The organism is Cellulosimicrobium sp. AB352 (assembly GCF_049538415.1).
Classification (GTDB): domain Bacteria; phylum Actinomycetota; class Actinomycetes; order Actinomycetales; family Cellulomonadaceae; genus Cellulosimicrobium; species Cellulosimicrobium funkei.
Map to the genome: position 1 here is coordinate 54,711 of NZ_JBMVFX010000015.1, position 57,182 is coordinate 111,892.

Genomic DNA, 57,182 nt, shown 5'->3' on the forward strand with positions numbered 1-57,182 from the left:
CGATGCTCAACGGCCTCGACCACCTCGACGCGCTGCGCGCGCGGTACGGCACCGCGCGCGTGCTCCCCGCGACGGTCCGCGTCGAGTCCACGCGCGTCGCGCCGGGCGAGATCGAGCACACGAGCGCGTTCGTCGAGGTCGACGTCGCGCCGGGCGGGGTGGCCCCGGAGCGGGTCGAGGCCGTCCGCGCGCTCCTCGACGGGGCGGGCATCCCCACCACCGTGCACGACGACGAGACGGCGCTGATGTGGGCGAAGCTCGGCTTCCTCGCGCCGTTCGCGCTGCTCACGACGGCGCACCGCGCCCCGATCGGAGAGGTGCGGACCACGCACCGGGCCGAGCTCGAGGCGCTCGTCCGCGAGGTCGCCGCCGTCGCGGCGGCGAGCGGCGCGCCGTCGGACCCGGACCGGACCCTGACGTTCTACGACCGCTTCGGGGCCGACGCGAAGTCCTCGATGCTGCGCGACGCCGAGGCGGGCCGGCCGCTCGAGACCGACGCGATCGGCGGCGCGATCGTGCGCGCCGCCGACCGCGCGGGGGTCGACGCGCCCCTGACGCGCGCGCTCGTCGAGCGTCTCGGGGGCTCAGCGCGACCGTCGTGAGGTCTCCCGGCGCGCGGGCTCATCCCGCGGCCGGGCCGGGCGCCGCGACGGCGTGCTCGGCGGCGCGGCTCACGTCCTCCCAGGCCGCCCACGTGTCCTGACGCTGTCGCGAGATCCCCTGGGCGAGGTCGTAGACCATGCTGCCGAGCAGGAGGCGCAGCGGCGGGTCCTCGCTGTCGACGAGCGTGAGCACCGCGTCGGCGGCGAGCCGCGGGTCGCTGTCGACCGAGCCGTCCGCCCACTGCTTCTCGAGCTGCGCGCGCAGGGGCGCGTAGGCGTCGAGCGCGGTCGTCGTCGTCATGCTCGTGTACAGGTCCGTCCAGTACCCGCCCGGCTGCACGACGGTGACCGAGACCCCGAAGGGTGCCGCCTCCAGGGCGAGCGCCTCGCTCATCCCCTCGAGCGCGAACTTGCTCGCGCTGTACAGGCCCGTGCTCGGGAAGCCGGCGAGCGCGGCGATGCTCGACATCTGGAGCACGTGGCCCGAGCCCTGGCGCCGCAGGTGCGGCAGCGCCGCCTGGCTGACCCAGAGCGCCCCGAAGAAGTTCACCCCGAGCTGCGCGCGCGCCTGCGCCTCGGTGAACTCCTCGACCATGCCCATCGACATCGTCCCGGCGTTGTTCACGACGACGTCGAGCCGGCCGAGGTGCTCGACGGCGGTGTCGACCGCGGCCACCACCGCGTCGCGGTCGGTGACGTCGAGGGGGAGCGCGAGCACACGGTCGTGGTGCTCCGGGGCGAAGGCGTCCCGGGACGCGGTGCGCGCGGCGGCCACGACGCGGTCGCCGCGCTCCAGCGCCGCGACGGCGATCGCGTGCCCGATGCCGCGGCTCGCGCCGGTGACGAACCAGGTCCGGGCCGGCGGGGAGGTGTGTCGCATGACGGTTCCCTTCGAGAATGAGACGAGACGGTCCGTCTCGTTGGCTCGACCGTAGAGGGCTGCATGACCGTCGTCAAGACGAAACGGTCCGTCTCGCCGGGGTAGTCTGCCGCCATGGCCGCACCCGATCCCTCGCGCCGCAGCGAGTCCTCCCGCCGCGCCGTCCTCGCCGCCGCGCTCGACCTCCTCCAGGAGATCCCGTACCCGCAGCTGAGCATCGAGGGCATCGCGGCCCGCGCCCGCGTGGGGAAGCAGACGATCTACCGGTGGTGGCCGTCGAAGGCCGCGATCGTCCTCGACGCGTTCCTCACGCTCAGCGAGGGCGAGGACGGGGGAGCGCCGGTCCTGCCCGACACCGGAGACCTCGTCGCCGACCTGCGGCACGTGCTGCACGCGACCGTCGCCGAGCTGGAGGACCCGCGTCTCGCCGCGCCCATGCGCGCGCTCGCCACGGAGGCGGCCCACGACCCGGCGCTCGCGGACCTCTACCGCGAGCGCCTCGACGAGCCGCTCCGCGAGGCCAAGCGGCAGCGGCTCCGCAGCGCGCAGGAGTCCGGGGAGCTGGCCCCCGACCTCGACCTGGACGTCGCCGTCGACCTCGTCTGGGGCCCGGTGCTCAACCGCTGGCTCCAGCGGACCGGCCCGCTCACCGTCGAGTACGTCGACCGCGTCCTCGACACGGCGCTGGGTGGGCTGCGCCCGCGCTGACCCGCGCCTCTTCCTCGACCACGGTCGAGCTCTTCACCGGACCGCCACGCGACCCCCTGTGGACGTGTCCCCAGGCGCCTCACAGGTTCGCCAGGATGTCCGTCATGAGAGAGCCGTGGGTCGACGTCGCGCTGGCGCGACTCCCCGAGACGCGTTCCTGCCCCGCGTGCGCCGCGCCGTTGCGGTCGTCGCGGTGCGACCGGTGCCTGCTCGACCTCGTCGGGCCGCTCGCGTTCGAGGTGGCGGCGGCGTCGACCGACGCGGCCGACGCGCTCCGGCGGCGCCAGACCGCCCTCGACACGCTCCGGGCCGCCCAGCCCGAGGCGGCCGCGTGGGCCGCCCGTGCCGCCGTCGCGGCCCCGCCCGGCACGCTCCCCGGCGCCCTGCGCGGTGGCCGGCCCGGCCCGGCGCGCGGCGGCGCGGGCGGCGGCTGGGGAGACCCGGCGGGCCCGCCGCCGATGCGTCCGCTCGACGCGAGCGGGCGCGGCGCGGCGGGGCCTCGCTCGTCGACACTGTCGCCCGTGGCCGGACCGGGTGGGCCGGCGCGTCCCGGAGCGGCCGGCCCGGTCGCGCCGGTGCCTGTGCCCGGGCCTGCGGGACCGCGCGCCGGTGGCGTCGGTCCGGGTGCGGCCCCCGCGCGGTCCGTCGGCCTCCAGCCCGTCCTCGCCGGGGCGGGGGCCGGGCTGCTCGCCGTGGCCGCCGTCGTCTTCGTGTTCTTCACGTTCGCCGACGACCTGGCCCTGCGCGCCCTCGTCACCGGGGTGGTCACCGCGCTCACGGTCGGTGCCGCGGTGCTCCTGCGGTCGCGCGGCCTGAGGTCGTCCGCGGAGGCCGTCGCGGCGCTGGCCGTCGTGCTCGCCCTGGTCGACGTCGAGCTCGCGCTCAGCGCGTGGGCGCTCGACCCGGTGGGTGCCGCCGCGGCGCGCGCGACGCTGCTCGCCGTCGTGCTCGTCGGCCTCGGCGTCGTGGGCGAGCGGGCGCGCGTCCGGGCCTGGGTGACGGGCGCCGTCGTGCTCGGTCCTCTCGTGCCGCTGGTCGCGGCGCCCGCGGCGCAGGCGTCGTGGGGCTGGGCCGTCGCGCTCTTCGTGACGGCGTGCCTGACGGCGGTCGCCGGCCCCGTCGCCGCGGCGGCGGGCGCGCGCGTGGGCGGCACCCTCGGCGCGGAGCGCGGGTTCCTGGGCGTCGTGCGCACGGTCGCCGTGCTCCTCGCGGTCCTCGTCGGGTTCACCGTCGCCGCGCCGCCGGGGCTGCCCGGGGGAGCGGGTGCGGCGCTCGTCGCGCTCGGGGCGGCGCTCGTCGCGACGCTGCTCCGGGTCACGACGGGCGAGCGGCGCTGGTACGCGGTCGGCGGCGCCGCGGCGGTGCTCGCCGGCGCGCTGCTCGGCACGGGCGACGGCGTCGGCTTCGTGGGTCTCGCGCCCGCGCTCGGCGCGCTCGCGTGGGTCGTCGTGCTGGTGCTCACCGGCCGCCGCGTGTCGGCGGGGGTGCTCCGGGCACCCGTCCCCGCGGTCGGCCGCTCCGACGCGCTCCTCGGAGGCGCCGTCGTCGTGCTCGTCATGGCGGGCCCCGCCCTCGCGCTCGCGGGCCTGCGGGCCGCCGAGGTGCTCGTGACCCCGACCGCGGGGACGAGCGCCGTGCTCGACGACGCGCCGCTGGGCGTGGGTGTCCTGTCCGCCGGGCTGGCGGGCGAGGGCACGGCGCCCGGGACCGTCGGCGCGACGCTGCTCGACGGCACGCTCGTCGGCCTCCTCTCCGTGCTCGTCGTCCTGCTCGTCGCGGCCCGGCTCCCGCTGCGCACGTCGCGGACCGCGCCGCCCCTCCTCGGTGGGACGGGCCGGCTCGGGACGGCGCCGCTCGTCGTGACCGGGCGCGCGCTCGCCCCGTGGGCGGCCCTCGCGCTCGTCCTCACCCTCGTGCTCGACCCGCGGCTGGCGGGCGTCATGTCGCTCGTCCTGCTCGGGCTGCTCGCCGCGGCGCTGCTCGTCGTGACGGCGCGGCCGGCCGCGGCCGCCGCGCCCGCCGGCACCGATCCCTCCGCGGGCGCCCCGTCGCCCGGCGCCGTCGTGCGCGCCGTCCGGCGCGGGCTCGGACGCGCCCTGCGCCCCGTCGCGCGTCTCGTGCCCGGCGCGCGCACCGCCGTCCGCCACGGTCTGCTCCCCGTCGGCCGGTCCGAGCGGCGGGCCGCGCACGCCGCCGCCGTCGCGGGCACCGTCCTCGTGCTCGTCCTCCTCGTCGCCGGGTCCTGGGTCGCGCGCCCGACGGCGACCGCCGGGGCCGTCGTCGTCGGCCTGCTCCTGCTCGCGGCGCGCGCCGCCGCGCCGCGGTCCCTGCACGCGCCCCTCGTCGGGATCGCGTACGGGTACGCGCTGCTCGTGCTCGGGGTGACGCTCGCGTGGAGCGGCGCCGGGACGGTCGTCGTGCTGTGCGGGGTGTCCGGCGTCGCCTCGCTCGCGGCGCTCGCGGTGACGCTCGCGCCGCGCGTCGACCGGGACTCGTGGTGGGCGGTCCTCGGCGTGACGGCCGTGCCGTTCGGGCTCGGCGTGCTCACCGTCGTCGACGAGCGCAGCACCTGGTCCGTCGCGGCGTGCCTCGCGATGCTCGCGCTCGAGGTCGTGCTGGTCGGCTCCCGGCGCCCCGGCTCGGTGACGGCGCTGCGCGTCCTCGCCGCGGCCCTCGTGCTCCCGACGGCGGCCGTCGCCGTGGTGAGCGCGGGCGCGCTCGTCCTCCCGGGCAGCGGCTCGCCCGTCGTCCTGCCCGTCGTCGCCGTGCTCGTCGCGGCGGCGCTCGCGGGGGCCCGGCCGCTCGCGGCACGGCTCGACCTCGGGGCGGGCCGCGTCGCGGTCGAGGCGAGCGGGGCCGTGACGGGGGCCATCGCGGTCGGGCTCGCGTACGGGCGTCCCGCCGCGGGGCCGACGATCGCCGTCGCCGTGCTGCTCCTGCTCGCCGTCGGTGCGGGGCTCGCCGCGCGCGACCGCGACCGGCGGGGGGAGTGGTGGCTCGCCGCCGTCCTGGGCACCGCGGCGCTGTGGACGGCGCTCGCTGCCGCCGAGGTCGGGCTCGTCGAGGCGTACACCGCGCCGCTCGCGCTCGCCGCCGTCGTCGTGGGCGCGCTCCTCGCCCGTCGTGCGCGGCGCTGGTGGGAGCTCGCGGGCGCGGGTCTCGTGCTGCTCGTCGTGCCGTCGGTGCTCGTCCTGGGCGCGGCCCCGGGCGCGGGCGACGTCCGCGCGCCGCTGCTCGTCGTCGCCGGTGCGGTGGCGGTGGCCGGCGCGGTGCTGCTCCGGCAGGGGACGACGGCGGGCGGCGTCGCCCCGGCCGCGACGACCCGCAGCGCGTGGCGGCGTGCCGGCGCGCTCCGGCTCGCCGGAGCCGCGGTGCTCGCCGCGGTCGCCGGGACGGTGGAGTCGCTGCACGTCGCGCACGTCGCGGGCGGTGGCGCGCTGTCCGTCGTCGGGTTCGCGTGGGCGCTCGCGGCGGGCGGCGTGGCGCTCGGCGCCGGGCTCGTCGCGGCGCGCGCGGCGTCGGGCCGTGGCGCCGCGGCGGCGCGGCGCTGGGCCGTCGCGCCCGCCCTGACGCTCGTGGTGGTCGGCGCCGTCGCGAACGTGCGGCCCGTGTGGGGCGTCATCGCGACGGTCTGGCTCGTCGAGGTCGCGCTGCTCGCGGTGCTCGTGGTGGGGGTGCGCCGCGCCGTGCGCGGGCGGCTCGACCTCCCGCCCGCGTGGTTCCTGTGGCTGCTCGCCCTCGTCGCCGCGATCGGCGCGTGGTCGCCGCGCGAGCTGCGCGTCGAGGTGTTCTCCCTGCCCCTCGGCGCCGGGCTCCTCGTCGCGGGCTACTTCGCGCTCGCGGCGGGCACGGCCGCGGGCCGACCGAGCGGTCTCCCGGCCGCGCCCGCGCGCACGGCCCGGCCCCTCGGCGGCTGGCCCGTCGGCGTCGTCGGGTCGTGGCGCACCCTCGCGCCCGGGCTCCTCGCGCTCGTCGGGCCGTCGGTGCTCGCGACGTACACCGACGCGCGCACGTGGCGCGCGATGCTCGTCGTCGTGCTCGCGCTCGCGGCGGTCCTCGTCGGGACGCGCAAGCACCTCGCGGCGCCGTTCCTGCTGGGCGTCGCCGTGCTGCCCGTCGAGATCCTCGTCGTGTTCGTCTCGCAGCTCGGCACGCGCATCTCCGCCGGGCCGTGGATGCTCACGCTGGCCGCGGCGGGCGGCCTGCTGCTCATCATCGCGACGTACTACGAGCGGCGGATCGCCGCGTACGACGGCGCCGCCGCGTACGTCCGGGACCTGCGCTGACCGAAATCCCTACCGGGTGGCCCGTTTCTCCGCCGGGTGGCCCATAATGTTCGGGATCCGCCGCACGACGGCGGGCTCATCGGCAACGCAGGCGGGGGCGAGGCCGCGACGGCGCACGGAGGTGTCCGGTCGTCGGGCCACGCCCCGGGGGCGCAGTCCCTGGAGAACGGCATCGTGATCAGGATCGGCATCGTGGAGGACGACCCCGCGAGCAGCGCGCTGCTCGTGGAGTACCTGCGACGCTACGAGCAGGAGCACGGCGAGCAGTTCGCCGTCGCGCTCTTCGCCGACGGCGAGCAGGTGGTCACCGGGTACCGGCCGGACTTCGACATCCTGCTGCTCGACGTCGAGATGCCGAACCTCGACGGCTTCAGCGCCGCCCGGCGCATCCGCCAGGTCGACGCGGACGTCGTCCTGATCTTCATCACCAACATGACCCAGCACGCGATCAAGGGGTACGAGGTCGACGCGCTGAGCTACATGCTCAAGCCGCTGCGGTACTTCGCGTTCTCCCAGGAGCTCAAGCGGTCCGTGGCCCGGCTCCGACGGCGGTCGGCCGACTACCTCCTGCTCGCGGTCGACGGCGGCCTGGCCCGCGTCGCGACCGACGACATCGTGTTCCTCGAGAGCGCGAAGCACCGCACCACCGTGCACACGGTGGACGGGAGGCACTCCGTCGTCGGGCCGCTCAAGGCGCTCGAGGCCCAGCTGGAGGGCCGGGACTTCTTCCGGAGCAACAGCGGCTACCTCGTGAACCTGCGGCACGTGCTCGCGGTCCAGGGCAGCAGCGTGCTCCTGGTCGGCGGGCACGACCTGCTCATCAGCCGGGCGCGGAAGAAGGCGTTCCTCGCGGCCCTCACCGACTACCTCGGGGCACGACGGGCATGAGCGCCGCGACCGACCTCATGGCGACCCTGCCCGACATCCCGCGCGCGCTGACCGGCCTCGCGGAGTGGCTCGCGTGCCTGGTCTACGTGCTCCTGCGCCGACCGCGCCTGCCGCGGGCCCGGCTCGTGGCGCTCGCCGTCGTCGCCCTCGCCGCGCAGGTCGGGGTGCAGGCGCTCGCCGACCTGCTGCCGCGCCAGCTGTGGACCGTCGGGATGGCCGCCGCGGTCGCGTGCATGTACGGGTTCATCGTCGCGGCGGCGCGCGTCTCGGCGCGCGACGCGGGGTACTTCGCGGCGCGCGCGCTCGTGCTCGCCGAGCTCGTGGCGGCGCTGCACTGGCAGGTCCACTGCTTCTTCTTCCTGCCCGACGGCCGACCCGGCACGGCCTGGCAGGTCGCGTTCTTCGTCCTCGTGTACGCGGTGGGGTACGGGGTCGCGTACGTCGTCGAGTCCCGCCACTTCCGTCCCGACCAGGAGCTCGACGTCACGGTCGGCGAGCTCGCGTCGGCGGTCGCGATCGCGCTCGTCACGTTCTTCATGAGCAACATCAGCTTCCTCAACGCGAACACGCCGTTCAGCGGACGCCTCGGGCTCGAGATCTTCTACATCCGCACGCTCGTCGACCTGTGCGGGTTCGTCGCCCTCTACGCCCAGCAGGGCCAACGGCTCCAGCACCAGGCGCGGTCCGAGGTGCGCGCCATCGACGAGATGCTGCGGCGGCAGCACGAGCAGTACCTGCAGTCGAAGCGGAACATGCAGATCGTCCACCGCAAGTACCACGATCTCAAGCACCAGATCGGGGTGATCCGCGCCGAGGCGGACCCGGGCCGGCGGGCGTCCTACCTCGACCACCTGGAGGCCAGCATCTCCGGCCACGCCCGGCAGGCCGACACCGGCAACGGCGTGCTCGACGTGATCCTCACGACCAAGAGCCAGGAGTGCGCGGAGCGGGACATCGACCTCACGTGCGTGGTCGACGGCGCCCTGCTCGACTTCATGTCCGCGATGGACGTCGCCGCGGTGTTCGGCAACGCCCTGGACAACGCGATCGACGGCGTCATGGCCGTCCCCGACCCGGAGCGGCGGATCATCAAGGTCGCGGTCTACGCGCGCGACCGCTTCGTGCTGCTCACGGTCGAGAACTACTTCTCCGGCGAGCTCCGCACCGAGGGCGGGGACATCGTCACCCGGCGCGCCGACCGCACCCGGCACGGGTACGGGCTCAAGTCCATCCGGTACACCGCGGAGAAGTACGGCGGGTCGATGACGGTGAACACCGAGGACCGCTGGTTCCTCCTGCGCGTCCTGCTGCCCATGCCGGAGGACCGCCCGCCCACGGGCTCGCCCCGGCAGGCGGCGTCGGCCACGCACCCGGCGTAGACCCGCGCCCCACGGTCAGGGACCCCGGCCGGGGTCACGGGCCGTCGCACGGCCACGGCCGCCGCCCCGGAGGACGCCGGACGGCCCCTCCGGGCGGGACCTGCGGCCCGCTCACCGTGACCCCGCCGTGACCTCGACGACCGTTCGTGGACGCAAAGCGACGGTTCGTGCACCCGGCCGCCCCCGCCGTCCGCCGCGTCCATAGCGTGACGGCGCGGCTCAGGGACCACGACGTCCCGGGCCTCGACGGGTTCGCAGAGCTCGCTGCGCCACGCACGCGCCTCCGGGTGGGTCGCCGGGGTCGGTGCGGAGCGGGTGGGCGCGGAGACGACAAGGGAAGGTCGATGAAGACAACGACAACGGCGGGACACCGCGACAACCGGGCGGGCCGCGTCAAGGGAGCGGCGGCGCTCGCGAGCCTCGCGCTCGTGGCCGCGGCGGGATGCACGGCGGGCACCACGGACGACGAGAGCGCGGCCGACGCGTTCACGACCCGGGAGGTCACGGACGGGACCACGTCCTTCGTGGTCGTCGACAACCCGGGCGACGGGCCCACGCTCTCCTACGGCAAGGAAAGCGCGGTCGAGCTCCTCACCGAGGAGGTCGACGGCCAGGAGCTCGCGTTCAAGGACATGAACGCGAACGGGACGCTCGACACGTGGGAGGACTGGCGCGAGCCGGCCGAGGAGCGCGCGGCGGCCCTCGCCGAGGAGCTCACGATCGAGCAGATCGCGGGGCTCATGCTCTTCAGCTCGCACGAGCGGTCGCAGGCCGACGGCCTCACGGACGCCCAGAAGGAGTACCTGACGGACTCCCACCTGCGCAACGTCCTGCACGCGGGCCCGAGCGACGTCGAGGCGACCGTCACGTGGGCCAACGAGATGCAGGCCTACGCCGAGTCGCTCGCGACCGCCGACGAGCCCTACGTCCCGGTGAACTTCGCCTCCGACCCGCGCTCGACCGCGGGCTCCGGCGGCTACAACGCCGAGGGCGCCGACATCTCGCGGTGGCCGTCGAACCTCGGCCTCGCCGCGACGTTCGACGTCGAGCACATGGACAACTTCGCCGAGATGTCCTCCGCGGAGTACCGCGCGCTGGGGATCACGACGGCCCTCAGCCCGCAGATCGACCTCGCGACCGAGCCGCGGTGGCTGCGCGTCGGCGGCACGTTCGGCGAGGACGTCGAGCAGAACACCGAGCTGGCCGCCGCCTACGTGGACGGCTACCAGAGCACGACCGGCCAGGACGGCTGGGGCCCCGAGTCCGTCAACGCGATGATCAAGCACTGGGCGGGCGACGGCCCCGGCGAGGGCGGCCGCGAGGCCCACACCGACGCCGGCAAGTACGGCGTCTACCCGGGCGGCAACTTCGACGCGCACACCGAGGCGTTCCTCGGGTCGCTCGACTCCGCAGCCGTCATGTCGGCCTACTCGATCGCGCTCGACGGCGAGGGCGAGCCGCTGTTCGGCGAGCGCGTCGGCACGGCGTACGACGACACGCGCATGAACCTGCTCCGCGAGGAGAACGGCTACCAGGGCGTCGTCGTCACCGACTGGGGCGTCACGACCGGGATGAACGACGAGGGCGCGGTCATCGCGACCGGCTGGGGCGCCGAGGACCTCACCAAGGAGCAGCGCCACTACGAGATCCTCAAGACCGGGCACGACATGTTCGGCGGCAACAACGACGTCGCGCCGGTCCTCGCGGCCCACGAGATGTGGCAGGCCGACTTCGAGGCCGGCACGAACGACGTCGACGCCGACACGCGCTTCCGCGAATCCGGCGCGCGCATCCTCACGATGTTCTTCAACCCGGGCCTGTACGAGAACGCGTACCTGGACCTCGACGAGTCCACGTCGATCCTGGCGAGCGACGACAAGGTCGACGCGGGCTACGCGGCGCAGCTCGACTCCGTGGTCCTGCTGAAGAACGACGGCGAGACGGTCACCGCCGCGGACGCGGAGGCGTGGAAGGACAAGACCGTCTACATCCCGCGCAGCTTCAACACCGGCTTCGCGAGCTCGTTCGGTCCGGGCGAGTACACCGAGGGCGCCGGGATCGACCTCGAGGTGGCCGAGCAGTACTTCGGCACCGTGCTCACCGACGAGGCCGTCACGGACGCCGACGACAAGGTCACGAGCTACACCGCTCCCGACCTGTCGGACGTCGACCTCGTGCTCGTCGGCATGGACAGCCCGGACAACGGCGGCACGTTCTCGAACATCGGGCACGACCTCGAGAACGACACCTGGTACCCGCTGTCGCTGCAGTACCGCCCGTACACCGCGGACGGCCCGAACGTGCGCCAGACCTCGATCTCCGGCGACCTGCTCCCGGACGGCACGCGCCAGAACCGCTCCTACTTCGGGAGCACGTCGAAGATCGCGAACGAGTCCGACCTCGACGCGTTCGAGCGCGCCGTGGCGGCCGTCGAGGCGACCGGCAAGGACATCCCGGTCGTCACCGTCCTCAAGGCGACCAACCCGGTCGTCCCGGCCGAGTTCGAGGCCGCGTCCGACGCGATCGTCGTCGGCTTCGGCACGAGCGACCAGGCGCTCCTCGAGGTCGTGCTCGGCCTCCACGAGCCCCAGGGCCGCCTGCCCGTCCAGTTCCCGAAGGACATGGACACGGTCGAGGCGCAGCAGGAGGACGTCGCGAAGGACATGACGCCCTACACCGACGCTGCGGGCAACGCCTACGACTACGGCTTCGGGCTGAGCTACGGCGGGCCGATCACGGACTGACGGACCGCACGGGCGGGCGGTCGCACGAGCGGCCGCCCGCCCGGGGCGGACGGCGCCCGTCCGGCGCCGTCCGGCCCCGACCAGGCCGCGGGGTGGGCCCGCGGCACGAACGAACCAAGGAGCAGGAAGTGAAGCGGAACAAGGCGCTGACCACGGGGATCGGGCTGCTCGTCGCCGTCACGGGGACCTTCGGGCTGACGGCGTGCGGGAGCGGCGACGACTCCGCCGCCGGGCCGTCGTCGTCCGAGAGCCAGGCGACCGACGTCGACGTGGCGACCGACCTCGAGAACGCGCGCACGGCGGTCGCCGACGCGCTCGCGGAGGACGACAGCTGGGCGCAGATCATGCTCGCCAGCGACGTCAAGGAGCCGACGGTCAAGTACGGCCTCCTGGTGGTGCCGTTCGTCCCCTCCGACGCCGCCTCGCGCGTCCAGGGCACGGTCGACATCAAGGACGGGAAGTACACGATCGAGGCCGACTCCGCCGAGACCGGCGAGACGTGGCAGATCGACCAGGACGGCACCATCACCCCGGCCGGGGAGTAGCCGCACCGCTCCCCGCCGTCCGCCTCCCCGCCCGCCTCGCCGGGCGGACGGCGAGGCGGACGGCGGGGGCACCGGACGGCACGGGTCGAGCACGGACGACCGTCCGTGCCGCAGAAACGACCGATCGTGCAGCCGCGGCGGGCGGCGCCGTACCCCGCTCCTAGCCTGAGGAACGGGCCGCACTCGAGGAGGAATGCAGTGAACGCCAGGGCGAAGAACGCCGACGGTGCCAGGACACCGATGTCGAACAAGAAGTTCCTGTGGATCTGGGTCCCCGTGCTCGCGACGGTGACCGTGCTCGTCGTCGTCGCGAACGTCGCGCTCAACGTCGCGGGCGGCTGGGTCGCGTCCCAGCTCGGGTCCGGCACCTACACGTTCACCAACTCCGAGGAGTCCGCGGGCTGGGACACCGCGTACTACACGGCCGAGCACGACAGCCAGGAGTCCGTCGACGAGGCCGCGAAGGCCCTCGTCGAGGAGATCGCGGCCGGCGGCATCGTCCTCGCGAAGAACGAGGCCGGCGCGCTGCCCCTGACGCCCGACGCCCGCGTGACCATGCTGGGCCGCGCGTCCGCGGACCCGGTGTTCGGCGGCTCGGGCTCCGGCTCGGTCGACACGAACTCGGCCGTGACCGTCCGCGGGGGCCTCGAGAACGCGGGCCTCACGGTCAACGACGAGGTCTACGCCTCGATCGAGGCGTTCGCGGCGGAGAACCCGCGCGGCCACATCGAGATGGACAACCCCGACGCGTCGAGCTACACCGTCGGCGAGCTGCCCGTCGGCGACTACGAGGCCCGGTCCGGGACGTTCGCCGAGTTCGGCGACGCCGCGATCGTCACGATCGGCCGCCCCGGCGGCGAGGGCGGCGACCTCACGCGCGACATGACCGGCTGGGACGACCACGCCGAGCCCGGTCAGCACCAGCTCGAGCTGAACAAGGACGAGAAGGACCTGATCGCGCTCGCGAAGTCGAGCTTCGAGAAGGTCGTCGTGGTCGTCAACGCGTCCACGACCCTGGAGCTCGGCGAGCTGCAGGCCGACCCGGAGGTCGACGCGATCCTCCTCGCGGGCTCGCCCGGCGCCACCGGCTTCAACGCCCTGGGGTCGGTCCTCACGGGCGAGGTCAACCCGTCCGGCCGCACGGTCGACGTGTGGGCCGCCGACTTCACGGCCGACCCGACGTTCGCCAACTTCGGGAGCTTCTTCTACTCGAACGTCGAGGCGTCCTACCCCGTCTCGGCGGTCGAGAAGGCGACGTCCAACGCGACCGTCACGAGCAACGCGCCGTTCGTGAACTACAGCGAGGGCATCTACGTCGGGTACCGCTACTACGAGACCGCTGCGGCCGAGGGCTTCATCGACTACGACGACGCGGTGGTCTACCCGTTCGGCTACGGCCTGAGCTACACCGACTTCGCGTGGGCGGTCACGGGCACCGAGGCGGGCGACGTCGACGGGACCGTCGCGGTCACGGTCGAGGTGACGAACACGGGCACCGTCGCCGGCCGTGACGTCGTCGAGCTCTACTACTCCGCGCCGTACACGCCCGGCGGGATCGAGAAGTCCGAGGTCGTCCTCGGCGACTTCGCCAAGACCGGGACGATCGCGCCGGGTGCGAGCGAGACGGTGACCCTCGAGCTCGCCGTCGAGGACATGGCGTCCTACGACCACCTGGGCGCGAAGGCGTACGTCCTGGAGGCGGGCGACTACACGCTCAGCCTGCGCACCGACTCCCACACCGTCGCGGCGGGCACCGAGCCGATCACCTACCCGGTCGCGTCCGACGTCGTGTACACGGGCGAGGACCACCGCGCGTCGGACCTCGCCGAGGTGACCAACCGGTTCGACGACGTCTCCGCGCGCTTCAGCGCCGACGGCGCGGACGGCACGGTCGTCCCGATGTCCCGCGCCGACTTCGCGGGCACGTTCCCGCAGGCCCCGACGGCCGAGCAGTCGGTCGCGGACGAGGCCACCCAGGAGGGCTTCGCCGCCTGGGACCACGAGGCCGAGGCCGCCGCGTTCGACGGCGAGATGCCCACGACGGGCGAGCGCTCCGACCTGACGCTCGTCGACCTGCGCGGGCTGCCGAAGGACGACCCGCGGTGGGAGGAGCTGCTCGACTCGCTGACGGTCGGCGACATGACGGACATGCTCCTCAACGGCGCCTACCAGACGGCCGCGATCGCCTCGATCGCGAAGCCGCAGACGGTCGAGCCGGACGGCCCGGCGGGCTTCTCGTCCTTCATCAACTCGTCGATCAACGGCGTCGCCTACCCGTCCGAGGTGCTCATCGCGCAGACGTGGGACGTCGACCTCGGCACCGCGATGGGCACGATGATCGGCGAGGAGGCCCTGCAGAAGGGGCTCAACGGCTGGTACGCGCCCGCGGTGAACCTGCACCGCTCGCCGTTCGGCGGCCGCAACTTCGAGTACTACTCGGAGGACCCGCTCCTCTCGGGCCGCATGGCCGCCGCCGTGTCGAACGGCGCGGCGAGCAAGGGCGTCTACACGATGCTCAAGCACTTCGCGCTCAACGAGCAGGAGACGAACCGCGTCGACAACGGCCCCGCGACCTGGGCGACCGAGCAGACGATCCGCGAGATCTACCTCAAGCCGTTCGAGCTCGCGATCAAGGACGTCTCCCTGGACGTCCGCTACATCGCGGACGACGAGGGCACGATCGAGGAGACGACGGTCGGGGCGCTCGGCATCATGAGCTCGTTCAACCGCATCGGCGCGACGTGGACGGGCGGTTCGAAGCCGCTCATGACGGACGTGCTGCGCGGGGAGTGGGGCTTCGAGGGCTTCGCGATCACGGACTTCAACCTGTACCCGTACATGAACCCCAACGAGGGTCTCGACGGGGGCACGGACCTGACGCTCACCTTCCAGCCGTCGAAGTCGTTCGGCGACACGACGTCCGCGAAGGCCGTCACGGACATCCGGAACGCGACCCACAACATCCTGTTCACGGTGGCCAACTCGAACGCCATGAACGGGCTCGCCCCCGGCGCGACGGTCACGTACACGCCGCCCACCTGGGTCTACGTCCAGATCGGCGTGTCCGTCCTGCTCGGGCTGCTCGTCCTGGTCGGCGCCTTCCTCGTGGTCCGGCGCGTCCGTCGGCACCGGTCGGCGGCCGAGGAGGTCGCCGCACCCGCCTCCGAGCCGGCGGTCCCCGCCGCCCGGTAGCCGGTGACCACCGGGCCTCCCGGGCGGGCGACCGCCCGGGAGACCCGGCACCCGGCGCCGTCGGGCCGGTGGCGCCCACCACCGCCGGCCCGACGCCAGGGCCCGGACCGCCGTCCGGCACCGGGCCCCCGCCCCGCACGTCCGACCAGTCGCCGTCCGCGGCGCACCCGCCGACGGCCGGCCCCGGCCTGCCCGGGACCGCCCCGACGCACCCCGCACGACCCCACGACCACGCAAGGAGAGCACCGTGCAGCTCCACGGCGAGACCACCGCCGCGGCCGGCGAGACGGCCGCGGCCCCGGGGACGACGACCGCCGTCGTCCCGACCGCGAGCCTGACGCTCCTGGAGAAGGCGGCCCTGCTGACGGGGAAGACCGTGTGGGAGACGCACGACCTCCCGCGGCTCGGCGTCCGCTCCCTCTGGCTGGCCGACGGCCCGCACGGCGTCCGCAAGCAGCTCGGGGCGGCCGACCACCTCGGCATCGCGGCCTCGCAGGAGGCCACGTGCTTCCCGACGGCGGCCGCCGTGGCGAACACGTGGGACGTCGAGCTGGCCGAGCGCGTGGGCTCCGCGCTCGGCGCCGAGGCCGCGGCGCAGGACGTCGACGTGCTGCTCGGCCCGGGCCTCAACATCAAGCGGTCGCCGCTCGGCGGGCGCAACTTCGAGTACTTCTCCGAAGACCCGCTGCTCGCGGGCCGGATGGCCGCCGGCTACGTGCGCGGGATCCAGTCCCACGGCGTCGCCGCGTGCCCCAAGCACTTCGCGGTGAACTCCCAGGAGCTGCGCCGCATGGTCTCGGACTCCGTGGTCGACGAGCGCACGCTCCGGGAGGTCTACCTCTCGGCGTTCGGGATCGTCGTCGCGGAGGCCCGGCCCCGGACGGTCATGTCGTCGTACAACCTCGTCAACGGCGTCTACGCCCACGAGGACCCGTTCCTCCTCACCCAGGTCCTGCGCCGCGAGTGGGGGTTCGACGGCGCCGTCGTCTCCGACTGGGGCGGCTCGAACGACGTCGTCGCCGCGGCGGCGGCCGGTGGCACCCTCGAGATGCCGGCGGCCGGCCTGGGCTCGGCGCGCCGGCTCGTCGACGCCGTCCGGTCGGGCCGCCTCGACGCGGCCGACCTCGACGCGCGCGCCGAGGAGGTGCTGCAGCTCGTCGCAGCGGCCCGCGAGCCGGGCACCGCCCCGGCCGTCGACGTCGACGCCCACCACGCGCTCGCCCGCGAGGTCGCGGCGCGCTCGGCGGTGCTGCTCAAGAACGAGGACGCGCTCCTGCCGCTGGCGGCGGGGACCCGGGTCGCGGTCGTCGGCGACTTCGCGCGCACCCCGCGCTACCAGGGCTCCGGGTCGTCCGCGGTCAACCCCACCCGCCTCGACAGCGTGCTCGACGTGATCGAGGGCTCGGGGCTCGAGCTGACGACGTTCGCCCCCGGCTTCCGTCGGGACGGCACGCCCGACGCCGGGCTGCGCGAGCAGGCGGTCGCGGCCGCGCAGGGCGCGGACGCGGTGCTGCTGTTCCTCGGCCTCGACGAGATCGCCGAGTCGGAGGGCCTGGACCGCACGACGCTCGCGCTGCACCCGGCGCAGGTCGAGGTGCTTGAGGCCGTGGCCGCGGTCAACCCCGCGACCGTCGTGGTCCTCGCGGGCGGGGGCGCGATCTCCACCCCGTGGCTCGGCGCGGCTCGCGCGCTCGTGCACGGCTACCTCGGGGGGCAGGCCGGGGCCGGGGGCGTCCTCGACGTGCTCACCGGCGCCGTCAACCCGTCGGGGCGGCTCGCCGAGACGCTGCCCGTGCGGCTCGCGGACACCCCGACTGCCGCGTCGTTCCCCGCGACCGGGCGCACCGCCGTCTACCGCGAGGGCCTGTACGTCGGCTACCGGTACTACACGAGCGCCGACGTCCCGGTCGCGTTCCCCTTCGGCTTCGGGCTGACGTACACGACGTTCGCGCACTCCGACCTCGTGGTCGACGCGGACGCGGGAGCCGTCGGGGTGACGGTCACGGTCACCAACACCGGACCCGTCGCGGGGGCGGACGTCGTGCAGGTCTACGTGCGTCGGGAGACGCCGGGCGTCCACCGCCCGGACCGCACCCTCGCGGGGTTCACGCGCGTCGAGCTCGACCCGGGCGAGTCGCGCACGGTCACCGTCCCCCTCGGGGACGCGGCGTTCCGGCACTGGGACGTGGCGACCGGGGCGTGGCAGGTCGAGCAGGGTGCCTGGTCGGTGCTCGTCGGCTCCCACGTCGACGACCTCCCGCTGCGCGCGACGGTCGAGCTCGACGGCACGGTGCCTCCGCGCACCGAGGACGACCTGCCCGAGCCGTACCGCACCGGACGCGTCCACGACGTGTCGGACGCGCAGTTCGCGGCGCTCCTCGGCCGACCGGTCCCGACCGCGGCGTGGTCCGGGGCGCTCGGCGTGAACGACCCGCTCTCGCGCCTCGCCGACGCGCGCTCGCCCCTCGCCCGGCTCGCGTTCCGCGTCCTGTCCTGGCGGCGCGACGCGGCGGACCGCAAGGGTGCGCCGGACCTCAACGTCCTCTTCCTGCTCAACATGCCGTTCCGGGCCATCGGGAAGATGACCGGCGGCATGGTCGACGACGCGATGGTCGACGGCATCGTCCGCATCGTCAACGGCCACTTCTTCCGCGGCACCGGCGCCGTCGTGCGCGGGTTCGTCCGCAACCGCCGTGCCGACCGTCGTACCGCCCGCGCGCTGCGCGGCGACGCCTGACCCGCTCGAAAGGGAACACCCATGCTCACCCGCCTCCGCGACGCCTGGCGCCGGTTCTCCGAGAAGCGACCGGGGACCGCGCAGTTCGTCGTGTTCCTCGTGCTGAGCAACGGCATCACCGTGTTGCAGCTCGCGCTCATGCCCCTCATCAAGTGGGTCTTCGGCATGACCGCCCTGGTCGACGTCGCGTTCCAGGTCTGGCCGGTCGGGACGAACCCGGACGGGTCGACGTTCTACGTGTTCGACTACGCCGCCGGTCCGCTCCCGGGCGGTGGCGGGGGGCTGGCATACTTCCTCGCCGTGCAGATCACCTTGCTGGTGGCGCAGGTGATCAACTTCTTCGCTCAGCGCACCATCACGTTCAAGTCGAACTCGTCGGTCGCGAAGGCCGCGCTCTGGTACACCATCGCGTACGTCGTCATCTCGATCGCGGCGGCCGCCGCGCAGGGCCTGTACAAGGCGCCGATCTACGAGCTGTTCATCGACACGTGGGGCCTGGGCGGCGCTGGCGAGACCCTCGCGGACTTCACGACGATGATCATCAACGCCGCGATCTCGTTCTGGGTGTTCTTCCCGATCTTCAAGGTCATCTTCAAGCAGGTGCCCGAGACGCCGGCCGCGCCGGAGGCGGAGCACGCCGGAGAGGTGCGTGCGTCGTGACCCCGCTCCTGACCGTCGTGGTCCCGGCGTTCAACGCCGAGCCGTACCTGGCGCGTGCGCTCGACTCGCTCGTCGGGTTCGGTCCCGAGGTGGAGGTGCTCGTCGTCGACGACGGTTCCACCGACGGGACGGCGGCGCTCGCCCAGGGCTACGCGGACCGGTTCCCGGGCGAGGTGCACGTGCTGCGCAAGGCCAACGGCGGGCACGGGTCGGCGATCAACACCGGCCTCGACCACGCGCGCGGGGAGTACCTCAAGGTCGTGGACGCCGACGACTGGGTGGACCGCGCCGCGCTCGCCCAGGTGCTCGCGACGCTGCGCGGGTTCGTGCGCCGGTTCGTGGACGCCGGCACCCCCGGCGGGGAGCCCGTCGACCTGCTGGTGAGCAACTTCGTGTACGAGAAGGTCGGCAAGCGCGTGAAGACGGCCGTCCGGTACCGCGGCGCGCTGCCGCGCGGACGCGTCCTCACGTGGTCGCAGACCCGCCGCTTCGCCAAGCGCCAGTACATGATGATGCACGCTCTCATGTACCGGACCCAGGTGCTGCGCGACGCGGGGCTGCGGCTCCCCGAGCACACGTTCTACGTGGACAACCTGTACGCGCTGGTGCCGCTCGCGCACGTGCGCACGCTGTACTACCTCGACGTCGACCTCTACCGGTACTTCATCGGCCGCGAGGACCAGTCCGTGCACGAGGCCGTCATGCTCAAGCGCCTCGACCAGCAGCTCCGCGTCAACTGGCTCATGCTCGAGCACGTCTCGCGGACCCCGGTGACCGACCGGCGCCTGCGCCGCTACCTGCTGCACTACGTGGAGATCATCTGCGCGGTGTCGTCGATCCTGCTCGTGCGCGCGGGGACGCCCGCGTGCCTCGTGGAGAAGGAGCGGCTCTGGTCGCGCCTGCGCGCTCAGGACCCCCAGCTCTACCACCAGGTGCGCTGGTCGGGCCTCGGGCAGATCGCCAACCTCCCCGGTCCGGCGGGACGGCGCGTGACGGTCCTGGCCTACCGGGTCGCGCAGCGCGCGATCGGCTTCAGCTGACCGTCCCCGTCAGCGCGGGCCGCGGCGCTGCTTCTCGATGAGCGGCCGCAGCCGGTAGGGGATGAGCTCGCCCATCGACAGCGAGGTCTCCGTGCGCTCGACGCCGTCGATCGCGAGGATCGCGGCGTCGATGCGGAACAGGTGGTCCGTGTCGCGGCACGCGACGGTGACGCGCAGGTCCGCGGTGCCGCTGCGCCCGAACGCCTGCACGACCTCGGGGATGCGCGCGAGGTCGTCGACGATGCGCGCGAGCTCCTTCTGCCGGAGCTGCACCTCGACGAACGCCGTGAGGGGGTGTCCCAGCACGTGCGGGTCGATGCGCCGGTCGAGGTCGAGGAACGCGCCCTCGGCCTCGAGGCGTGCGAGCCGCGCGGCGACCGTGTTGCGGGAGAGCCGCAGCCGGTCGGCGAGCGCGACGATCGTGGCCCGCGGGTCGTCGGCGAGCGCGAGCAGGAGGTCGAGGTCGACAGCGTCGGCGCTGTGCATGGTGCTCACCCTAACCGAGTGACAGCGGTCACAGTGCACGGTGCAGCAGGCGTCGGTGGAGCCATGTGCGTGACGCGGGTTACGTTCCCCCTACCTCGGTCCTCGACGGAGAGGACCGGCTCCCCGAGGTGAGGTGGCGACGATGCCCAGCGAACCTGCGGTGCGGACCGGACCGACGGCGGCGACCCCGCCGAAGGCGTACGACGGTCACCGGGCGGCAACCCCGCGCGACGCACGAGCAGACCGGAAGAACGTGGTGCGCGGCGTGCGCAAGGACGCGCCGCGGCAGGACCCGCCCGACCCGGGCCCCGGGTCGACGCCGACCCTGCGCGTGCTCGACGAGGACGGCACCCGCCACCGCGACCCGGACCTCGACCGGTGGCTCGCGGACCTCGACCCGACGGCGTCCGACGACGCCGCGCGCGCGTCGGCCCGGTCGACGCTGCTGCGGCTCCACACGGACATGGTCGTGGCGCGTCGCATCGACGCGGAGGCCACGGCGCTCCAGCGGCAGGGCGAGCTCGCGCTCTGGCCGCCGCTCCTCGGCCAGGAGGCGGCGCAGGTCGGCTCGGCGCGCGCGCTGCGCGACGACGACTTCGTCTTCTCCTCCTACCGCGAGCACGCCGTCGCGCGGGTGCGCGGCGCGGCGCTCGTCGACCTCGTGCGCGTGTGGCGCGGCGTCGCGGTCTCCGGCTGGGACCCGTACGCGATCGGCATGGCGTCGCCGCAGGTCATCATCGGCGCCCAGGCGCTGCACGCGACGGGCTGGGCGATGGGCGTGCAGAACGACGTCGACGCCGGCCGCGTCGACGCCGCCGCCGGGCTGCCGGTCGGGGTGTCGTACTTCGGCGACGGTGCGATGAGCCAGGGCGACGTGAACGAGGCGTTCGTCTTCGCGTCCACGTACCGCTCGCCGGTGGTGTTCTTCTGCCAGAACAACCAGTGGGCCATCTCCGAGCCGGTCGCGCTCCAGTCGCGCGTCCCGCTCGCGGAGCGCGCCCGCGGGTTCGGACTGCCGGGCGTGCGCGTCGACGGCAACGACGTCCTCGCCGTGCTCGCCGTGACCCGCGCGGCCCTCGACCGCGCCCGGCACGACGGCGGCCCCACGTTGATCGAGGCCGTCACCTACCGCATGGGCCCGCACACCACGGCCGACGACCCGAAGCGCTACCGCGACGCGGCCGAGGTGGAGGAGTGGACGCGGCGCGACCCGATCGCGCGCTTCGAGGCGTACCTGCGCGCCGTCGGGGTGCTCGACGACGCGGGCGCGGCGCACGTGCAGGAGGTCGCCGACGCGGCGGCCGCCGAGCTGCGCGCCGGGTGCGTCGCGCTCACCGACCCGCCGCCGCTCTCGCTCTTCGACCACGTCTACGCGGAGCCGCACCACGCGCTGGACCGCGAGCGCGCGGAGTACGCGCACTACCTCGCCGGCTTCGACGGGGAGGAGGCGTGATGACGACCCTCACGCTCGCGAAGGCGCTCGGCGCCGGGCTGCACCGCGCGATGACCGACGACGACCGCGTGGTCGTCATGGGCGAGGACGTCGGCCGCCTGGGTGGCGTCTACCGCGTGACGGACGGGCTCCAGGCGGAGTTCGGACCGCGGCGCGTGCTCGACACCCCGCTCGCGGAGTCGGGGATCATCGGGACGGCCGTCGGGCTCGCGTACCGCGGCTACCGGCCGGTGTGCGAGATCCAGTTCGACGGCTTCGTGTTCGTCGCGTTCGACCAGATCCTGTCCCAGCTCGCGAAGATGCACGCGCGCACTGGTGGGAAGGTGCGCCTGCCGATCACGATCCGCATCCCCGTGGGCGGCGGCATCGGCGCGGCCGAGCACCACTCGGAGTCGCCCGAGGCGCTGTTCGCGCACACGGCCGGGCTGCGCGTCGTGTCGGTCGCGAACCCCCAGGACGCGTACACCGTGCTCCGCCAGGCCGTCGCGTGCGACGACCCGGTGATCTTCTTCGAGCCCAAGCGGCGCTACCACCTCAAGGGCGAGGTCGACCTCGACCCCGTCGACCCGCCGCCCATGGACCGGGCCCGTGTCGTGCGCGAGGGCCACGACGTCACGCTCGTCACGTGGGGCGGCCTCGTCGGGACCGCGCTCGACGCCGCCGTCGCCGCGTCGGACGACGGCGTCTCCGTCGAGGTGGTCGACCTGCGCTCGCTGTCGCCGATCGACCACGACACCGTCGCGGCGTCGGTCCGCAAGACCGGGCGGGTCGTCGTCACGCACGAGGCCCCGCGCCAGGCCGGGCTCGGCGCGGAGATCGCCGCGACCGTGACGGACCGCTGCTTCGAGTACCTCGAGGCCCCGCCCGTGCGGGTCACGGGCCACGGCATGCCGTACCCGCCTGCGAAGCTCGAGGGCCACTACCTGCCCGACCTCGACCGCATCCTCGACGGCGTCGACCGCGTGCTGGGGCGCGTCGAGCCGTTCGTGCCGTCGTCCGGGCGCCCCGTCGCGGAGGTGGCCCGATGACGGCGCTGCGCGAGTTCCGCCTCCCCGACCTGGGCGAGGGCCTCACCGAGTCCGACATCGTCAGCTGGCACGTCCACGCGGGCGACCGCGTCGAGCTCAACCAGGTCATCGCGGAGGTCGAGACCGCGAAGGCCCTCGTCGACCTCCCGTCCCCGTACGCGGGCGTCGTCGCGTCCCTCCACGCCGAGGAGGGCCAGACGGTGAGCGTCGGCGAGCCGCTGGTCACCTTCGAGGTCGACGACGGCGCGGCCCCCGTGTCCGGCGGCGGTGCCGCCCCGGTGGCGGACGGCGCCGCGGCGCCCGGGTCCGCCGAGGTCCCGGCCCGGGTGCCCGACGCCGTCCCCGCCCTGGTCGGGGCGGTCGCCGGGTCGGGGGTCGCCCGGGCGGGAGACCTGCCCGACGGCCCGGCCGGCTCCTCGGCCGTCGACCCGGCCGCTGCCGTGGCCGACACCGCCGACGAGCCCGAGCCGAACCTCGTCGGCTACGGGGCACGCCCCGACCGGGTCGGGCGGCCCGCGCGTCGACCCCGGCGGGCGGTGACTGAAACCCAGGTTTCACCGCCCGACCTCGCCGAGGCGCCCCGCCGCACCACCGTGACCGGCGAGCGGCCCCGGTCGACGCCGCCGGTGCGCGCGCTCGCGAAGAAGCTCGGCGTGCGGATCGACCGGGTCGAGGGCTCCGGCCGCGACGGGCTCATCACGCGCGAGGACGTCCTCGCGGCGGTGAGCTGCCATCGCGACGTCGCACGCCGACCGCGCGACGAGCACCACGCGCACCCCGCGACGTCCGCCGGCCCGGGGGCACCGAGCGGCGAGAAGCGAGAACTGGCCCCTCCGGACCGCGGCCGAGGGGCCACTTCTCCCCTCTCGGCGCCGGGCGCGGTGACGGGCGTGGCCGCCGACCGCGCGGCCGGCCTCGAGGCGGAGGTCGTGCCCGTGCGGGGCGTGCGCAAGCACACCGCGGCGGCGATGGTGGCGAGCGCGTTCACGGCGCCCCACGCGACGGTGTTCCTCACCGTGGACGTGACGCGGAGCGTCGAGCTCCTGGAGCGGCTGCGCACCCACCGCCTCGTGCGCGGCGCGCGGATCACCGTGCTGGCGCTCGCGGCCCGCGCGCTGTGCCTCGTGCTGCCGCGCCACCCCGCGCTCAACAGCGCGTGGCGCGACCTCCCCGACGGCTCGGCAGAGATCGTGCGGTACCGGCGGGTGCACCTGGGGATCGCGGTCGCGACCGACCGGGGGCTCGTCGTGCCGCACGTGCCCGACGCCCAGGCGCTCGACCTGCCTGACCTCGCCGCCGCGCTGACCGACCTCACGACCACCGCGCGCGACGGCCGCACGACGCCCGAGCGACTGACCGGCGGGACGATCTCGATCACCAACGTCGGGGTGTTCGGCGTCGACGCGGGCACCCCGATCCTCGTCCCCGGCGAGGCGGCGATCCTCGGCCTGGGGGCGGTGCGGCGTCGGCCCTGGGAGCACGACGGCGAGGTCGCGCTGCGCGACGTCGTCACGCTCAGCCTGTCGTTCGACCACCGCGTGGTCGACGGCGAGCAGGGCGCGCGCTTCCTCGCCGACCTGGGCGCGCTGCTGGAGGACCCGGCGCTCGCGCTCCTCGCCGGGAGCCGGCAGGAGGTGGTCGCGTGACCGTCCTGACGAGCGCCGTCGAGCCCGGGTCGGACGCGGCCCGCGCGAACGACGCCGCGCAGCGCGGGCTCGCGCAGGAGCTGCGCGAGCGCACGGCGGACGTCGCGCGTGGCGGCCCGGCGTCGGCGCGCGACCGGCACGTGGCGCGCGGCAAGCTGCTCCCGCGCGACCGCGTCGACCGGCTGCTCGACGAGGGCAGCCCGTTCCTGGAGATCGCACCGCTCGCCGGGTACGGCGTGGACGACGGCGCGTGGCCGGCGGCGGGCGTCGTCGCCGGGATCGGGGTGGTCAGCGGGCGGCAGGTCATGGTCGTGTGCAACGACGCGACCGTGAAGGGCGGCACGTACCACCCGCTCACGGTGAAGAAGCACCTGCGGGCGCAGGAGATCGCGCTGGAGAACCGGCTGCCGTGCGTCTACCTCGTCGACTCGGGCGGTGCCTTCCTGCCCCGGCAGGCCGAGGTGTTCCCGGACCGCGACCACTTCGGCCGCATCTTCTACCACCAGGCGCGTCTCTCGGCGGCGGGGATCCCGCAGATCTCCGCGGTGCTCGGGTCGTGCACGGCGGGCGGCGCCTACGTGCCCGCGATGAGCGACGAGACGGTCATCGTGCGCGGGCAGGGCACGATCTTCCTCGGCGGGCCGCCGCTCGTGAAGGCGGCGATCGGCGAGGTCGTCACGGCCGAGGAGCTCGGCGGCGGCGAGCTGCACGCGCGTCGCAGCGGCGTCGTCGACCACCTCGCCGACGACGACGAGGACGCGCTCGACACCGTGCGGCGCATCGTCGCGACGCTCCCGCCCGACCCGGAGCCCGCGTGGGACGTGGCGCCCAGCGAGCCTCCCCGCGTGGCGGGTGCCGCCGTACAGGACCCGGGGGAGGATCTGTACGCCGCCGTCCCGGCCGACGTCCAGGCTCCCTACGACCCCCGCGAGGTCATCGCCCGGCTCGTCGACGGGAGCCGGTTCGACGAGTTCAAGCGCGAGTACGGCGACACGCTCGTCACGGGCTTCGCGCGGATCCACGGGCACCCGGTGGGGATCCTCGCGAACCAGGGCGTGCTGTTCTCGGCGTCCGCGCTCAAGGGGGCGCACTTCGTCGAGCTGTGCGACCAGCGCGGCATCCCGCTGCTGTTCCTGCAGAACATCTCCGGCTTCATGGTCGGCACGGACGCCGAGGCGGGCGGGATCGCGAAGGACGGCGCGAAGATGGTCACGGCCGTCGCGACGACGCGCGTCCCGAAGCTCACGGTGATCGTCGGCGGCTCGTTCGGGGCGGGGAACTACTCGATGTGCGGCCGCGCGTACTCGCCGCGCTTCCTGTGGTCGTGGCCCGCGAGCCGCATCTCCGTGATGGGCGGCCCGCAGGCCGCGTCCGTGCTGTCGACCGTCAAGCGCGACCAGCTCGCGGCGCGCGGCGAGACGTGGGACCCCGACGAGGAGGCCGCGTTCTCCGCCGGCATCCGCGCCGACTACGACGAGCACGGCAGCCCCTACTACGCGACCGCGCGGCTGTGGGACGACGGCGTGATCGACCCCGCCGACACGCGCCGCGTGCTCGGCCTCGCCCTCGGCGTGTGCGCGCGCACGCCCCTCGCCGAGACCTGGACCGGTGACCGGTTCGGCCTCTTCCGGATGTGAGCCGATGACCTCCCGCACCTTCCTCGACGCGACCGCCCGCCCGCCCGGCGGTACCGGGTTCCGCACGGTCCTCGTCGCGAACCGCGGCGAGATCGCGTGCCGCGTGATCGGCACGCTGCGCCGCCTCGGCGTGCGGTCCGTCGCCGTCTTCTCCGACGCCGACGCCGACGCGCGCCACGTGCGCGAGGCGGACGTCGCGGTCAGGATCGGGCCCGCGCCCGCCGCGCAGAGCTACCTCGACGTCGACGCCGTCGTCGCCGCGGCCGTCGCGACCGGGTCCGAGGCGGTCCACCCCGGCTACGGCTTCCTCTCGGAGAACCCGGCGCTCGCCCGGGCGTGCGAGCGCGCGGGGATCGCGTTCGTCGGGCCGGGCGTCGACGCGCTCGAGGCGATGGCCGACAAGCTCGCCGCGAAGAGCATCGTCGGCGCGCGGGGCGTGCCCGTCGTGCCGGGGGCGGGCGAGCCCGGGATGTCCGACGACGACCTCCTCGCCGCCGCGGGCGCCGTCGGGTTCCCGCTGCTCGTCAAGCCGTCCGCCGGGGGCGGGGGCAAGGGCATGGTCGTCGTGCGCGCCGAGGCCGACCTGCCGGGCGCGCTCGCGTCGGCGCGTCGGGTCGCGGCGTCGTCGTTCGGCGACGACACGCTCCTGCTCGAACGCCTCGTCGAGGCGCCGCGCCACATCGAGGTGCAGGTGCTCGCCGACACGCACGGGACCGTGGTCCACCTGGGCGAGCGCGAGTGCTCGCTCCAGCGCCGCCACCAGAAGGTGGTCGAGGAGGCGCCGTCGCCGCTCCTCACCGCGGAGCAGCGCGCCCGCATGGGCGAGGCCGCGTGCGAGGTCGCGCGGTCCGTCGGGTACGTCGGCGCCGGGACGGTCGAGTTCCTCGTCCCCGCCGCGAGCCCGGACGAGTTCTTCTTCATCGAGATGAACACGCGCCTCCAGGTGGAGCACCCCGTGACCGAGATGGTCACCGGCCTCGACCTCGTCGCGCTCCAGCTGCGCGTCGCGGCGGGCGAGCCGCTGGGCCTGGCGCAGAGCGACGTCGTGCTCCGCGGCCACGCCGTCGAGGCGCGCCTCTACGCCGAGTCGCCCGAGCGCGGTTTCCTCCCGGCCACCGGGTCGGTCCGGGTCTACGACGACGGCGACGCCCCTGCCGGGCCCGGCGCCTCGCCGCTGCGCCTCGACTCCGGGATCTCCGCCGGTGCGGTGGTGGGTGGGCACTACGACCCGATGCTCGCGAAGGCCGTCGCCTGGGGAGAGACGCGCGACGAGGCCGTGGAGCGCCTCGACGGCCTGCTCGCGCGGACGGTCGTGCTGGGTGTCGAGACGAACACGGCGTTCCTGCGGTCTCTCCTCGCGGACGACGACGTCCGTGCGGGCCGGCTCGACACCGGCCTGATCGACCGGCTCGTGGCGTCGGGTTCGGGGTCGGTGGCCGGGCTTGGCGAAGGGCCGGGGGCCGTGGTCGGGTCCGGCGAGGGGCCGGGGGGTGCGCGCGCCGTCTACCCTCCGCGCCCTCGTTCCTCGGGCGCTCCCGCCAGGCCCGACCACGACGGCGCGCACACCCCCCGCCCCCTCGCCTCGGAGGTCGGCTCGCCATCCGGCGGCGCGGACTGGGTCGAGCTCGTCGCCGCCGCCCTGTTCCTCGCCGAGCAGGCGGTTGTGGCTCGTCCGGGGGGCGGGACGGGCCACGACCGCCTGCTCGACGTCGGAGTGGCTGCCGACGGCGATCCCTGGCGGGCGGGGGACGGGTGGCGGCTCAACGGGGACGCGGCGGCGCGGCGGGTCCTGCTCGTCGATGCCGGCGGGGGCGCGCACGAGGTGCGGGTGTCCGGGGTGGTGGGGGACGCCGTCGTGCGCGTGCCAGCACCCGACGACGGCGCGTGGCCCGGCTCGACGACGCGCGCGGTCCGGGCGTCGCTCGCCCGCGACCCCGGGGTCGACGGCGCGTGGTGGCTCACCCTGGACGGTGTCCGGGAGCGCGTGCGGCTCGCCCTCGACGCACCCCCCGCCGACGGCGAGCCCGCGACGGTCTGGGTGTGGCGCGACGGGCGGACCGTCGCCCTGGCCGCCCCGGACCGGGAGCAGCGCGCCGCCCGGGCGCGGGCCGACCGCCGTCGGGCACGGGGTGACGCGCCCGGCGCGACCGACCCCGAGGTGCGCGCCGCGATGCCCGGCACGGTCGTCACGGCCGCCGCGGACGGCGAGCCCGTCACCGCCGGGGACGTCCTCGTCACCGTCGAGGCCATGAAGATGGAGCACCCGCTCCTCGCCCCGCACGACGGCGTCGCCGACGTGCGCGTGCGCCCCGGCGACCTCGTGCGCCGGGACCAGGTGGTCGCCGTCGTCCACCCTCACGACTCCGGTGCGGCACAACCCGCCGCCCCGGTCCCGCAACCCGACACCCAGGGAGCATCATGATCGAGGCCGACGTCCTGCTCGACGACGAGCAGCGGAAGCTCAGCCAGGTGGTGCGCGACTTCGCGGACAGCGTCGTCGCCCCCGCCGCCTACCGCTACGACACCGAACGCCGCCTGCCGATGGAGATCATCGCGCAGATGGGGGAGCTCGGGCTGTTCGGGCTGCCGTTCCCGCGCGACGTCGGCGGCCAGGGCCAGGACTACGTGTCGCTGTGCCTCGCCGTCGAGGCGCTCGCGCGCGTCGACCAGTCGATCGCGGTGACGCTCGAGGCCGGGGTCGGGCTCGGGATCGTCCCGCTCTACCGGCACGGGTCGCGCGAGCAGCAGGAGCGGTGGCTGCCCGACCTGCTCGCCGGGCGGGCGCTCGCGGCGTTCGGGCTCACCGAGGCCGGCGCCGGGTCCGACGCAGGCGGCACCCGCACGACCGCGCGGCTCGACGGCGACGAGTGGGTGATCGACGGGTCCAAGCAGTTCATCACCAACTCGGGGACGCCCATCACGAGCCTCGTGACGATCACCGCCGTGACGGGCGAGACGGTCGGCCCGGAGGGCGAGGTGCGCAAGGAGCTGTCGAGCATCATCGTCCCGGCGGGGACGCCCGGGCTCGAGGTGGGGCCGTCGTACGACAAGGTCGGCTGGCACACCTCGGACACGCACCCCCTCACGCTGACCGACGTCCGCGTGCCCGCCGGGAACCTGCTCGGCGAGCGCGGTCGTGGGTACGCGAACTTCCTCCGCGCGCTCGACGAGGGCCGCATCGCGTTCGCCGCCCTCGCGACCGGCGCCGCGCAGGGCTGCCTCGAGGAGGCGCTGCGGTACGCGCGCGAGCGCGTCGTGTTCGGTCGGTCGATCGGGGAGAACCAGCACGTCGCGTTCACGCTCGCCCGCATGCAGGCGCGCGTCCACACCGCGCGCCTCGCGTGGCTCGACGCCGCGCAGAAGCTCGTGCGCGGCAAGCCGTTCAAGGCGGAGGCGTCGGTCGCGAAGCTCGTGGGCGGCGAGGCCGCCATGGCGAACGCGCGCGACGCCTCGCAGATCTTCGGCGGCTACGGGTTCCTCAACGAGAACCCCGTCGCACGGCACTACCGCGACGCGAAGGTGCTCGAGGTCGGCGAGGGCACGACCGAGGTGCAGCTCATGGTCATCGCGAGGAGCCTGGGACTGGACGGCTAGCGCGGGACCGACGCCGACCACGACGTTGCTGTCGTCCTCACGGTCTTCCCGACAGCAACCTCGTGGTCGGCAGCTGGCGACGTCAGGGACGAGGGGAGGAGCAGCATGCGCGAGGTGGTCCAGCGGGGCCTGTACTACGACGAGCTCGAGACCGGGGTGGTGTACCGCCACCGGCCCGGCCGCACGCTCACGGAGGCGGACGACGTCGTCTTCTCCACGCTCACGATGAACCACCAGGCGCTGCACCTCGACGCCGCGTGGGCCGCGACCCAGCCGTTCGGGCAGCGGCTCGTCAACTCGATGATGACGCTGTCCACGCTCGTCGGGCTGTCCGTCGGGCAGGTCACGCAGGGCACGATCGTCGCGAACCTCGGGTTCCGCGAGGTCGAGTTCCCCAGGCCGCTGTTCCACGGCGACACGCTCTACGCCGAGACGGAGGTCGTCGAGAAGCGGCTCTCCGCGTCGCGGCCGGGGCAGGGCGTCGTGACCCTCGAGCACCGCGGCCTCAACCAGGACGGCGTGCTCGTCGCGCGCGCCGTCCGCACCGCGCTCTTCTGGACACGCGCCGCCCACGAGGCGGCGTCCGCGGCCGTGCCCGACGACGCCCGGTCTCCCGGGGCGCCCACCGGACCCGGGGTCGTGGGCACGGCGGGTGCCGATCCCGGCGACAGCCCCGGGCCCGGCACCGGGCGCGACGACGGCCCCGGGCTCGGCGAGCACGCGGCGGGGGTGCACGAGCCCGTCCTCGAGCGCGGCGACGAGGAGAGCGCGTGGTGACCGACGGCGTCGGGCACCGCGCCGCCTCCCCGCCAGGGTTCGGGCTCGGGCCCGCGCTGCTGTTCTGCCCCGGCGACCGACCCGACCGGTTCGCCAAGGCCGTGGACCGCGCGGACGCCGTGATCCTCGACCTCGAGGACGCCGTCGCCCCGCACGCCAAGGATGCCGCGCGGCGCGCCGTCGTCGAGGCGTCCGCGACGCTCGACCCGGCGCGCACGGTCGTGCGCGTGAACCCCGTCGGGACGCCCGAGCACGCGCTCGACGTGGCGGCGCTCGCGGACACGCGGCTGCGCACGGTCATGGTCGCGAAGTCGGGCCCGGAGCTGCTCGGCTCGCTCGGAGCGCTCGCGACCACCCTCCCGGGCGTCCGGGTCCTCGCGCTGTGCGAGACGGCGGCCGGCGTCCTCGCGGCGCCGGAGCTCGCCCGCAGGCCCGAGGTCGTCGCGCTGATGTGGGGCGCGGAGGACCTCGTCGTCTCCCTCGGGGGGACGTCGAGCCGCCGCCCCGACGGCACGTACCGCGACGTCGCGCGGCACGCCCGCGCCGCGGTGCTGCTCGCGGCCGGTGCGGCGGGGAAGGCTGCGGTCGACGCGGTGCACCTCGACGTGGGCGACCTCGACGGGCTGCGCGCCGAGGCCGAGGACGCCGCCGCGTCGGGGTTCGCCGCGACGGCGTGCATCCATCCGAGCCACGTCCCCGTGATCCGCGCCGCCTACGCGCCGACCGCCGAGCAGGTGGCCGACGCCCGCGCGCTGCTCGACGCCGCGGCCGCGAACCCCGGCGGCGCGGGCGCCGTCTTCACGTTCGAGGGCCGCATGGTCGACGAGCCGGTCCTCCGGCACGCGCGGGCGGTCCTCGACCGGGTGGTTCTCGACCGGGCGCCGTCGGACGGGTGAGCGCGGGGATCTCGCGCTCGCGGGCCCGGCCGACGGCGCCTCGTCGCGGCCGACCGGACAAATACCCCGCTCCGCCCGTTCCGCTTGCGGGCTCGCGCATCGTATGGTCACTCGCGTGAACGTCTACGTCGTCCTGTCCCGCAGTCGTACGGTCCTGTCCCGGACGATCGCGCTGGCGACGCGCGACGAGTTCACGCACTCCTCCCTGGCGCTCGACCAGGGGCTCGACCTCATGTTCAGCTTCGGCCGACGCCGGGCGGGCAACCCGTTCGTCGGCTGCTTCCGCCGCGAGCGGTTCGACGACGGCCTGTACCGCGGCATGGACGTCGTGCCGGGGGTCGTGCTCGCGGTGCCCGTGACCCCCGAGCAGCACGAGGCGATCCGCGTCCGGATCACCGAGTTCCTGCTCGACTCGCACGCGTTCTCGTACAACGTGCGCGGCCTCGTCGGCGCGCGGTTCGGCCGCGGGCACGAGGCCGAGGACCGGTTCTTCTGCTCGGAGTTCGTCTACCACGTGCTGCACGGCGCGGGGGTGTGGGACCTCGGGGTCGAGCGGTGGCAGGTGCGGCCCCAGACGCTGCTCGACCTGCCGGGCCGCGTCGTCTTCCGCGGGGACCTCAAGGACTACGTCGCCGCGCACCGCACGCTCGAGACGCTGCCGTCGCTGACGTTCGCCCCTGCCCGGGAGCGCGTGCCCGGCTGATCGCCGACACGCGCTCCGCGGGCCCCGCGCCGTCCCCGTCGCCCGCGGCTCCTCAGCCCGCGCGGAGCGCCGCCACGATGTCCTCGACCCGTTGCTTGGCGTCCCCGAAGAGCATCCCGGTGTTCTCGCGGAAGAACAGCGGGTTCTGCACCCCGGCGTAGCCCGCCGCCATGGACCGCTTGAAGACGACGACCTGCTCCGCCTCCCACACGTGCAGCACGGGCATCCCCGCGATGGGCGAGCCGGGGTCGTCGAGCGCGGCCGGGTTCACGGTGTCGTTCGCCCCGATGACGAGCACGACGTCCGTCCCCGCCAGGTCGTCGTTGATCTCGTCCATCTCGAGCACGATGTCGTACGGGACGCGCGCCTCCGCGAGCAGCACGTTCATGTGCCCGGGGAGCCGGCCCGCGACGGGGTGGACGCCGAAGCGGACCTGGGCGCCGCCGTCGCGCAGGAGCTGCACGAGGTCGGCGACGGGGTACTGCGCCTTGGCGACCGCCATGCCGTAGCCCGGGGTGATGACGACGCTCCGCGCGTCGCGCAGGAGGGCCGCGACGTCGTCGGCGCGCACCTCGCGGTGCTCGCCCTGCGGGCCCTCGCCGCCCGCGGGCGCCGCACCCTCCTCGGCCCCGAAGCCGCCGAGGATGACGGACACGAACGACCGGTTCATGGCCCGGCACATGATGTAGCTGAGGATCGCACCGGAGGACCCGACGAGCGCGCCCGTGACGATGAGCAGGTCGTTGCCCAGCATGAAGCCGGCCGCGGCGGCGGCCCAGCCGGAGTACGAGTTGAGCATCGAGACGACGACGGGCATGTCGCCGCCCCCGATCGACGCGACGAGGTGCCAGCCCAGCGCGAGCGACACGACGGTGAGCAGGAGCAGCGGCCACACGGACGGCGCGACCACGAACCACGCGACGAGCCCGAGGCTCGCCACGAGCGCCCCGAGGTTGAGCAGGTTCCGGCCGGGGAGCTGGAGCGGCGCCGACCGCGTGCGACCGGACAGCTTGAGGAACGCGACGACGGAGCCGGTGAACGTCACGGCGCCCACGAGCACGCCGAGCGAGACCTCGACGAGGTGCGCGACGTCGTCGTGCCCCGCGGCCTGCGCGGTGAGGTACGAGTTGAAGCCGACGAGCACGGCCGCGGCCCCGACGAAGCTGTGCAGGATCGCGATGAGTTCCGGCATCTGCGTCATCTCGACGCGGCGGGCCCGCCACGTCCCGACGGCGGCGCCCACGAGGAGCACGACCGCGACGAGCAGCGCGGTGACGAGGACGGGGCGGGCGCTCGTGCCGAGCGCGAGGACGATCGTCGCGGCGAGCGCGAGGACCATGCCGACCATGCCGAGGACGTTGCCGCGGCGCGCGGACTCCTGCTTCGACAGGCCCGCGAGGCTCAGCACGAACAGGACGGCCGCGAGGACGTAGACGGCCTGGGCGACGGACGTGGCGGTCATCGAGCCACCTCCTGCGCGCGGGCGGGGACGTCCTTGCGGAACATGCCGATCATGCGGTTCGCGACGAGGAAGCCACCGAACACGTTGATGCTCGCGAGCGTCGCCGCGACGAGCGCGAGCGTCGTGACGACCCAGTCGTCGGAGCCGAGCTGCAGGAGCGCGCCGACGAGGATGATGCCGGAGATCGCGTTCGTCTGGGCCATGAGCGGCGTGTGCAGGGAGTGCGTGACGTTCGAGATGACGTAGTACCCGACGATCACCGCGAGCGTGAACACCGTGACGTGCCCGACGAGCGACGGCGGCGCGAACGACAGCGCGAGCGTGACGAGCACCGCGGCGAGCGCGGCGCCGACGGTCCGACGGCGGCGGCGCAGGCTCGCGGCCGCGGCGGCCTCCGCGGCGGCGCGCTCGCGGTCCGCGGCCTCCTGTACGGGGTCCGGCGGTGGTGGTGCGGCGGGGGACGGCGCGGCGCTCACCGCGACGGGTGGCGGCGGCCAGAGGACCTCGCCGGCGCGCGCGACGGTCATGCCGCGCTGGACCGGGTCGTCGAGGTCGAGCACGGGCACGCCGTCCTTGCCGGGCGTGAGCAGCTCGAGCAGGTGCACGACGTTCGTCCCCAGCAGCTGCGACGTGTGCTGCGGGAGCCGGCCCGCGAGGTCGGTCCAGCCGACGACCACGACACCGTTCTCGGTGACGACGCGCTCGCCCGGCACGGTGAGCGCGCAGTTGCCGCCGCCCGAGGCCGCGAGGTCGACGACGACGCTCCCGGGCCGCATCCCGGCGATCGCCTCGGCCGTGAGGGTGCGCGGCGCCCGGCCGCGCACGAGCGCCGTCGTGACGACGACGTCCGCGTCGGCCGCCTCGCGCGCGTAGACGGCGAGGGCCGCCGCCTCCTGCTCGGGCGTGAGCGGCTTCGCGTACCCGTCGGCCGACATGCCCTGCTGCGCCGCGGGCTCGCGCACGGCGGTGCCGCCCATGGACTCGATCTGCTCGGCCGCCTCCGAGCGGACGTCGAACGCGCGCACCTGCGCGCCGAGGCTCGCGGCCGCGCCCACCGCGGCGAGGCCCGCGACGCCGCCGCCGATGACGAAGACCTTCGCGGGCGGCGTCTTGCCCGCGGCGGTGACCTGCCCGGCGAACATGCCGCCGTACTCGGCCGCGGCCTCGACGACGGCGCGGTAGCCCGCGACGTTCGACAGCGTGCTCAGGACGTCGAGGGCCTGGGCACGCGAGATGCGGGGCACGGCGTCGAGCGCGAGCGCGGTCACGCCGTGGTCGGCGAGGCGCCGCACGAGGCCGGGGTCGTTCGCGGGGCCGAGCATCGCGACGAGGGTCGCGCCCGGGCGCAGGAGCGCCACCTGCGCGTCGGTGGGCGCGTTCACGGCGGTGACGACGTCGGCCCCCCACGCCGTCGCGGCGTCGACCACCGCGGCGCCCGCGGCCTCGTACGCGGCGTCGGAGAACGTGGCCCCCGCGCCCGCGTCGTGCTCGACGACCACCTCGTACCCGAGCGCCCGCAGGCGCTCGACCGTGCGCGGGGTCGCGGCGACCAGCCGCTCCCCGTCCCTCACCTCGCGGGGGACACCGATCCTCACGTGCGGGCTCCTCACCTCGTCGAGCATCGTGAGCGCCCGCGCGACCGGTGGGGACGGCGGGTGCGCGGCGAGCCTATCGGGGGCCGCCCGCGCCGTCCCGGGTCGAACGTCCCCGGGGCCGCGGCGTCCGCCCGCGCGGTGCGCGGACCGCCTCGGGGGCCGGCGGTGGCGCGCTAGAGGTCGCCCTTCTTCTGCAGGAAGCGCATGGCGAACCAGCCGATGGGGATGCGCGCCCAGTACGTCGCGACGCGGAAGAGGAGGGTGGCCGACGTGGCGAGCGCGACCGGGACGCCGGCCGCGGTGAGCCCCGCGGTCAGCGCGAGCTCGATGGTGCCCAGGCCGCCCGGCGTCGGGACGGCCGCGCCGGCCGCGTTGCCGACCAGGTAGATCACGGCGACGTCGACGAGGTCGAGCTCCTGCCCGAACGCCGCGAGCGCGGCGTCGAAGGCCAGCACGTAGCCGAGCGTCATGACGATGTTCCCCGCGAGGCCGACGGCGAGGCGCCCCGGCTGGCCGAGCATCTCCGAGAGCCGCGGCCACACCTGCTGGACGGTCGGCCGGAGCTTGGCGAGCGCCCACGTCCGCACCGCGGGCACGAGGAGCGTCGCGAGCACGGCGAGCGCGACGCCGCCGATGGCGAGCAGCACGGTCGTCGAGGGGAGCTGGACCAGGCCGCCCTCGCCGGTGAAGACGGACAGCACCACGAGGATGAGGATCGTCACGACGAACTGCGACACCTGCACGAGCGCGACGGTGGCGACGGCCATCGGCGTCGAGATGCCGCGCTTCGTGAGCAGCCGGAGGTTGAGCGCCGCCGGGCCGATCCCCGCGGGCGCGGCGAGCGCGACGTAGGAGCCGGCCGCCTGGGTCAGGTTGACGCGCCAGAACGGCAGGCGCTTCGGCGAGAACGCCGTGAGCGTCAGCGCGGCGCCGACCCACGTGAGGATGCCGAGGACGAACGACAGGACGGCCCACCACGGGTTCGCCTCGGTGACGGCCTCGGCGATCTGCTCGAAGTTGAACGACGTGACGAGCGCGGTCACCGCGGCGATCACGAGCGCGATCGTCAGCACCGTGCGGGCGCCGAACCGCGTGATCCGCTGCGGCTCGACGTCCGCCTCGGGCAGCCGCTCCACGAGCGCGGCGCGCAGCTCCTTGAGCAGCTCCTTGTCCTGCCGGATCTCCTCGCGCGTGCTCGGCGGCAGGGCGACCGACTGGAGCAGCGGGCCGATGGCGGCGATGTCGTCGTCGGGCAGCACGCTCACCGCGGACTCGACGGCGCGCTGCGCCCCGACGCGCAGCGCGAGCAGCGCGACCATCTGGGCGAGGTCCATGCGGCGCGCGAGCTCGGACGACGCGATGTCGCCCTGCTCCCACCCGGTGAGCCACAGCTCCGGGGCGCCCGTCGCCGGGTCGTGCGAGACGAGCACGACGTCGGAGGTCAGGGCGCGGTGCGCGATCCCGGCGGAGTGCGCGAGGCGGAGCTGGCGCCACGCCTCGTTGAGCACCGAGCCGGTGACGTCCTCGACGGGCAGGTCGCGCAGCGACACGGCACCCGTCGCGTGCTCCTGGACCAGCACCATCGAGTCGGCGGACTCGGCGACGCCCAGGAGCCGCGGCGTGCGGACGCCGGCCGCCCGTGCCGCGTAGGACAGGAGGGCCGTGCGCTCCGCGGCGGCGCGCAGCGAGATCGCGGCGCGGCCCTCGCTGCCGCGCAGGCGCAGCGACCGCCAGAAGCGGGTGAGGAAGCCGACGACCTGGCGGTCGCCGTCGAGCACGACGACGTCGCGGCGCACGTCGTCCTCCGCGAGCATCGCGTAGACGCGGTTGTCGCCCGCGCGCGTCAGCGCGATCGCGGCCGGGTCGGACGGGGCGTCCTGCGGCTCGGGGGCGGCGTCCGTGCCTTGCGGGGCCTCGCTCTCGTCGGGGTGCGCGGCCCCGAGGTGGTGCGCCGCGAGGGCCGCGTCGGCGGTGAGGACGGTCCCGCCGTCGTCGCCCGCGCCCGGCGCGCGCAGCACGCCCACGTGCACCTCGGCCGTGATGCGGCCCTCGGCGTCGACCTCCGTGATGGGGTCGTCCGCCGCCTCGGCGAGCTCGTCGTCGTCGGTGACGTCGCGCACGCGGACGAGCGCCACGGGGGCGAACCCCGCGCGTCGGACCCCGGCCACGAGGTCGGGCCCGTAGGCGCGCTCGCTGCGGACGCCGGAGACGTACCGCACGGCCAGCCCGGCGATGCGCCCGAGCAGCAGCGTGATGATGATGCCCGGCAGCGAGACCTGGCCGGTGATGAGCACGACGCCGATCGCGACGAACAGCAGGTTCCACGACCACTTGACGGTGCGTCGTCGGGTGCGCGTGCCCGCGGCCGTGAGGAGGCCGGCGATCGCGGCGACGTACAGGTAGTCGGGGATGGTGAGCTGCCACGACCCGTCGATGAACGCGGAGAGCCCGCGGATCAGGTCGTCGGAGCCCCACGTGCGCAGCGCGAGCACGACCAGCACCCCGAGGAGCAGGCCGAGCGCGGCGGCGACGATGGACTCGACGACCTGCCGCCCCAACCGGCGCAGACCGAGCTCGACCAGCACCGCGAGCGGCACGAAGAGCGTGATGAGCCCTTCGAGCACGGTGACCGGGAGGAAGAGCACGCGGGCGAGCACGTCCGAGAAGTTCTGCACGTCCTCCGCGACGCCCTCGGTCGTGCCGTGCGCGTACACCGACATGAGCATGACGACCGCGACACCCACCGCGCACAGCACGAGGTTGACGAAGTCGATCGGGTGCCGGACCCGCTGCTCGGCGGTGTCGACGACCCGGACCGTGCCGTCGTCGTCGCGGCCGCGCGGGGCGAGCAGCGCCTCGAGCGCGCCGGTCTGGGGACGGGCGTCACGCCGGCCCGACGCGGCGAGCGACCCGACCTCGACGACCGCGCCCCCGTGGGGCGTGTCGCCCGTCGTCGGCTCGGGCGCGGGGGAGGACATGCCTGCGAGTCTAGGTCCGGGGGTCCCGGCAGGCGCGGTATTTGGCCGATTCCTCCGGGTGATTCGCCCGGTTCGACCGCTTGTCCGATGCCCGTGGGGGGTTGTTCGACGGGCGGGTGTGAGGAAGGCCTCCCTAGCATGGGGGTGCGAGCACCCCCGGGGAGGTCGGCATGGCACGTGGCACGACGACGCAGCGCGACGAGGCCGGAGGCGCCGCACCCGCGACGCCGGACGAGAGCGGGCAGGAGCGCAACCCCTTCCGCCGGGTGTGGTGGCTCCCCGTCGTCCGGGGCACGCTCCTCGTCGTCCTGGGCCTGCTCCTCATGATCGAGCCCCTCGAGCAGCTGGGGACCCTCCGGGTCGTGCTGGGGGCGTTCCTCGTGGCCGACGGCGTGCTGGTCGCCGTCCAGGGGTTCGTGCACCGCAAGCAGGTCGGGTCGGCGTGGTGGCTCGCGCAGGCCGGGGTCAACGTCGTGTTCGGCGTGGTGGTGGCGCTGTGGCCGGACCTGGGCGCGACGGCGCTGTACTACGTCCTCGCCGTCTGGGTGCTCGTCCTCGGCATCACCACGATCGCCGGGGCGGCGGCGCTCGTGCGCAACCGCGACCTCGGCTGGGCCTGGATGCTCGCCGTGGGGATCGTGTCGGTCCTCTTCGGGATACTCCTCGTCACGCGCCCGCTCGACGCGTTCGACGTGCTGCGCCTCGTGACCGTGGTGTTCGCCCTGTACGCGTTCGTGTCCGGGGCGATCCACGTGGTCTCCGGCTTCGCGGTCCGGGCGGTCGCGCGGGAGCTCGCCGACCTCCGCGCACAGGCGGTCGCGGCCGGCGTCGTCGTGACGGGCGGGTCGGTGCTGGGCGCCGCCGCGGTGCACCCGGGCGTCGCCCCGCCGTCGGCCGTGGGCGGGGCGCCCGCCGGAACCTTGGCCGCCGACCCGGCGGCTCCCGCGCCCGACGCGTCCCCGACGAGCGACCTCGCCCCGGCCGACCCCGCGCCGGCCGAGCCCGCCCCGGTGGAGCCCGCCCCGGTCGAGCCTGCCCCGGACGGCCCGGCAGCGGGTGGTCCCGGGGCAGCAGGACCGGAGGACCGCGCGGGCTCCTGAGGGCCGTGCGGCCGTCGTCCGCCAGGGCCGGGCGCCCCGAAAGGGGCGGGACCTTACACCCACGGCGCGACCGCCGTGAGTGTGTCTCACGTCACGACCGTTGCCCGGGGCGCAGGGTTACGACCGGGTAACAACGCTGGCGTTCTGTCCGGGTTTCTGTCGATCCTGACACCTGTGCGACACGGCACTGTGCTAGAAATCACGGCACTCCGCCGACAGGTCGGGGTCCTGGTGCGTGCAAGGTCGCGCCACCGGTGTCTCGCACCCCGAGAAACCCGAGAAAGAGGTAGACACATGACAGCGGTGTCCAGGAAGCGGCTCCTCGCCGCGGCCGCCGGCATCACGGCGGTGACGCTGACCCTGACCGCGTGCGGCGGGGGCTCGAGCGACGGCGAGGGCGACGGTGACGGCGGCGGTTCGGCGAGCGGCTCGCTCGTCATCGGCACCACCGACAAGATCACGGTGCTCGACCCGGCCGGCTCGTACGACAACGGCTCGTTCGCCGTGATGAACCAGGTCTTCCCGTTCCTCATGAACACCCCGTACGGCAGCCCCGACGTCGAGCCCGACATCGCGGAGTCGGCCGAGTTCACCTCGCCGACCGAGTACACGGTCAAGCTCAAGCCGGGCCTCAAGTGGGCCAACGGCAACGACCTCACGTCGTCCGACGTGAAGTTCTCGTTCGACCGCCAGGTCGCGATCAACGACGAGAACGGGCCGGCGTCGCTGCTCTACAACCTCGACAGCGTCGAGGCGCCCGACGACACGACCGTCGTCTTCCACCTCAAGAGCGAGAACGACCAGCTCTTCCCGCAGATCCTGTCCAGCCCGGCGGGCCCGATCGTCGACGAGGACGTCTTCGCGGCCGACGCGCTCACCTCGGACCAGGACATCGTCGACGGCAAGGCGTTCGCCGGCCAGTACACGATCACGGGCTACAAGTTCAACGAGCTCGTCTCCTACGAGGCGTACGACGGCTACGAGGGCCTCCTCGGCCCGGCGAAGACCGACAAGGTCGCGGTGAAGTACTTCGCCGAGGCGTCGAACATGAAGCTCGAGATCCAGCAGGGCAAGATCGACGTCGCGTGGCGCAGCCTGTCCGCGACGGACATCGAGGACCTGCGCGGCAACGACGACGTCAAGGTCGTGGACGGTCCCGGCGGCGAGATCCGCTACATCACGTTCAACTTCGACACCCAGCCGTTCGGTGCGAAGACGCCGGAGGCCGACCCGGCCAAGGCGCTGGCCGTGCGCCAGGCCGCCGCGTCGCTCATCGACCGCGACGAGCTCTCGGACCAGGTCTACAAGGGCACCTACACCCCGCTGTACTCCTACGTCCCCGCGGGCCTGACCGGCGCCGCCGAGCCGCTCAAGGAGATGTACGGCGACGGCGCGGGCAAGCCCGACGCCGCGAAGGCGCAGCAGCTCCTGACCGACGCCGGCGTCGAGACGCCCGTGACGCTCAACCTGCAGTACTCGAACGACCACTACGGCCCGTCGTCGGCCGACGAGTACGCGCTCATCAAGGACCAGCTCGAGAAGGACGGCCTCTTCACGGTCAACCTGCAGACCACCGAGTGGGTCACGTACGCCAAGGAGCGCACGTCCGACGTCTACCCGGCGTACCAGCTCGGCTGGTTCCCGGACTACTCCGACGCGGACAACTACCTCACGCCGTTCTTCCTCACGGAGAACTTCCTGGTGAACCACTACGCCAACCAGGAGGTCAACGACCTCATCCTCCAGCAGGCGGCGACGCCCGACGCCGACGAGCGCACCGCGCTCATCGAGGAGATCCAGAGCAAGGTCGCGGCGGACCTGTCCACGCTCCCGTACCTCCAGGGCGCGCAGGTCGCGGTCGTCGGGACGGACGTGGAGGGGGCCGAGGACACGCTGGACCCGTCCTTCAAGTTCCGCTACGCGGCGCTGTCCAAGGGCTGACCGGCAGCCGCCCCAGCCGCCCGGCCCTCCCCGCGCGACCCGCGGGGAGGGCCGGGCACCGCTCGTCCGGACCGGCGACCACGCCGACGCCCCGGGCACCTGAGGAAGAGACGACATGACGACCACCACCACCGACGTGCCCGTCGGCGAGGACGCGCCCCGCGGCCCCGGCCGCGCGGGGCGGGTGCGCACCCCGCGCACGACCCGCCGCCGTGGCGGCGGGCTCGGGAGCTACATCCTGGTCCGCGCGCTGCTCATCATCCCGACGGTCTTCATCCTCGTGACCACGGTCTTCGTGGTCATGCGGGCCACGGGCGACCCGATCACCGCGGCGCTCGGCGGCCGGCTCACGCCGGACCAGCTCGCCGAGCGCATCCACGAGGCCGGGTACGACCGCCCGGTGGTCGTGCAGTACCTCGAGTACCTCGGCGGCATCGTCCGCGGCGACTTCGGCACGACGATCAGCGACAACCGCCCGGTCACCGAGGTGCTCGCGACGTACGGCACCGCGACGCTCGAGCTCGCGGTCTACGCCCTGCTCGTCGCGTTCGTGGTCGGCATCCCGCTGGGCATGCTCGCGGGCTACCTGCGCGACCGCGTGCCCGACGCGATCCTGCGCGTCTCCGCGATCCTCGCCTACGCGACGCCCGTGTTCTTCGCCGGCCTCATGCTCAAGCTCGTCTTCTCGGTGTGGCTCGGCTGGCTGCCCGTGTCCGGGCGCGCGTCCACCGACGCGGAGATCGAGCTGCAGTTCCTCGACGACCCGACCGGCTTCTACCTGATCGACGCGATCCGGACGGGCGACCCCGCGATCGTCGGCGACGTGCTCCAGCACGCCGTCCTGCCGGCGCTCGCGCTCGGGCTGCTCACGGCGGGCGTGTTCCTCCGGCTCGTGCGCACCAACGTCATCGGGACGCTCTCGACCGACTACGTGGTCGCGGCGCGGTCGCGCGGCGTGCGCGAGTCCCGGCTCGTGCGCGCGCACGCGTGGCGCCCCGCGCTCATCCCCATCATCACCGTCATCGGTCTGCAGGTCGCGATGCTCCTCGCGGGCGCCGTGCTCACCGAGACGACGTTCGAGTGGAAGGGGCTCGGCTTCCAGCTCGCCGAGTACCTCCAGGCGCGCGACTTCGTCGCCGTGCAGGGGATCGTCGTGCTCATGGCCGTGATCGTCGCGGTCACGAACTTCCTCGTCGACATCATCGCGGCGCTCATCGACCCGAGGGTGAGGTACTGACATGGTCGCGGAGACCGTCGTCCCGGCCGGTCCGGAAACCGGGGGCCCCGTCCCCGTCGTCGTCCCCGAGCGCGGGCGCGTCGCGTGGTGGAAGCGCCTGCCCGTCGTCCACCAGCTCCGGCAGAGCGTCGGGCTGCAGCGCGGCATGCTCGTCACCGGCCTCGTCATCACGGGCCTCTTCCTGCTCACCGCCGCCCTCGCGCCCGTGCTCGCCCCCTACGGGTACAGCCAGCTCCGCACCGCGGACGGGCCTTTCGGCGCGCAGCAGCCGCCGTCGGCCGAGCACCTGCTCGGCACGACCGTCGGCGGCTACGACGTCCTGTCGCGCGTCATCTGGGGCGCGCAGACGGCGCTCCTCGTCATCGTCGTGGCGATCCTCGCCTCGATCGTCGTCGGGGTGCTGCTCGGGCTCGTCTCCGGGTACTTCGGCGGCTGGGCCGACCGCCTGCTCGTCGTGGTCTGCGACGCGATCTACGCGTTCCCGTCCCTGCTCCTCGCGATCCTCATGGCGATCGTCATCTCCGGCGGCCAGTCGAGCATGTGGGGCGGCATCCTCGCCGCGGCCTTCTCGATCACCGTGGTGTTCGTGCCGCAGTACTTCCGTGTCACGCGCGCGGAGGTCGTGCGGATCAAGGGCGAGGCGTTCGTCGACTCGGCGCGCGTGCTCGGCACGCCGCACCGGCGCATCATGGTGCGCCACGTCCTGCGGAACTCGACCCGCACGCTGCCGCTCATCGTCACGCTCAACGCGTCCGAGGCGATCCTCACGCTCGCCGGGCTCGGGTTCCTCGGGTTCGGCATCGAGCCGACCGCGGCCGCCGAGTGGGGCTACGACCTCAACAAGGCCGTGTCCGACGTGACGAGCGGCATCTGGTGGACCGCGCTCTTCCCGGGCCTCGCGATCGTGCTCGTGGTGCTCGGCATCACGCTCGTCGGCGAGAGCCTCAACGACCTCGCCGACCCGCGGCTGCGCTCGCGCCGCGCGTCCGCCGAGGTGTCGGGCGACGTCGCGGAGACGTCGGTCGTGCCGGGCGGCACGCTCACCGCCGGTCCCGGCGGCCTCGACGCGATCGAGGGCGCGGGCTCGCGCTCCGACGAGCTCGCCGCCGTCCCCGGGCAGCGCGACCCCGACGCCGTCGGGCTCGACGGGCGGCCCGGCGGCACGGCGGACGACGGCCCTCCGACAGGTCCGGCGGCGGGCCCCGCGGCCGGTCCTGCGCCTGCTCCGGCGGACGCGCCCCACGACGAGACGGAGGACCGGCGATGAGCGCCGTGACCGAGACGACCCGCCGCGAGAGCGGTGACGCCGCACGCCCCGTCGTGACGATCCGCGACCTCGCGGTGTCGTTCGCGACCGACGCCGGGGCCGTGCGCGCCGTCGACGGCGTCGACCTGGAGGTCGCACCCGGGGAGGTGCTGGCCGTCGTCGGCGAGTCGGGCTCCGGCAAGACGGTGACCGCGAAGACGATCCTCGGCCTGCTGCCGTCGACCGCGACGGCGCGCGGCGCCGTCGTGCTGACGAACAAGGCCGGGACGGCCGACCACGACGTCGTGACGCTGGGCGGGGAGCGGCTGCGCCAGGTCCGCGGGACCGACGTCGCGATGGTCTTCCAGGAGCCGTCCGCCGCGCTCAACCCGGTGTACACGGTTGGCTGGCAGATCGTCGAGGGCATCCGGGCGCACACGAAGGTGTCGCGGCGCGAGGCGCGCCGGCGCGCGGTCGACGTGCTGCGGCGCGTCGGCATCCCGGACCCGGAGACGCGCGTCGACCACTACCCGCACCAGTTCTCCGGCGGGCAGAAGCAGCGCATCGTCATCGCCATGGCCCTCGTGCTCGACCCGGGGCTCATCGTCGCGGACGAGCCCACGACCGCGCTCGACGTGACCGTCCAGGCCGAGATCCTCGACCTCCTGCGCCGGTGCCGCGACGAGTTCGGCACGGCCATCGTGCTCATCACGCACAACATGGGCGTCGTCGCGGACCTCGCCGACCGGGTCGCGGTCATGTACCAGGGGAAGGTCGTCGAGCAGGCGCCCGCGCGCGAGCTCTTCGCCGCCCCGCAGGCCGCGTACACGCGCGCGCTGCTCGACTCCGTGCCGCGCGTCGGCGAGGGGACCGCGCGGGCCGAGGCCCGCGCGTCGGCCCGCGACGTCGGATGGGCGGACGCGGAGCCCGTGGTGGCGGCGCAGGGACTGACCGTCACCTACCCGGGCCGCCTGCGCCGTCCCGGCTTCACCGCGGTCGACGACGTCTCGCTCACCATCCGGCCCGGCGAGGTGCTCGGCCTCGTGGGCGAGTCCGGCTCCGGCAAGACGACGTTCGCGCGCGCCGTCGCCGGCCTCACCCGGGTGACGGGCGGGTCGCTGCGCGTGCTCGGCGTCGAGATGAACGGCGTGAAGGAGCGCGAGCTGCGCCCCGTGCGGCCGCGCATCGGGTTCGTGTTCCAGGACCCCGCGACGAGCTTCAACCCGCTGCTCACGATCGCGGACTGCGTCGCGGAGCCGCTCGTCGTGCACGGGCGCGCGGAGTCGCCCCAGGCGGCGCGCGGGCGCGTCGACGAGCTCCTGGAGGCCGTGCAGCTCCCGCGGTCGTACGGTGACCGGTTCCCGCACGAGCTCTCCGGCGGGCAGCGCCAGCGCGCGTCGCTCGCCCGGGCCCTCGCGCTCGACCCGGAGCTGCTCGTAGCCGACGAGCCGACGTCGGCGCTCGACGTCTCCGTGCAGGCGCGCGTGCTCGAGCTGTTCGCCGAGCTGCAGCGCGAGCTGGGCTTCGCGAGCCTGTTCGTGTCGCACGACCTCGCCGTCGTGGACCTGCTGTCCGACCGCATCGCGGTGCTCTACCGCGGGCGGCTGGTCGAGGAAGGTACGGGCGCCGAGGTGCTGGGCAGCCCGCGCGAGGAGTACACGCAGCGTCTCCTCGCGTCCCTGCCCGTCCCGGACCCGGTGCTCCAGGCGGAGCGCCGCGAGCAGCTCCGCGCCCTCCGCGGCGCCTGACGCCCCGGCCCGTCGGGGGAGAGCCGTGGCCCGCCGAGGTAGAGCCGTGGTCCCGTGGGGTAGAGCCGCGGTCTGGCGAGGTAGAGCCCTGGTCTGCCGGGGGAGAGCCCTGGTCCATGGAGGAGGCCGGGGCTCTGCTCCGGACGACCTGGGCTCTCCCTCGGCGGGCGGCGTCAGGCGAGGCCCAGGGACTGCTTCCACTCCAGGGGGAGCAGCGCGTACCCGACGAACGCGACGACGTCGAGCAGGGTGTGCGCGATCACGAGCGGCATGACGCGGTGCCGGCCCCAGCGGGACGTGTAGAACCACGAGAACACGACGCCCATGACGACGTTCCCCACGAACGGCCCGAAGCCCTGGTACAGGTGGTAGGACCCGCGCAGGAGCGAGCTCCACACGACGAACTTCACGCGGCCCCAGCCGAGGTCGCGCGTGCGCTCGAACAGGTAGCCGACCGCGATGACCTCCTCGAGCAGGCCGTTCTGCAGCGCGGCGAGGATGAGCACGGGCACCGTCCACCACGCGGCGTTGAGCGCCGACGCCTGCACCTCGACCGTGATGCCGAGGACACGGCCGAGCGCGTAGAACCCCAGGCCGGGGATGCCGATGGCCGCGGCGAGCGCGAACCCCCAGCCGACGTCGCGCAGGGGCCGGGCGCCGTCGAGCCCGATGGCGCGGACGGCGGAGCGGCCGCGCGCGCTGAGCAGGTAGAGCGCGAGCGCGACGGGCAGCACGGCGAAGAAGATCCCGACGAGCTGGTAGGCGAGGTCGAGGTACGGGCGGGCCGACCGGCTCACGTTGAGGCTCGCGGACTGCTCGCCGAGCGGGGTCCCGGCGGTGAGCCGCGCGACGATGGTGATGATCGCGTAGACCGCCGACTTGCCGAGGCTGAGCCCGAGCACGATCCAGATCTCCGCGCCGATACGACGGCGCGTGGCACGGTCCGGGCGCGCGGGAGGAGCGCCGTCGGCGGTGCCGGGGACGCCGGCGGCCGTCGGGCCGGGCACGGGCGCGGCGGGCGAGCCGGGAGCGGTCAGGTCGGGCACCGTCCGGTTATAGCACCGCTCACCGGAACCCACCTCGGTGCCCCCTGGACAGAACCTGCTCGCCGACCACGGGCGGAGCGCCCCGCGAGCACGCGATCCGCGACCGGATCGGGGCGAGAGCGGTCGCGGACCCCGTGCTCGGCGGGTGGGGGGCTATTGGCGGGGTGGGCGGCCCGGGCGGCGGGGTGGGCGGACGTCGCGGGGGAGGCGGCCCGCGTCGTCGAGCGCTCGGCGCAGGAGCATCTCGATCTGCGCGTTGACGCTGCGCAGGTCGTCGCCGGCCCAGCGGGCGAGGGCGTCGTGCACGGCGGGGTCGAGGCGCAGGAGGACCGACTTGCGCTGCGGCCGCTGCGCTCGGCCCGCGCCCGGGGTCGTCTCCGTGCCCGTGCCCGTGTCCGTGCCCGTGTCTGCGCCCGCGCCCGCGCCGGGCGCTGTGCCCGACGACGCCTGCTCGCCCGGCGAGGGTGCGTCGCCCTCCGGCGTGGCCGGCTCCCCCGCGGGCACGCCGCGGCCCGACGACGGCCGGTCGCCGTCGTCGGGCGCGTCGCGCTTCTCGGGCGGCGTGGGCCCGACGGGCGTCACTGGTACAGGGACCCCGTGTTGACGACGGGCGTCACGCGGCTGTCGCCGCAGAGCACCACGAGGAGGTTGGAGACCATCGTCGCGCGGCGCTCGTCGTCGAGCGTGACGATGTCCTCGGCCTCGAGGCGGGACAGGGCGTCCTCGACCATGGACACCGCGCCCTCGACGATGCGCGAGCGTGCCGCGATGATCGCCCCGGCCTGCTGGCGCTGGAGCATCGCCTGCGCGATCTCGGGCGCATAGGCGAGGTTGGAGATGCGGGCCTCGATGACCTCGACGCCCGCCACGACGACGCGCTCCGCGACCTCCGCCGCGATCTCGGCCGAGACGACCTCCGTCGCGCCGCGCAGCGACTCCTCGCCGGCCTCGGCGTCGTCGTACGGGTGGGACATGGCGACGTGGCGCAGCGCGGACTCGGCCTGGACCACGACGAAGTCGTCGTAGTCCTCGACCGCGAACGACGCCTTGGCGGTGTCGGCGACCTGCCAGACGACGATCGCGGCGATGTTGATGGGGTTGCCGTCGGCGTCGTTGACCTTGAGCTCGCTCGTCTCGAAGTTCCGGACGCGCACGGACACGCGGCGGCGGGTGCTGAGCGGCACCGTCGCGACGAGGCCCGTGGTGCGGACGGTGCCGAGGTAGCGGCCGAAGAACTGGACGACGACCGTCTCGCCGGGGTTGATGACGGCGACGCCGGTCGGGACGAGCACGCCCGCGAGGAACGCCAGGACGCCGAGCGTGATGAGCACGGCGGGGTTGCCGGCCTCCGCCGCGGCGGCCACGACGAGCCCCGTGCCGCCGAGGAGAAGGACGATGCTCAGCGCGATGACGGCGGCCGCGCCGCCCGCGCCGAGGGACCAGGCGGGCCGCTCGGTGACGTCGACGCGCGTGCCGTCGTGGCCGACGGGGCGGCCGGTCGGTTCGCCGCCGACGGACTCCTGCGGGGGTGCTGCGCTCTCGGTCACGGTGGTCGTCCTCTCCTGCGTCGGGGCCGCGTCGTGTATAGCAAAGTGATATCACATTTCGGAGGAGCGCCGCCATCCGTCCCCCGGGTCTTGCGCGACGGCGCACGCGTGTGGGAATCTACAAACAGGTTTGAAGCGCAAAGTAGTTTCCGGAATGACCCGTGCCACCGAGAGGCCACCATGACGACCGACCGCGGCGACGCCGTCCACGACGGAGCCGTCGGCGAGCCCGACGAGCCGTCCCTCGGCGCCGCCGAGACGCTCCGCCTCATCCGCGAGCAGCAGGAGCGCGCGCGCCAGGCGACCGAGCCCGACTCCCGGCTGCTGTTCCTCGCGTGGGGCGTCGCGTGGCTCGTCGGCTACCTGTGCCTGTGGACGAGCGCGGTCCGGGTCGCGGACGGGACCGCGACGGTCCGCGTCACGAGCGGCGCCGGTCAGGTCATGGGCGCCCAGCCCGAGCCGTGGGCCTTCTGGGTCTTCTTCAGCCTCATCGCGGCCGCCGTCGCGTTCACGATCGTCCACAGCGTCACGCGCACCGCCGGGACGCGCGGCGTGAGCGCCCGCACCGGGGCGATGTACGGGTGGTCGTGGATGCTCGGGTTCCTCTGCTTCGGCCTCGTGCTCGGCGGGCTGGCCCGCGCCGGGGCGTCCGAGGAGGTCATGGCGCTCGCCAGCAACGCGTTCGCGTGCGTCGTCGTCGGCCTCCTCTACCTCGGCGGCGCGGCCGCGTTCGGCGACCGCGGGCTGTTCGTCCTCGGGGTGTGGATCCTGCTCACCGCGGCCGTCGCGACGTTCGCCGGGCTGCCGCTCACCTACCTCGTCATGGCGCTCGCGGGCGGCGGCGGCTTCCTCGTCATGGCCGGGATCGAGCAGGTCGTGCGCGTCCGACGACGGCGTCGCGCGTCCCGCCCCGTGCCCGCCCGGCCGGCGGAGGGTGCGGCCGATGCCTGAGACCGAGCTCGACCCCGTCATCCACGCGCCCGCGCGGCTGCGCGTGGTCGCGACGCTCGCCACCCTCCCGACGGGCGACGAGCTGTCCTTCCCCAAGCTCCAGAAGCTCCTCGACATGACCGCGGGCAACCTCTCGACGCACCTGCGCAAGCTCGAGGACGCCGGCTACGTGACCGTCACCAAGACGCACGAGGGCCGCACGCCCGCCACCTACCTGTCCCTCACCGCCCGCGGTCGCGTCGCCTTCGAGGACTACACGACCGCCCTCGACGCCCTCCTGAAGGGAGCCCGACCATGAGCGACGAGCGCACCGAGCGCGCCCCGCGCACCGGCCCGGTCCGGACCGCCCGAGCCGAGCCCGCGCCGTCGGGCACGGACCACACCCCGCCCGTGGTCGCCGTCGACCGAGTGACGCGTCGCTTCGGCGCGGTCGTCGCGCTCGACGACGTCTCCCTCACCGTCGGGGGCGGCGAGCTCGTCGGGCTGCTCGGCCCGAACGGCGCCGGGAAGTCGACGCTGCTGTCCCTGGTCAGCGGGCAGCGGCGGCCCGACTCCGGGACGGTGCGGCTCCTCGGGGGCGACCCGCGCGACGCGCGCAGCCGCGTCGGCCTCGGCCTCACGCCGCAGGAGACGGGCCTGCCCGCGACGCTCAAGGTGCGGGAGGTCGTGGACTTCGTCGGCGGCCACTACCCCGACCCGGTCCCGACGGCGGAGCTGCTCGAGCAGTTCGGCCTCACCGAGCTCGCGGGCCGCCAGACGGGCGCAATGTCCGGCGGGCAGAAGCGCCGCCTCGCCGTCGCGCTCTCGCTCGTGGGCCGCCCGCGCGTCGTGCTGCTCGACGAGCCGACGACGGGCCTCGACGTCGGCGCGCGCCAGGCGCTGTGGGACGCGATCCGCGCGTACCACGCGGGCGGCGGGACGGTGCTGCTCACGAGCCACTACCTCGAGGAGGTGCAGGCGCTCGCGCAGCGCGTCGTCGTCATCGACCAGGGCGTCGTGAAGGCCGACGACTCGCTCGACGCGATCCTGCGGCGCGTGTCCCTGCGGCGCGTCGTCGTCGGGTCGGCCGTCGACCTGCGCGACCGTCCGGGCGTCGTGCGGGCCGACCGCCTCGGCGACGGCCGCCAGGAGCTGTACACGCCCGACGCCGACGCGCTCGTGCGCGAGCTCGTCACCTCGGGCGTCGACTTCCACGACCTCGAGATCCGGGGCGCGAGCCTCGAGGAGGCGTTCGAGCAGATGGTCGCGCGCGACGCGGCCCCGACGACGGAGGCACGGGCCCGATGACCACCACGACCACCACCCCGCGGGCGGCGGCGCTGCCCGGGCCGCTGCGCCTCACGTGGCTGCATCTCAAGTACCAGTTCCTCGAGACCGTGCGCGTCCCCGTCGCGGTGCTCGGCAACCTGCTGTTCCCGGCGCTCGCGATGTTCTTCTTCGTCGTGCCGCAGAAGGCCGTGGCCCAGGACCCGGTGGCGGCGACCATGGCCGTCGCGTCGCTCGGGCTGTTCGCGATCTGCTCGGCGAGCCTGTTCACGTACGGGCTCGGCGTCGCGGAGGACCGGCAGCTGCCGTTCGACCCGTTCGTCCGCACGCTGCCCGCGGGGCCCGCGCCGCGCATGGCGGCGCGCGTGCTCAACGGCGGGATCTTCTCGCTGTTCGGCCTCGTGCCGCTCATCCTCATCGGCTGGCTGTTCACCGACGCGAGCGTCACCGCGACCCAGCTCCTCGCGGGCGTCGGGACGGTGCTGCTCGTGTCCGTGCCGTTCGTGCTGCTCGGCATGGCGATCGGCTACTCGCTGTCGGCGAAGGCGGCGCTCCCGGTGGTGCAGGTGATCCTCTTCCCGCTCGCGTTCGCGGGCGGCCTGTTCCTGCCGCCGTTCCTCTTCCCCGACTGGCTCGACGCCATCTCGAAGGCCACCCCGACCCGCGCGGGCCGCGACCTGCTCGTCCAGGCCCTCACGGGCGAGCCGGCGTACGGCGCGGCGTGGTTCGTGCTCCTGGGCTGGACGGTGCTGTTCGCCGTCCTCGCGGTCGGAGCCTACCGCCGCGACGAGGGCCGCCGCTTCCGCTGACCGTCACTCTGACCCCCACCCCTCCCGCCGAGCACGGGGTCGGCGACCGGATCCGAGCGATTCCGGTCGCCGTCCCCGTGTTCGCCGGGCGTTCTCGTCGGCGTCGGCGCGGCTCAGGCAGCGCGGCGCAGACGCAGGGAGTTCCCGACGACGAGCACCGAGCTCGCGGCCATCGCCGCGCCCGCGATCATCGGGTTGAGCAGGCCGGCCGCCGCGAGCGGGATCGCCGCCACGTTGTACGCGAAGGCCCAGAAGAGGTTCTGCTGGATGACGCGCAGCGTGCGGCGCGACAGCCGGATCGCGGTCGCCGCGCTGCGCAGGTCGCCGCGGACGAGCGTGAGGTCGCTCGCCTCGATCGCGACGTCCGTGCCGGTCCCCATCGCGAGCCCGAGGTCGGCCGTCGCGAGCGCGGCGGCGTCGTTCACGCCGTCCCCGACCATCGCGACGACGCGGCCCTCGCGCTGGAGCCGGGCCACGACGTCGACCTTCTCGTCGGGGAGGACGCGCGCGACGACGTCCGTCTCCCCGATGCCGACGGCGCGCGCCGCCTCGAGGGCCGCGCCCTCGCCGTCGCCCGTGAGCAGGTAGGGCCGCAGGCCGAGCTCCCGGAGCTCGCGCACGGCCTCGGCCGACGTGGGCTTCACCGGGTCGCGCAGCACGAGCACGGCGCGCGCCCGGCCGTCCCACGCGACGACGACGGCGCTCGCCCCCGACGCCTCGGCCGCCGCGAACGCGTCGTCGAGGGCCGGCTCCGGGGTCACTCCCTCGCGCGCGAGCCACGCGGGCTGTCCGACGAGCACCCGGCGCGCGGTGAGCCCCGCCCCGTCGGCGCCCAGCGAGAGACCCGAGTGCGCGGTCCGGACGACGGCCTCGACCCCGCCGCCCGGGGCGCTGCGGAAGTCGAACGCCTGCAGCGAGCCCACCGCGACGCCGTCGGCCCCGACCCGGGGGCCGTCGTCCGGCGCCGGGGCGCCCGCGGGCAGGTCGCGCGCGGCCGCGGTGATCGCGCGGGCGATCGGGTGCTCGCTCAGGGCCTCGACCGCGCCCGCGTGCCGCAGGGCGTCGCGCGCGTCCGCGGCCGTCGGGTCGGCGGCCACGAGCCGGTCGAGCGGCGCGCGGCCCGACGGCGTGACGACCGCCTCGAGCGCCATCGCGCCCTGGGTGACCGTGCCCGTCTTGTCGAGCACCACCGTGTCGACGCGGCGCGTCGACTCGAGGATCTCCGGGCCCTTGATGAGGACGCCGAGCTGCGCGCCCCGGCCCGTGCCGACGAGCAGGGCCGTCGGCGTCGCGAGCCCCAGCGCGCACGGGCACGCGATGATGAGGACCGCGACCGCGGCGGTGAACGCGAGCTGCGTCCCGGCGCCCGCGAGGAGCCACGCGGCCAGGGTCCCCACCGCGAGCACGAGCACGACCGGCACGAACACCGCGGAGATGCGGTCCGCGAGCCGCTGCACCGGTGCCTTGCCCGTCTGGGCCTGCGTGACGAGGCGGCCGATCTGCGCGAGCGTCGTCTCCTCGCCCACGCGCGTCGCCCGCACCAGGAGCGCGCCCGCCGCGTTCACCGTCGCGCCGGTCACGGCGTCGCCGGGGCCGACGTCGACCGGCACCGGCTCGCCCGTGAGCAGCGACGTGTCGACCGCGCTCGACCCCTCGAGCACGACGCCGTCCGTCGCGACCTTGTCGCCCGGCCGCACGAGGAACACGTCGCCCACCGCGAGGTCGGCGACGGGCACGCGCTCGGTGACGCGCGCGCCGTCGGGCCCGGTGCGCGGGGTGCCGTCGGGGGCGAGCAGGATGCGCTCCGCGTCCTTCGCGCCCAGCGCGAGCAGCGACCGCAGCGCGTCGCCCGCGCGCCGCTTCGAGCGGTGCTCGGCGTACCGGCCCGCGAGCAGGAACGTCGTCACGACGGCCGCGACCTCGAAGTAGAGCTCGGGAGCGGCGCCCGCGTGGCCGCGCGACGGGACGAGCGTCGGCTCCATGCGCATCCCGAGCTCGCCCGCGCCGCCCAGCAGCAGCGCCCACAGCGACCAGAGCGTCGCGGCGACCACGCCGAGCGACACGAGCGTGTCCATCGTCGACGCGCCGTGCCGGGCCGCGCGGAACGCCGCCGCGTGGAACGGCCACGCGGCCCACGTGACGACGGGCAGCGAGAGCGCCGCGACGACCCACTGCCAGCCGGTGAACTGCAGCGCCGGGACCATCGACAGCGCGACGACCGGCACGGTGAGCACCGCCGCGACGCGCAGGCGCTGCGCCAGCACGACGCCGCGGTCGGTCGGGGCGGCGCCGTCGTCGGGTGCGGCGGTGCCGCGGGCAGGCCCGGCGGCGCGGGCAGGCCCGGTGGCGGGGGCCGGCTCGGTGGCGGGGTCGTCGGCGGGGGTGCGCGGGCCCGCCTCCGGGTCCTCCGGCCGCGCCGCCGCCTCGGCGGTCGTCTCGCCCTGGTCCGCCGGGGGAGCGCCCTGCTCGGTCGCGGCGGCTGCGCGGCGAGTCGTGACGCGGGCCGTGTAGCCGGCCTTCTCGACGGCCTCGACGAGGTCGGCGTCGGTGACGTCGGCCGCGAGGACGACGTGCGCGGTCTCCAGCGGGAGGTTGACCGTCGCCGTGACGCCCTCGACGCGGTTGAGGCGCTTCTCGACGCGCGCGACGCACGACGCGCACGTCATGCCGCCGATCGCGAGGTCGACCTCGGCGACGGGCCGGGCCTCCGCGGCTCCGCCGGGTGCGGCGGTCGACGTGGGCGCGGGCTGTGCGGTCATCGGTGGGGCTCCTCGACGGGGTGCGGGGCGAGGTCGCCGCGGTCGTCCGGCGTGGTGGCCGTCGCGGCGTGCGCGGCGCTGCTCGTGCGCGCGGGGGGTCGGGGTCGCGGTGGCGACCGGGACCCAGGGTGCCCGACGGCGGTCGCGTCCTCGTGCGGTCGAGGCGCGTCCCGCCGTCGGGCACCGGGGAGATGCGGACCGGGGACGGTCAGGCGCGGGGCGGGACCTGGAGGTCGTACGTCTTCGTCGCGGGGGCGGCGTCGGCGGCGGGCTCGGTGCCGCAGCCGCACGCGCAGTCGTGCGCCTCCTGCTTGTCGGCCGCCTGCTCGGCGTACTGGGCGGCGAGCGCGTCCTGCTGGACCTCGACCGACGCGACCTCGTACCCGGCCTCGTCGACGGCCTCGCGCAGCGCGGCCTCGTCGAGCGGGTCGTCGGAGAAGACCGTGACCTCCGACGTGCTGCCGACGCGGAGCTCGACGCTCACGTTCTCGACGCCGGCGACGGCCTCGAGGTCCTTCGTGACGTGGGCGACGCAGTTGCCGCAGGTCATGCCGGTGACGCCCAGGGTCGTGACGGTGCTCATGGTGCTCCTCGGATGGTGGGGTGGTCAGCTGCGGACGAGGCGGGCGATGGCGTCGGCGGCCTCCTTGACCTTCGCCGCGCCCTCCGCCTCGGACTGGCGGGCCGCGTCCACGACGCAGTGGCCCAGGTGGTCCTCGACGAGGCCGATGCTCACGGCCTGGAGCGCCTTGGTGACGGCGGAGACCTGCGTGAGGATGTCGATGCAGTAGACGTCCTCGTCGATCATGCGGGCGATGCCGCGCACCTGGCCCTCGATGCGGCGCATGCGCTTGAGGTACGCCTCCTTGTCGGACGCGTAGCCGTGCGGACCGGTGTGGACCGCCTGCTCCTGCTCGACGGCCGTCGCCTCGGTCGTGTCGGTCATGCTCTCCTCCTCGTCCAGGACGCGATAGCGCGCCCGCCGCGCGGGTGGTGCGGCGGTGATACCCCGTCAGGGTACGCCCCATCATACCCCCGTGAGGTATCCGTGGGGAGGGTCGACGATCCCCTCCGAACGCATGACACGTGTCATGCCCGTCGGGTGAGGACTCCACCCCGTCCGGTGACGGGCCGCACTGCCGCAGGCGCCGTGCCGACGCGAGGCTGGAGGCACCACCAACGAGAGGCGCACCATGACCGACATCGTCACCGGGCTCCAGGACCTCACGCAGGGCCTGCCGCCCTTCCTGCGCTGGGTCGGGGTCCTGCTCGCCGGCGCGATCCCCTACGTCGAGGCCGAGGGCGCGGCGGTCCTCGGGGTCGTGGCGGGCGTCAACCCGTTCGTCGCCATCCCGGTCGCGATCGTCGGCAACGCGATCGCGCTCGCCCTGGTCGTCTGGGTCATCGGCGCCGCGCGCAGCGGGATCACGCGCGGACGGACCGTCGAGACCACGCCCAAGCGCCAGCGGATGCGGCAGGTGTTCGACCGCTACGGCGTGCCCGGCGTCAGCCTCCTCGGGCCGCTGCTCCTGCCGAGCCACGTCACCGCCGCGGCGATGGTCGGGTTCGGGGCCCCGCGCGCCCGCGTCTTCACGTGGGGCGTCGTGGCCGTCGCGGCCTGGGCCCTCGTGCTGGGCGTCGTCGTGCACCTCGGGGTGAGCGCCGCCGTCGGCTGACGGCCGGTCACGACGCCGTCACGACGGCATCACGATTCGGCACCCGCCGCGCGGTGCCCCGGGCACGCACCTACCCTCCCAAGCATGGGCAGGGGAGCCGGAGCACGACGCGCGCTGCGCGTGGCGGTGGTGTCGGTCGCGCTCGCGGGGACGGGCGTCGTCGCGGCGCCACCCGCGGGCGCGTGCGCGTGCGGCGGCCTCGTCGACGGGCCCGCGTACGACACGGCGGTCTCCCACGAGACCGCGGTCCTCCAGTGGGACGGGACCACCGAGACGATGCTCGTCGAGCTCTCCACGCTGTCGAACGCGCCCGAGGTCGGCCTGCTGCTGCCCACGCCCGCACCCGCCGAGGTCGCGCTCGCCGACCCGCAGGTGTTCCGCGAGCTCGACGAGCTCACCCGGCCGCGCGCCGTCGTCTCCGACACCCGGTGGTGGCCCGAGCTCGGCTTCGGGAGCGGCGCGGACGCCGTGGCGGGCGCGGGCGTCACGGTGCTCGACGAGGTCCGCCTCGGGCCGCTCGACGTCACGACGCTCGGCGCGACCGACACGGGCGCGCTCGACGCCTGGCTCACCGAGCGCGGGTTCCAGCTCCCCGAGACGATCCGGACGGCCCTCGCCCCCTACGTCGGCGAGGGCTGGTCGTTCGTCGCGGCCCGGCTCGCGCCCGAGGAGGCCGCCGCGTTCGACGGCACGCTCCAGCCGCTCCGGGTCACGTTCCCGAGCGGCTCGCTCGTCTACCCCATGCGCATGTCGGCCGTCGCGGAGGACACCCAGAGCACGCGCACGTACGTCCTGGCCGACCACCGCGTCGACCGCGTCGACCCGACCGCCGAGGCGCACGAGCCGACCGTGCGCTTCGCCGGCCGCCTCGACCCGGCGGACGTCGCGTCGGAGGAGCTCGCGGCGCTGCTCGCCGCCGGCGGCTTCGTCACGGCCCACGAGCAGGTGTTCACCGAGCCGGCGACGCAGATCGTCTCCGACTTCTCCTTCGCCCCCGCCGCCGCGGACGTCGCCTTCACCCCGACGTACGCCGTGGTCGCCGAGAAGCGGATCGGGCCGTTCTTCGCCGGGCCCGTCCTCGCGTTCGCCGGCGTGCTCGCGCTCGCGGCGCTCGTCGTCTGGCGAGGCCGACGACGCCGCGCGCCCTCGCCCGCCCTCGCGCCGCACCCCGCGCGCGCCTGAGCGACGCGACCCGGCCCGCTGCCCGGGTCACCCCGTACGGGCGAGACGCGCGGTTCGCCGCGACACGCGGCACCGCCGGGTGTTCCATGGAGGCGAAGCGGGAGGCGCCCGGGCCCAGGCCGTCGGGAGCCGGCCCGTCACCTCGGCAGGGGAGTGACCATGACGATCCAGGACCCGATCCTCACCGCCTTCTCGCGCACCGCGAAGCAGGTCTGGTACTGGCCGGTGATCCGCGGCGTGCTCGCCATCCTCTTCGGCATCATCGCGCTCGCGTGGCCGGACAAGACGGCGGCCGTCGTCATCTGGGTGATCGGCATCTTCGCCGTCGTCGACGGCATCGTCGAGATCGTCGAGGGCATCCGGCGCCGCGGCACGGGCAGCGGCACCGCGCTGCTCGTGACGATGGGCGTCCTGAGCCTCGCGGTCGGCGTCGTGCTGCTCGTCTGGCCGGGCAAGACCGCGATCGTTCTCACCTGGATCGTCGGGTTCTGGGCCGTGGTCTACGGCCTGTTCCAGACGGTCGCGAGCCTCGACCTGCGCAAGGTCCCTGGGAGCGGGTGGGGCTGGGGCGTCGTCGCCGGCCTGCTCGGCATCGTCTTCGGTCTGCTCGTGCTGTTCAACGTCAACGCCGGCCTGGTGTCGATCGTGTGGCTGCTCGCGCTCTTCGCGATCGTCTGGGGCTTCATGCTCATCGCGTTCGGCGTCCAGATCCGCTCGCTCGGCCGACAGGCCGGACGCGCGGCCACGCCCGGCACGTA

41 protein-coding genes and 2 pseudogenes (1 of these 43 only partly in view) are annotated in these 57,182 nt (G+C 74.7%); 32 read left to right on the plus strand and 11 right to left on the minus strand.

Translation table 11 applies throughout. From position 1 onward, the window contains the following. Nucleotides 1–602, plus strand: the 3' portion of a protein-coding gene (locus tag ACPCUX_RS12240) for a ketopantoate reductase family protein (protein WP_415297680.1). 331 nt of this gene lie to the left of the window's left edge; only the last 602 of its 933 coding nucleotides appear in the window; its start codon lies beyond the left edge, outside the window; the stop codon is at nt 600–602. Nucleotides 603–621: 19 nt separating this feature from the next. Here the strand turns inward: ACPCUX_RS12240 and ACPCUX_RS12245 are convergent, their stop codons facing one another. Continuing rightward, nucleotides 622–1,482 (minus strand): SDR family NAD(P)-dependent oxidoreductase, encoded by an 861-nt coding sequence (locus tag ACPCUX_RS12245; protein ID WP_423388854.1) that lies wholly within the window; start codon nt 1,480–1,482, stop codon nt 622–624. A gap of 114 nt (nt 1,483–1,596) precedes the next feature. Here ACPCUX_RS12245 and ACPCUX_RS12250 point away from each other — a divergent pair, with 114 nt between their 5' ends. From ACPCUX_RS12250 to ACPCUX_RS12295, 10 genes are all read left to right on the plus strand, one after another. Next, nucleotides 1,597–2,190: a TetR/AcrR family transcriptional regulator gene (locus ACPCUX_RS12250; protein WP_086149445.1), complete on the plus strand. Its 594-nt coding sequence runs from the start codon at nt 1,597–1,599 to the stop codon at nt 2,188–2,190. 104 nt (nt 2,191–2,294) lie between these two features. Next, nucleotides 2,295–6,476, plus strand: coding sequence for an SCO7613 C-terminal domain-containing membrane protein (locus tag ACPCUX_RS12255; protein WP_423388855.1), 4,182 nt, complete (start codon nt 2,295–2,297; stop codon nt 6,474–6,476). A 174-nt stretch (nt 6,477–6,650) separates the two neighbouring features. Beyond that, nucleotides 6,651–7,364 carry a LytR/AlgR family response regulator transcription factor gene (locus ACPCUX_RS12260; protein WP_031317155.1) on the plus strand — a complete coding sequence of 238 codons (714 nt, stop codon included), beginning with the start codon at nt 6,651–6,653 and terminating at the stop codon, nt 7,362–7,364. Then, nucleotides 7,361–8,743, plus strand: a complete 1,383-nt coding sequence (locus tag ACPCUX_RS12265; RefSeq protein WP_423388856.1) for an ATP-binding protein — start codon at nt 7,361–7,363, stop codon at nt 8,741–8,743. The genes ACPCUX_RS12260 and ACPCUX_RS12265 overlap by 4 nt, the downstream gene beginning before the upstream one ends. 344 nt (nt 8,744–9,087) lie before the next feature. Continuing rightward, nucleotides 9,088–11,487, plus strand: coding sequence for a glycoside hydrolase family 3 N-terminal domain-containing protein (locus tag ACPCUX_RS12270; RefSeq protein ID WP_423388857.1), 2,400 nt, complete (start codon nt 9,088–9,090; stop codon nt 11,485–11,487). A 128-nt stretch (nt 11,488–11,615) separates the two neighbouring features. Next, nucleotides 11,616–12,032: a hypothetical protein gene (locus ACPCUX_RS12275; RefSeq protein WP_423388858.1), complete on the plus strand. Its 417-nt coding sequence runs from the start codon at nt 11,616–11,618 to the stop codon at nt 12,030–12,032. Between the two features lie 198 nt (nt 12,033–12,230). Further along, the gene (locus ACPCUX_RS12280) at nt 12,231–15,224 is read left to right on the plus strand and encodes a glycoside hydrolase family 3 C-terminal domain-containing protein (RefSeq protein ID WP_423388859.1); all 2,994 of its coding nucleotides are present in this window, start codon (nt 12,231–12,233) and stop codon (nt 15,222–15,224) included. Between the two features lie 247 nt (nt 15,225–15,471). After that, entirely contained in the window at nt 15,472–17,961 is a 2,490-nt protein-coding gene (locus ACPCUX_RS12285; RefSeq protein ID WP_423388860.1) for a glycoside hydrolase family 3 C-terminal domain-containing protein, read from the plus strand. Nucleotides 17,962–17,982: 21 nt separating this feature from the next. Continuing rightward, a complete protein-coding gene (locus tag ACPCUX_RS12290) occupies nt 17,983–18,621 on the plus strand; it encodes a hypothetical protein (protein ID WP_085386796.1) in 639 nt (212 codons plus the stop codon). Then, the gene (locus ACPCUX_RS12295; protein ID WP_043658914.1) at nt 18,618–19,661 is read left to right on the plus strand and encodes a glycosyltransferase family 2 protein; all 1,044 of its coding nucleotides are present in this window, start codon (nt 18,618–18,620) and stop codon (nt 19,659–19,661) included. Before ACPCUX_RS12290 ends, ACPCUX_RS12295 begins: the two co-directional genes overlap by 4 nt. A gap of 9 nt (nt 19,662–19,670) precedes the next feature. On the opposite strand, the gene ACPCUX_RS12300 is transcribed toward ACPCUX_RS12295, so the two are convergent. After that, nucleotides 19,671–20,147 (minus strand): Lrp/AsnC family transcriptional regulator, encoded by a 477-nt coding sequence (locus ACPCUX_RS12300; RefSeq protein WP_021482549.1) that lies wholly within the window; start codon nt 20,145–20,147, stop codon nt 19,671–19,673. A 142-nt stretch (nt 20,148–20,289) separates the two neighbouring features. Between ACPCUX_RS12300 and ACPCUX_RS12305 the strand changes: the two genes are divergently transcribed. The 9 genes and pseudogenes from ACPCUX_RS12305 to ACPCUX_RS12345 all read left to right on the plus strand — a co-directional run bounded on the left by ACPCUX_RS12305 (nt 20,290) and on the right by ACPCUX_RS12345 (nt 31,881). After that, entirely contained in the window at nt 20,290–21,600 is a 1,311-nt protein-coding gene (locus ACPCUX_RS12305; protein ID WP_423388861.1) for a thiamine pyrophosphate-dependent dehydrogenase E1 component subunit alpha, read from the plus strand. Further along, nucleotides 21,600–22,628 carry an alpha-ketoacid dehydrogenase subunit beta gene (locus tag ACPCUX_RS12310; protein WP_021483500.1) on the plus strand — a complete coding sequence of 343 codons (1,029 nt, stop codon included), beginning with the start codon at nt 21,600–21,602 and terminating at the stop codon, nt 22,626–22,628. Before ACPCUX_RS12305 ends, ACPCUX_RS12310 begins: the two co-directional genes overlap by 1 nt. After that, nucleotides 22,625–24,274, plus strand: coding sequence for a dihydrolipoamide acetyltransferase family protein (locus ACPCUX_RS12315; RefSeq protein WP_423388862.1), 1,650 nt, complete (start codon nt 22,625–22,627; stop codon nt 24,272–24,274). Before ACPCUX_RS12310 ends, ACPCUX_RS12315 begins: the two co-directional genes overlap by 4 nt. After that, a complete protein-coding gene (locus ACPCUX_RS12320; protein WP_378225905.1) occupies nt 24,271–25,911 on the plus strand; it encodes a carboxyl transferase domain-containing protein in 1,641 nt (546 codons plus the stop codon). Before ACPCUX_RS12315 ends, ACPCUX_RS12320 begins: the two co-directional genes overlap by 4 nt. Before the next feature lie 4 nt (nt 25,912–25,915). Then, nucleotides 25,916–28,333, plus strand: a complete 2,418-nt coding sequence (locus tag ACPCUX_RS12325; RefSeq protein ID WP_423388863.1) for a biotin carboxylase N-terminal domain-containing protein — start codon at nt 25,916–25,918, stop codon at nt 28,331–28,333. Continuing rightward, the gene (locus tag ACPCUX_RS12330) at nt 28,330–29,505 is read left to right on the plus strand and encodes an acyl-CoA dehydrogenase family protein (protein WP_034654689.1); all 1,176 of its coding nucleotides are present in this window, start codon (nt 28,330–28,332) and stop codon (nt 29,503–29,505) included. Before ACPCUX_RS12325 ends, ACPCUX_RS12330 begins: the two co-directional genes overlap by 4 nt. A gap of 105 nt (nt 29,506–29,610) precedes the next feature. Continuing rightward, a pseudogene (locus ACPCUX_RS12335) lies at nt 29,611–30,138 on the plus strand (MaoC family dehydratase); the annotation flags it as partial. Between the two features lie 137 nt (nt 30,139–30,275). Further along, the gene (locus ACPCUX_RS12340; RefSeq protein WP_423388864.1) at nt 30,276–31,178 is read left to right on the plus strand and encodes an HpcH/HpaI aldolase/citrate lyase family protein; all 903 of its coding nucleotides are present in this window, start codon (nt 30,276–30,278) and stop codon (nt 31,176–31,178) included. Nucleotides 31,179–31,293: 115 nt separating this feature from the next. Then, complete coding sequence (locus ACPCUX_RS12345) at nt 31,294–31,881, plus strand: hypothetical protein (RefSeq protein WP_051028391.1); 588 nt, start codon at nt 31,294–31,296, stop codon at nt 31,879–31,881. Between the two features lie 52 nt (nt 31,882–31,933). On the opposite strand, the gene pntB is transcribed toward ACPCUX_RS12345, so the two are convergent. The 3 genes from pntB to ACPCUX_RS12360 all read right to left on the minus strand — a co-directional run bounded on the left by pntB (nt 31,934) and on the right by ACPCUX_RS12360 (nt 37,916). Continuing rightward, the gene (gene pntB, locus ACPCUX_RS12350) at nt 31,934–33,343 is read right to left on the minus strand and encodes a Re/Si-specific NAD(P)(+) transhydrogenase subunit beta (RefSeq protein WP_423388865.1); all 1,410 of its coding nucleotides are present in this window, start codon (nt 33,341–33,343) and stop codon (nt 31,934–31,936) included. Beyond that, nucleotides 33,340–34,938: a Re/Si-specific NAD(P)(+) transhydrogenase subunit alpha gene (locus tag ACPCUX_RS12355; RefSeq protein ID WP_423388866.1), complete on the minus strand. Its 1,599-nt coding sequence runs from the start codon at nt 34,936–34,938 to the stop codon at nt 33,340–33,342. Before ACPCUX_RS12355 ends, pntB begins: the two co-directional genes overlap by 4 nt. Before the next feature lie 173 nt (nt 34,939–35,111). Further along, the gene (locus ACPCUX_RS12360) at nt 35,112–37,916 is read right to left on the minus strand and encodes a lysylphosphatidylglycerol synthase domain-containing protein (protein ID WP_085386788.1); all 2,805 of its coding nucleotides are present in this window, start codon (nt 37,914–37,916) and stop codon (nt 35,112–35,114) included. Between the two features lie 170 nt (nt 37,917–38,086). Between ACPCUX_RS12360 and ACPCUX_RS12365 the strand changes: the two genes are divergently transcribed. From ACPCUX_RS12365 to ACPCUX_RS12385, 5 genes and pseudogenes are all read left to right on the plus strand, one after another. Then, a complete protein-coding gene (locus tag ACPCUX_RS12365) occupies nt 38,087–39,016 on the plus strand; it encodes an HdeD family acid-resistance protein (protein WP_137279910.1) in 930 nt (309 codons plus the stop codon). 294 nt (nt 39,017–39,310) lie between these two features. Continuing rightward, entirely contained in the window at nt 39,311–40,957 is a 1,647-nt protein-coding gene (locus ACPCUX_RS12370; RefSeq protein WP_340697240.1) for an ABC transporter substrate-binding protein, read from the plus strand. A gap of 115 nt (nt 40,958–41,072) precedes the next feature. Then, a complete protein-coding gene (locus ACPCUX_RS12375; RefSeq protein WP_085386785.1) occupies nt 41,073–42,194 on the plus strand; it encodes an ABC transporter permease in 1,122 nt (373 codons plus the stop codon). 145 nt (nt 42,195–42,339) lie between these two features. Beyond that, nucleotides 42,340–43,195: pseudogene (locus ACPCUX_RS12380) on the plus strand (ABC transporter permease); the annotation flags it as partial. A gap of 262 nt (nt 43,196–43,457) precedes the next feature. Further along, nucleotides 43,458–45,188, plus strand: coding sequence for a dipeptide ABC transporter ATP-binding protein (locus tag ACPCUX_RS12385; protein ID WP_137279908.1), 1,731 nt, complete (start codon nt 43,458–43,460; stop codon nt 45,186–45,188). A 173-nt stretch (nt 45,189–45,361) separates the two neighbouring features. Here ACPCUX_RS12385 and ACPCUX_RS12390 read toward each other — a convergent pair whose 3' ends face one another. The 3 genes from ACPCUX_RS12390 to ACPCUX_RS12400 all read right to left on the minus strand — a co-directional run bounded on the left by ACPCUX_RS12390 (nt 45,362) and on the right by ACPCUX_RS12400 (nt 47,781). Beyond that, the gene (locus tag ACPCUX_RS12390) at nt 45,362–46,234 is read right to left on the minus strand and encodes a CPBP family intramembrane glutamic endopeptidase (protein WP_423388867.1); all 873 of its coding nucleotides are present in this window, start codon (nt 46,232–46,234) and stop codon (nt 45,362–45,364) included. 153 nt (nt 46,235–46,387) lie between these two features. After that, complete coding sequence (locus tag ACPCUX_RS12395) at nt 46,388–46,816, minus strand: hypothetical protein (RefSeq protein ID WP_423388868.1); 429 nt, start codon at nt 46,814–46,816, stop codon at nt 46,388–46,390. Then, the gene (locus ACPCUX_RS12400) at nt 46,813–47,781 is read right to left on the minus strand and encodes an SPFH domain-containing protein (protein WP_021482834.1); all 969 of its coding nucleotides are present in this window, start codon (nt 47,779–47,781) and stop codon (nt 46,813–46,815) included. The genes ACPCUX_RS12395 and ACPCUX_RS12400 overlap by 4 nt, the downstream gene beginning before the upstream one ends. Nucleotides 47,782–47,961: 180 nt before the next feature. Here ACPCUX_RS12400 and ACPCUX_RS12405 point away from each other — a divergent pair, with 180 nt between their 5' ends. The 4 genes from ACPCUX_RS12405 to ACPCUX_RS12420 are packed head-to-tail and all read left to right on the plus strand — an operon-like array spanning nt 47,962 to nt 50,807. Continuing rightward, nucleotides 47,962–48,732 carry a hypothetical protein gene (locus tag ACPCUX_RS12405; RefSeq protein ID WP_423388869.1) on the plus strand — a complete coding sequence of 257 codons (771 nt, stop codon included), beginning with the start codon at nt 47,962–47,964 and terminating at the stop codon, nt 48,730–48,732. Continuing rightward, entirely contained in the window at nt 48,725–49,030 is a 306-nt protein-coding gene (locus ACPCUX_RS12410; protein ID WP_021482836.1) for a transcriptional regulator, read from the plus strand. Before ACPCUX_RS12405 ends, ACPCUX_RS12410 begins: the two co-directional genes overlap by 8 nt. Continuing rightward, nucleotides 49,027–50,019, plus strand: a complete 993-nt coding sequence (locus ACPCUX_RS12415) for an ABC transporter ATP-binding protein (RefSeq protein ID WP_423388870.1) — start codon at nt 49,027–49,029, stop codon at nt 50,017–50,019. Before ACPCUX_RS12410 ends, ACPCUX_RS12415 begins: the two co-directional genes overlap by 4 nt. Beyond that, nucleotides 50,016–50,807, plus strand: a complete 792-nt coding sequence (locus ACPCUX_RS12420) for an ABC transporter permease (protein ID WP_034651519.1) — start codon at nt 50,016–50,018, stop codon at nt 50,805–50,807. Before ACPCUX_RS12415 ends, ACPCUX_RS12420 begins: the two co-directional genes overlap by 4 nt. Nucleotides 50,808–50,920: 113 nt before the next feature. Here the strand turns inward: ACPCUX_RS12420 and ACPCUX_RS12425 are convergent, their stop codons facing one another. From ACPCUX_RS12425 to ACPCUX_RS12435, 3 genes are all read right to left on the minus strand, one after another. Then, the gene (locus ACPCUX_RS12425; RefSeq protein WP_423388871.1) at nt 50,921–53,566 is read right to left on the minus strand and encodes a heavy metal translocating P-type ATPase; all 2,646 of its coding nucleotides are present in this window, start codon (nt 53,564–53,566) and stop codon (nt 50,921–50,923) included. A 208-nt stretch (nt 53,567–53,774) separates the two neighbouring features. Then, on the minus strand, nt 53,775–54,149 hold the full coding sequence (locus tag ACPCUX_RS12430) for a heavy-metal-associated domain-containing protein (protein WP_021483343.1): 375 nt from the start codon (nt 54,147–54,149) through the stop codon (nt 53,775–53,777). 24 nt (nt 54,150–54,173) lie between these two features. Beyond that, nucleotides 54,174–54,512 carry a metal-sensitive transcriptional regulator gene (locus tag ACPCUX_RS12435; protein ID WP_021483344.1) on the minus strand — a complete coding sequence of 113 codons (339 nt, stop codon included), beginning with the start codon at nt 54,510–54,512 and terminating at the stop codon, nt 54,174–54,176. 247 nt (nt 54,513–54,759) lie between these two features. On the opposite strand from ACPCUX_RS12435, the gene ACPCUX_RS12440 reads away from it, so the two are divergent. From ACPCUX_RS12440 to ACPCUX_RS12450, 3 genes are all read left to right on the plus strand, one after another. Next, nucleotides 54,760–55,242 (plus strand): hypothetical protein, encoded by a 483-nt coding sequence (locus ACPCUX_RS12440; RefSeq protein WP_021483345.1) that lies wholly within the window; start codon nt 54,760–54,762, stop codon nt 55,240–55,242. 84 nt (nt 55,243–55,326) lie between these two features. Continuing rightward, complete coding sequence (locus ACPCUX_RS12445) at nt 55,327–56,424, plus strand: DUF2330 domain-containing protein (RefSeq protein WP_085386779.1); 1,098 nt, start codon at nt 55,327–55,329, stop codon at nt 56,422–56,424. Between the two features lie 159 nt (nt 56,425–56,583). Then, on the plus strand, nt 56,584–57,182 hold a 599-nt coding region (locus ACPCUX_RS12450), incomplete at its 3' end, for an HdeD family acid-resistance protein (RefSeq protein WP_423388872.1).

What these genes read in the sequence shown, in the direction of transcription:
- ACPCUX_RS12375 (WP_085386785.1), top strand. Translation starts at nt 41,073, where the DNA reads ATGACGACCACCACCACCGACGTGCCCGTCGGCGAGGACGCGCCCCGC.
- ACPCUX_RS12420 (WP_034651519.1), top strand. Translation starts at nt 50,016, where the DNA reads ATGACCACCACGACCACCACCCCGCGGGCGGCGGCGCTGCCCGGGCCG.
- ACPCUX_RS12305 (WP_423388861.1), top strand. Translation starts at nt 20,290, where the DNA reads ATGCCCAGCGAACCTGCGGTGCGGACCGGACCGACGGCGGCGACCCCG.
- ACPCUX_RS12250 (WP_086149445.1), top strand. Translation starts at nt 1,597, where the DNA reads ATGGCCGCACCCGATCCCTCGCGCCGCAGCGAGTCCTCCCGCCGCGCC.
- ACPCUX_RS12385 (WP_137279908.1), top strand. Translation starts at nt 43,458, where the DNA reads ATGAGCGCCGTGACCGAGACGACCCGCCGCGAGAGCGGTGACGCCGCA.
- ACPCUX_RS12255 (WP_423388855.1), top strand. Translation starts at nt 2,295, where the DNA reads ATGAGAGAGCCGTGGGTCGACGTCGCGCTGGCGCGACTCCCCGAGACG.
- ACPCUX_RS12440 (WP_021483345.1), top strand. Translation starts at nt 54,760, where the DNA reads ATGACCGACATCGTCACCGGGCTCCAGGACCTCACGCAGGGCCTGCCG.
- ACPCUX_RS12435 (WP_021483344.1), bottom strand. Translation starts at nt 54,512, where the DNA reads ATGACCGACACGACCGAGGCGACGGCCGTCGAGCAGGAGCAGGCGGTC.
- ACPCUX_RS12300 (WP_021482549.1), bottom strand. Translation starts at nt 20,147, where the DNA reads ATGCACAGCGCCGACGCTGTCGACCTCGACCTCCTGCTCGCGCTCGCC.
- ACPCUX_RS12315 (WP_423388862.1), top strand. Translation starts at nt 22,625, where the DNA reads ATGACGGCGCTGCGCGAGTTCCGCCTCCCCGACCTGGGCGAGGGCCTC.
- ACPCUX_RS12410 (WP_021482836.1), top strand. Translation starts at nt 48,725, where the DNA reads ATGCCTGAGACCGAGCTCGACCCCGTCATCCACGCGCCCGCGCGGCTG.
- ACPCUX_RS12265 (WP_423388856.1), top strand. Translation starts at nt 7,361, where the DNA reads ATGAGCGCCGCGACCGACCTCATGGCGACCCTGCCCGACATCCCGCGC.
- ACPCUX_RS12415 (WP_423388870.1), top strand. Translation starts at nt 49,027, where the DNA reads ATGAGCGACGAGCGCACCGAGCGCGCCCCGCGCACCGGCCCGGTCCGG.
- ACPCUX_RS12425 (WP_423388871.1), bottom strand. Translation starts at nt 53,566, where the DNA reads ATGACCGCACAGCCCGCGCCCACGTCGACCGCCGCACCCGGCGGAGCC.
- ACPCUX_RS12370 (WP_340697240.1), top strand. Translation starts at nt 39,311, where the DNA reads ATGACAGCGGTGTCCAGGAAGCGGCTCCTCGCCGCGGCCGCCGGCATC.
- ACPCUX_RS12365 (WP_137279910.1), top strand. Translation starts at nt 38,087, where the DNA reads ATGGCACGTGGCACGACGACGCAGCGCGACGAGGCCGGAGGCGCCGCA.
- ACPCUX_RS12310 (WP_021483500.1), top strand. Translation starts at nt 21,600, where the DNA reads ATGACGACCCTCACGCTCGCGAAGGCGCTCGGCGCCGGGCTGCACCGC.
- ACPCUX_RS12445 (WP_085386779.1), top strand. Translation starts at nt 55,327, where the DNA reads ATGGGCAGGGGAGCCGGAGCACGACGCGCGCTGCGCGTGGCGGTGGTG.
- ACPCUX_RS12325 (WP_423388863.1), top strand. Translation starts at nt 25,916, where the DNA reads ATGACCTCCCGCACCTTCCTCGACGCGACCGCCCGCCCGCCCGGCGGT.
- ACPCUX_RS12245 (WP_423388854.1), bottom strand. Translation starts at nt 1,482, where the DNA reads ATGCGACACACCTCCCCGCCGGCCCGGACCTGGTTCGTCACCGGCGCG.
- ACPCUX_RS12270 (WP_423388857.1), top strand. Translation starts at nt 9,088, where the DNA reads ATGAAGACAACGACAACGGCGGGACACCGCGACAACCGGGCGGGCCGC.
- ACPCUX_RS12330 (WP_034654689.1), top strand. Translation starts at nt 28,330, where the DNA reads ATGATCGAGGCCGACGTCCTGCTCGACGACGAGCAGCGGAAGCTCAGC.
- ACPCUX_RS12360 (WP_085386788.1), bottom strand. Translation starts at nt 37,916, where the DNA reads ATGTCCTCCCCCGCGCCCGAGCCGACGACGGGCGACACGCCCCACGGG.
- ACPCUX_RS12430 (WP_021483343.1), bottom strand. Translation starts at nt 54,149, where the DNA reads ATGAGCACCGTCACGACCCTGGGCGTCACCGGCATGACCTGCGGCAAC.
- ACPCUX_RS12290 (WP_085386796.1), top strand. Translation starts at nt 17,983, where the DNA reads ATGCTCACCCGCCTCCGCGACGCCTGGCGCCGGTTCTCCGAGAAGCGA.
- pntB (WP_423388865.1), bottom strand. Translation starts at nt 33,343, where the DNA reads ATGACCGCCACGTCCGTCGCCCAGGCCGTCTACGTCCTCGCGGCCGTC.
- ACPCUX_RS12405 (WP_423388869.1), top strand. Translation starts at nt 47,962, where the DNA reads ATGACGACCGACCGCGGCGACGCCGTCCACGACGGAGCCGTCGGCGAG.